Raw genomic sequence first — 43706 nt, 5'->3', positions numbered from 1 at the left:
CCGATCAGAGGCCCGAAGTGTCCACGGACTCGTGAGACACACTGTCCACACTCACCTGAGACAGAAGTGTCCATTCAGTCCCGAGACTTCACAGTGGCCGTTCCGCCGTTTCGGGTACGCGGCCCGACGCCCCTCCGGCTGCACGCCCGCGCGCCGCCCGCTTCAGGAGACCACCCGGGCGCCCACTCCGGCGACGGGCCGGCGTGCGGCGCCCGCGCGGCGTCGTCCGCCTCCCGCGCGGGCGCGCAGCGGTGCGTACCCGAAACCGGGAAAAGGCCGCGAGATGCGTACCCGAAACTGGGAGGGTCAGCGGGAGGCGGCGGGCACGAGGACCCACAGGAGGCGTGCCGGCTCATCCGACGGGTTGACCCACGTGTGCGGCTCGCGGCCGGGGAACGTCAGGGTGTCCCCCGCGGCGAGGGAGTAGCGCTCGTTGGCCATGATGAGGTCGATCCGCCCGCGCACCACATGGAGCACGTCCACATCGCAGTCCACCGCGTACAGCTCCGACTCGCCGGCGCCGCGCGGCTCGATGTCCGCCTGGAGCACCTGCACTCGTCGCTCGGAGCGGGCCGTGAGCAGCCGCTCGACGATGCCCTCTCCCCCGAGCGAGATCCGCGGCGCCTCGGCAGCCCGCGTGAGGTGCGTCTCCGGCTGGGCGAAGAGCTCGCCGATCGAGAGCGAGAGGACCTGGCACAGCGTCACGAGCGAGGCGACCGAGGGCGAGGTGAGGTCGCGCTCCACGCGCGAGAGGAAGCCCTTGGTGAGGCCGGTCGCGTCGGCCACCTGCTCGATGGTCATGCGCTGGGACTGCCGGGCGGCGCGGATGCGGGAGCCGATCGCCACGGGGGCGTTGCTCGGCTCGACGGGCAGTGCTTTCATGGGCTCTCTCTCCTGCGCGGCAGGTCCCGCGGCGGCGGCGCGGGCTGCATCCCCAGCATAGAGCAACGTCTGTTGCCTCCCGGGCACCTCCGCGCTTCGGTGGCGCGCACGACGGCGCCGCCCGCCGCCCGCACGGGCCGCCGCCGGGCGTCGTGCGCACCGCAGGATTGCGGTGCGCCGAAGTCCCGGATGACGGGACACCGGCCGAAATCGGTGCCCGAAAAGGTCTACAGTGTCTGGGGCAACGGGGCCGCGAGCATCCGTCCACCGCAGGAGAACCCCATGCACACCACCACCCCTCAGGAGCCCGGCCACCCTCGGGAGCCCACCCCGGCCGACATCCGCCGCTGGCGCCAGTACCTCGCCGACGAGAAGGCCGAGGCGGCGATCTACCGCTCCCTCGCGAGCCGCCGGACGGGCGAGGAGCGCGACATCCTCCTGGGCCTGGCCGAGGCCGAGCGCCGGCACGAGGCGCACTGGCTGGCCCTGCTCGGTGACAAGGTGGGCCGCCCGCGCCCGGCGTCCCTGCGCAGCCAGCTGATCGGCTTCCTGGCGCGGCACTTCGGCAGCGTGTTCGTGCTCGCGATGGCCCAGCGCGCCGAGGGCCGCTCCCCCTACGCGACCGATCCCTCCGCCACGCCCGCGATGGCCGCGGACGAGCGCATCCACGAGGAGGTGGTCCGAGGCCTCGCGGTCCGCGGCCGCACGCGCCTTTCCGGCATGTTCCGCGCGGCCGTGTTCGGCGCCAACGACGGCCTCGTCAGCAACCTCTCCCTCGTGGCGGGGATGGCCGCGTCCGGGGTGGCGAGCCACGTGGTGCTGCTCTCCGGCGTCGCGGGGCTGCTCGCCGGCGCGCTCTCGATGGGCGCGGGCGAGTTCATCTCGGTCCGGTCCCAGCGCGAGCTCCTCTCGGCCTCCCGGCCCACGCAGGTCACCCTTGCTGCGGCGCCGGACCTCGACCTCACGGCCAACGAGCTCGTGCTCGTCTACAAGGCGCGCGGCATGAGCCAGGAGGCCGCCGAGCACCGCGCCGCCGAGCGCCTCGGCTACTACGCGTGCGACTGCGACCCGAGCCTGTCCCTGCACCCCGAGGCCGAGACGTCCGAGGACGAGCACGAGGCCATCGGCTCCGCCTGGGGCGCCGCGGGCGCGAGCTTCTGCTTCTTCGCCTCCGGCGCGATCGTGCCGATCCTGCCGTTCCTGTTCGGGATGGTCGGGATCCCGGCCCTCGTCGTGGCCGCCGCGCTCGTGGGCCTCGCGCTCCTGGGCACCGGCGCGATCGTGGGCCTGCTCGCCGGCGCCTCCCCCCTCACCCGCGCCCTCCGCCAGCTCGCGATCGGCTTCGGCGCCGCCGCGGTCACGTACGTGCTCGGGTTCCTCTTCGGCGTCGGCATGGGCTAGCGGCGGACGACGGCGGCCCGCGCCTCGCGGGACCTGACCCCGCGTCGCCCCACACCTGACCCCGCGTCCTTCTTCTGGACGCGGGGCCACCTCTCACCCGACGCGGGGTCACCTCTCACCCGACGCGGGGTCACCTCTCGCCCGACGCGGGGTCACCTCTCGCCCGATGCGGGGTCACCTCTCGCCCGACGCGGGGTCACCGTCTTCTCCTCGCCGGCTACCCGGGGACGCGACCTCGCGGGCGGCGCCGAGGACGGCGTCGACGCGGCGGGGGCGGCGCAGCCCCGGCGGGACGGCGGCGACCACCGCGTTGTGCGGCGTGGGGTCCGCGACGGGCACGAGCACCACGCCGCTCGAGCGGAACAGCTCCTCGACGCCCTCCCAGACGTTGGTCACCGAATAGCCCAGCCCGCTCGCGACGATCGCGCGGATCGTCTCGGACACCACGCTGCGCCATCGCACCCGCGGCGCCACGCCCGCTGACTCGAACATCGCCAGGACCCGTTCGGCGCTCGGGGGGACGTCGAAGAGGACCGCGTCGTACTCTGCGAGGTCGGCGAAGCGCAGCGACGCACGCCCCGCGAGCGGGTGGCCCTCGGCCAGCTGGAAGTGCGGCCGCGACTCGGCGAGGGTCACGAAGTCCACCCCGGGCACCGCCTGCAGCGAGTACACCACCGCGGCGTCGAGCTCGCCGTCGGCGACGGCGCGCTGGAGCTCCTCGGCGGCGCCCTCGACGAACTCCACCTCGATCTCCGGCCACCGGCGCGCCGTCTCGGCCAGGAGCCGGGGCATGAGGCGCGGGCTGATCGCGATCATGCAGCCGAGCCGGACCCGCCCCCTCAGCTCCTCCCAGCCTGAGCGCACGCTCGCGGGGATCTCGGCGGCCTCGTCGAGCACCCGCCGCGCCCGCAGGCCGAGCGCCGTGCCGGCCTCTGTGGGCACGAGCCGCTTGGACCGCGCCCGGACGAACAGGTCGACGCCGAGGGCGCGCTCGAGCTGGCCAATCGCCATGGACGCGGCCGCCTGGGAGATGCTGCTGCGGCGGGCCGCCTCGGTGACGGAGCCGGCGTCGAGCACCGCGACGAAGTACTCGAGCTGGCGGAGGGTGAATTCCGAAGACATAAGCAATCCTGATCGTTCTGTACGGATTGATTGATTATACAAAAGCTATGGCGCTGGCCACACTGGAACCCAGACCCCGCCGTCCAGAGCCCAGGAGTACCCATGGCCCCGAGCCTCGCCCCCCGCATCGTCACCCTCGGCACCGCCGGGGGCCCCCGCTGGTGGGCCGCCGCCGACTCCGGCGAACGCACCGGGATCGCCACCGCCGTGGTGGTCGGGGACGCGTTCTACCTCGTCGACGCCGGCCAGGGCGCTGGCCGCCGGCTCGCGCAGTCGGGGCTGGACCTCTCCGGGATGCGGGCGCTGTTCATCACGCACCTGCACTCCGACCACGTCTACGACCTCGCCGGGATCGGGATCTTCGGCCTCTACGCCCTCCAGCACCGGGCGGGCACGGACCCCGTGCGCATCATCGGCCCCGGCAACCGCGGCGAGCTGCCCCCGGTGTCCCCGCGCGCCGTCGTGCCTCCTGCCCCGCTCGCCCCGCACAACCCCACCCCGGGGACGCGGGAGATGTTCGAGGCGCTCATGGCGGCGCACGCCACCGACCTCAACGACCGCATCCTCGACTCGCTCAAGCCGAGCCCCCTGGACGTGTTCCATGCCGAGGACATCGAGATTCCGGCCGGCATCGGCTACCACCCGAACACCAACGCGACCCCCGAGATGGCCCCCTTCGAGGTCTACCGCGACGAGCTCGTCGCCGTCACCGCGATCCTCGTCGAGCACCCGCCCATCGCCCCGGCCTTCGCGTTCCGCTTCGACACCGCCGAGGGCTCGGTGACGATCTCCGGCGACACCTGCTTCACCACCAACCTCGTCACCCTCGCGCAGGGCACGGACCTGCTCCTGCACGAGGCGATCGACTTCGACTGGGTCGAGTCCCTCTACGGGGACCGGACGGACGAGGCCTCCCGCGCGGCCCGCGACCACCACTACAAGTCGCACACGAGCGTGCGCGAGGCGGCCAAGGCCGCCGAGGCCGCGGGCGCCGCCGCGCTCGCCCTGCACCACCTCGTCCCCGGCCACGCCCCCGAGCGCGTGTGGGCCGAGGCGGCCGAGCACTTCTCGGGCCGCTTCGTGCTCCCGAGGGATCTGGACGTCATTCCCTTTGGCCGCCAGCGCTGACGGCCGCAGCCCATCATCGGAAGAGGACTCCCCGTGACCACTGAAAGCACCACGACGGCCTCCCAGGCTGCCGCACCCATCGGGACGCTCAACACGAAGGACATGCGCCGCATCCTGGCCTCGTCCTTCATCGGCAGCGCCATCGAGTACTACGACTTCATGCTCTACGCGACCGCCGCCTCCCTCGTCTTCGACAAGGTGTTCTTCGCGAACCTCGGGCCCGGCTTCGCGCTGTTCGCCTCGTTCGTGACGCTCGCGGTCGGCTACGTGGCGCGGCCGCTCGGCGGCCTGGTCTTCGGCCACTTCGGCGACCTCGTGGGCCGCAAGAAGGTGCTCGTCCTGTCGATGGTGATCATGGGCGCGGGCACGGTCGCCATCGGCCTGCTGCCGCCCACCGCGCAGGTGGGCATGGCCGCGCCCATTACGCTCGTGGTGCTCCGCCTCATCCAGGGCGTCGCGGTGGGCGGCGAGTGGGGCGGCGCGGCGCTGATGGCCATCGAGCACGCGCCGAAGCGCCACCGGGGCTTCGCGGCCTCCTTCGCCAACGCCGGCGGCCCGGCCGGCGCGATCCTCGGCACGCTGGGCCTCTCCCTCTTCGCCGCGCTCTCCGGCAGCCAGTTCCTCGTCTGGGGCTGGCGGGTGCCGTTCCTCCTCTCGGCCGTCCTGATCGGGGTGGGCCTCGTGATCCGGCTCAAGGTCTCGGAGACGCCCGCCTTCCAGCGCCTCGAGACCGCCAGCGAGAAGCGCCGCGTGCCGATCGTCGAGGTGCTCCGCCACTCCAAGCGCGCCGTCCTGCTCGGGCTGGCCGCGACCACCGCCTTCTACGTCTGCCAGGCGATGACGACCGTGTGGGGCGTCTCGGTGGCCGTCGCCTCGGGCGCCGACAAGAACGGGGTGCTCAACATCAAGGCCGCCGCGGCGGTCCTGACCCTCGTGGTGTGCTTCATCTCGGCGCGCCTCTCCGACCGGCTCGGACGACGCCGCGTGCTCGCCTTCGGAGCGCTGCTCGGCATCGTCGCGGCGTACCCGACCGTCCTGCTGATGACCAACGGCACGCTCTGGGGCTTCGGGCTCGCGATCGTGATCGGCAACGGCCTCGTCCAGGGCGTCCTCTACGGCCCCATCGCCGCGTACGTCGCCGAGCAGTTCCCCACCCGGCACCGCTACACGGGCGCCTCGGTGGCGTACCACACGGCCTCCATGCTCGGCGCCGGCTTCACGCCGATGATCATCACGGGCCTGATCCTCGCCGCCGGCGGCGCGCTGTGGCCGGTCGCGGTGTTCTGGGTCGCTGTCCTGCTCGTCGCCCTCGTCGCCGTCCTGTCGACGGCGGAGGGCACCCGGCGCGAGCTCGACTGACCCCGCGTCACCCTAGACCTGACCCCGCGTCACCCCAGACCTGACCCCGCGTCACCCCAAACCTGACCCCGCGTCCGTTGATCTGGACGCGGGGTCAGGTCTCGTTGGACGCGGGGTCAGGTCTCGTTGAACGCGGGGTCACTTCAGGACCGCGACCGCCTCGTCCACCGAGTCGACGAGGTGCACGCGACCGGCCATGCCCCGCCCCTCGGCCAGCCTCGACAGCAGCGGCCACGCCGGCAGTTCCTCGGTCCAGTGCCGCACCCCGAGGAGCACCATCGGGGTGATGGTCCCGTCCGCGCCGTAGTAGTTCTCGCACGCGTCCTGGAACACCTCCTGCACCGTCCCCGCCGCGCCCGGGAGGAAGACCACCCCGCCGGTGCACTTCTCGAGGAGCACGGCCTCCCGGACCGAGTTGGCGAAGTACTTGGCGATGTGGGTCGCGAACATGTTGGGCGGCTCGTGCCCGTAGAACCACGTGGGCACCCCGAGGTTCTCGGCGCCGCCGGGGAACCCGCCGAGGACCCCGAGCGCGGCGCGCGCCCACGCACTGACGGACGGGCGGAAGAGGGGCACGACGGCGATCTGCCGCAGCGCCGCGTCGAGCGCGCGCTCCGGGAAGGCCGAGAGGTAGGCGCCCAGGTTCGCGGCCTCCATCGCCCCCGGCCCTCCCCCGGTGGCGACCACGAGCCCCGCCGCCGCGAGCCCTCGCCCGAGGCGCGCGGCGTCGTCGTAGGTGCGGCTCCCGCGGGGAGCGACGTGGCCGCCCATGACGCCCACGATCCGGCGCCCGGCGAACGCGCCGTCGAGGGCCTCCTGGAGCGCCTCGCCGATGTGGTGGTCGTGGAGGGCTGCCGAGATCGCGGACTCGACCCCGGCGCGCCCCTGCCGCTTGGTCCAGGCATAGATGAGGGCGTCCGGCGTCTGCTCGTAGGGCCGGACGGTGACGCCGGCATACAGCTCTGGCCCGGTGTAGAGGGTGGGCCGGTAGGGATCGAAGGGCACCCCGGGGAGGATCGGGAAGACCAGGGCGCCGCGGGTGCGCAGCGACTGCTCCATGCCGTCGGCGAGCCGGCAGCCGAGGAACATCGCCCCCGAGGGATCGAGCGCCTTGAGCGCGCCGGAGCGTTGTGTGAGGTCCACCGACTGGACGTGCCATCCGGCCATCGCCGTCGCACCGCCGGCCACGAGTGCATCGAAGCGCTCAAGGGACTCGACCTCGAGCGTCCGGGGCATCGGACTCAGCGCGGGCGTGGCGTTCATGGGGCCAGACTATCCACCCACGGTGTTCAGGCCCCGGCCCTCCCCGCGTTGCCTACCGTTAAGTATCGGCCACCACGATGTCGCGGGTGACTTCCCCCTGCAAGGCCCACAGCGGCGACACCCCTGCCCCCCTCTCCCCCTCGCGCCGGGGCTTTCTGGCAGCCGCGCTCACCGGCGCGGCGCTGACCCTGGCGCCCATGAGCTTCGCGGCCGCGGACAGCGGAACGCAGAAGACCAAGACGATCACCGGCCACCTGGATCCGGGCGCGGCCGACTTCGTCTACCTGCCCGTGGAGGTCCCCGCGGGCGTGAACAGGATCAGCGTCTCCTACACGTACAGCAAGCCCACGGTGGCCCCGGGACTGCTCTCCAACTCGTGCGACATCGGCATCTTCGACGAGCAGGGCACCCGCCTCCAGGGCAAGGGCTTCCGCGGCTGGTCCGGCGGCTTCCGGACGGAGTTCTTCATCAGCGCCGCCGAGGCCACGCCTGGCTACCTGCCCGGACCGGTCGGCAAGGGCACCTGGAACATCGCCCTCGGGCCGTACCAGGTCGCCGAGGCCGGGCTCGACTACTCGGTCACCGTCACCCTCGACTACGGCCCGGACGGCGCCCCCTTCCAGCCGAAGTACCCGGCCCAGGCCGTGGCCGGCAGGGGCGCGGGCTGGTACCGCGGTGACGCCCACCTGCACACCGTCTACTCGGACGGCAAGCGGACCCCGGAGGAGGTGGCCGCCGGCGCCCGGGCCGCCCGCCTCGACTTCATGATCTCCACCGACCACAACACGCCCGCCTCCCACGGGGTGTGGGGCCCGCTGGCCGGCAACGACCTCCTCATCCTCACCGGCGAGGAGGTCACCACCCGCAACGGCCACTACCTCGCGCTCGGCCTCCCGCCCGGGGACTGGATCGACTGGCGCTACCGCGCCCGGGACAAGGGCTTCGAGGACGCCGCCCAGCTCATCCACTCCCGCGGCGGCCTCGTGGTCCCGGCCCACCCGTACTGCCCCTACGTCGCGTGCCGGTGGAAGTTCGGCTACGACGACGCCGACGCGGTCGAGGTCTGGACGGGCCCTTGGACCCACGACGACGAGATGTCGATCAGCACGTGGGACTCCATGCTCGTCCACTCCGTGCGGACCAACGGCCGCTGGCTGCCGGCCATGGGCAACAGCGACGCGCACAGCTCCCCGCAGGTCATCGGCTGGCCGCACAACGTGGTCAACGCCGCGGCGCTCTCGCACGACGCGATCCTGGAGGGCATCCGCAGCGGCCGATCCTGGATCGCGCAGTCGGCGGACATCACCCTCGACCTCACCGTGAAGTCCGGCGGGAAGACCGCGGGCATCGGCGAGCGGCTCGACGTGCCCCAGGACGCCCCGGTCACGGTGACGGCGAACGTCGGCGGGGTCCCGAACGGGGTGGTCCGCTTCATCACCGACGAGGGCCAGACGCAGCAGGTCACGCTCCCGGCCTCGGGCCAGGGCACGGTCACGTGGACCACGACGCCGCAGCTGGCCGCCTACCTCCGCGTCGAGGTCCGCCACCCGAAGGCGGACGGCACCTCGGGCAGCGGCACCGAGATGGGCCCGGACCTCCCGCTCGGGCCGATGGCGGCGCTGACGAACCCGGTCTTCCTCGGGTCCAAGTAGCACCACCGGAAGCACGACGCCGGCGGGTCGCCTTACGGGAGGCGGCCCGCCGGCGTCGTGCTCGCCGACAGCGGCGCGCTCAGGCGCGCGCGGCGACCGCCACCCTCACGGGGGCGCCGGTCTCGAGGGACTCCTGCGCGGCGTCGGCCACGCGGGAGGCGGCGACGGCGTCCTCGGGCGTGCAGGGGTTCTCGCGCTCGCCGAGGACGAGCTCGACGAACGCGGCGAGCTCGGCACGGTAGGCGGCGGCGAACCGCTCGGCGAAGGTCCTGTGGGTCTCCCCCGCGGGGAACGCCACGCCGGGCTCGGTGGAGCGCAGCGCCGTCTTCTCGTCCAGGCCCACCATGACCGAGGACTCCGAGCCCTGGATCTCCAGGCGCACATCGTGCCCGGCCGCGTTGTAGCGGGTCGCGGCGACGGTGCCCACGGTGCCGTCGTCGAACGTGACGACGGCGAGCGCCGTGTCCACGTCCCCGACCTCGCCGATCGCCGGGTCGCCGTTGTTGGACCCTTTGGCATAGACCTCGGTGATCTCGCGGCCGGTGAGCCAGCGCAGGATGTCGAAGTCGTGGACCGAGCAGTCGCGGAAGAGGCCGCCGGACGTGGCGAGGAACTCGACCGACGGCGGGGCCATGTCCCCGGTCACGGCGCGCAGCGAGTGGATCCAGCCGATCTCCCCGGCATCCAGGCGGCGCTTGGCCTCGAGGTAGCCGGCGTCGAAGCGGCGCTGGTGGCCGATCTGCACCACGCCGCCCCTCGCCGCGATGTACTCGAGGACGGGCAGGGAGTCCGCGACCGAGCCGGCCACCGGCTTCTCGCAGAACACCGGGATGCCGGCGTCCACCCCGGCGCGGATGAGCTCGGGGTGCGTCCGGGTCCCGGTCGCGATGACGAGGGCGTCCACGCCGTGGGCGATGAGGCCCGGGGCGCCCCCGGGGACGAAGTCGGCCCCGACCTCGCCGGCGACGGCGCGGGCGTGGTCCTCGGCGACGTCCGTGAGTGCCAGGCGGAGCCCGACCCCGCGTCGGGCGAAGGCAGGGGCGAGGGCAGCGACGGTGCGGGCATGCATAGCGCCGATGCGGCCGACGCCGACGAGCCCCAGGGTGATGGCCTTCATGCGGCACTCCTTCGTGTATGGGAACGTTCCAACAGTGAGGTCTAGAGTATCCCTGTCCCCCTGCGGCCGGTCAAGATTTGTCCTGACAAACATGAAGGAGTGCCGTGGCGAAGTCCGTGACGATCCTCGACGTCGCCGCCCGCGCAGGCGTCTCGAAGTCCGCCGCCTCCCTGGCGCTGCGCGGTACCGGCTACGTGAGCGAGGCCAGGCGCCGGGCCGTGCTCGAGGCCGCCGAGGAGCTGGGCTACCGGCCCAACGCCGCCGCCCGGGCGATGGGCTCGGCCCGCAGCGGGATCGTGGGACTCATCCTCGACGACCTCCGCAACCCCTGGTACGTCCCGGCCGTGGAGGGCCTCTCGGAAGGCCTCCACGCGGCGGGGCTGAGCCCGCTGCTCGGGGACTGGCGCCTCGAGGGCGCCGCGCTCGCCGAGCGCTGCCTCGAGCTGCGGGTCGAGGGCCTCGTGCTGGTGGGGACGCTCGACGGCGCCGAGGAGCTCCTGCCGCCGCTCGGGCCGCTGCCCGTGGTCCAGGTCGGCGCCGCGCGCGCCCAGGTGCCCGGCGCCGCCGTCGTCACGAACGACGACGCCGAGGGAGCCCGCCGCGTGGTCCGCCACCTCACGGGGCTGGGGCACACGAGGATCGCCCACCTGGCCGACCCCGGGACGTCGGTGGGCGATGCCCGTCGGGCCGGCTTCGAGGAGGAGGCGCGCCGCGCCGGGCTCGACGCGGTCACGGTCCCGGCCGGCCGCACCGAGGAGGCGGGCCGGCTCGCGGCGCTCGGGGTTCTGCGCTCCGGGCCCCGGCCCACCGCGGTCTTCGCGGTGAACGACATGGCGGCCCTCGGCGCGCTCTCCGCCGCGGAGGAGCTCGGCCTGCGCGTCCCGGAGGACCTCTCGCTGGCCGGGTACGACGACACGCCCGCGGCCCGGCTGCGGGCCGTCGGGCTCACGAGCGTGGACAACGCCAGCAGGGAGGCCGGGCGCGTGGCCGCGGCCCTCCTGGCCGAGATGATCGCCGGCCATGGCCGGCCCCCGGGAGGGGCCGGTCCCGGCGCCGCGGCCACCCTCCTCAACCCGGAGCTGAAGGTGCGCACCAGCACGGCGCCGCCGCCCGCCGTCGTCCGCCGGGCCCGCCCCGCACCGGCCGGGTGAGCCCTCCGGATCGCGCGGTGCGGCGGCGACAGGAGCGCGCGACAGGAGTACCCTGCGGAGCATCCGAGGATCGAGAGCCAACCACCAGGATGCTGCGATGTCAGGGAAGAACCAGTCCATACTCCGGCGCAAGCCAATCGGTGAGATCGAGGACGAGCCCGGCATCGGGCACCTGTCCCGGACCCTCGGACTCTGGCAGCTGACCGCGATCGGCGTCGGCGGGATCATCGGCGCCGGCATCTTCTCGCTCGCCGGCGCCGTCGCGCACCAGACGGCCGGGCCGGCCGTGCTCATCTCCTTCCTCGTCGCCGGCGTCGCCAGCGCGGCCGCCGCGCTCTCCTACGCCGAGTTCGCGGGGATGATCCCCAAGGCCGGCTCCGCCTACACCTACGGCTACGCGGCCCTCGGCGAGGTGGTGGGCTGGTTCATCGGCTGGGACCTGCTGCTCGAGTACACGGCCATCGTCGCCGTCGTCGCGATCGGCATCTCCGGGTACTTCGGCTTCCTCGTGGGCCAGCTCGGCGTCGACCTGCCCGCATGGATGCTCGGCGCGCCCGGCACCGGCCCCGGGCACGTGGTCGACGTCTTCGCCATCATCCTGTGCCTGCTCACGGCCTGGATCCTCACCCGCGGCATCCAGAGCACCGGCCGGTTCGAGCTGCTGATCGTGGCCCTGAAGGTGCTGCTCGTCGTGGTCATCGTGGTCCTCGGCGTGTTCCACATCAACAGCGCCAACTACCACCCCTACTTCCCCTTCGGCTTCGGCGGGGTGATGACCGGCGCGGCCACGGTGTTCTTCGCCGTCTTCGGCTACGACGCCATGAGCACCGCCGCCGAGGAGTCCCGCGACGCCACCCGGCACATGCCCAAGGCCATCATCTACTCGCTCGCGATCGCCATGGTGCTCTACATCCTCGCGACCCTCGTGCTCACCGGCATGCAGAACTACACCCAGATCGACCCGAAGTCCGGCTTCGCGAGCGCGTTCGCCGCCGTGGGGCTCCCCGGGGTCGCGGACGTGATCGCCGTGGGCGCGATCGTCTCGATCCTGACGGTGATGCTCACGTTCATGCTCGGCGTCACGCGCGTGTGGTTCTCCATGAGCCGCGACGGCCTGCTGCCGAAGTGGTTCGCCCGGACCGACCCCAAGCGGCACGTCCCCACCCGCGTCACGTGGATCGTCGGCGTCGGCTCGGCCATCCTGGCCGGCGTCCTGCCCATCAACACCGTGGCCGAGCTGACCAACATCGGCATCCTCTCGGCCTTCGTGGTGGTGTGCCTGGCCGTGATCGTGCTGCGCTACCGCAGCCCCGAGATCCCCCGCTCCTTCCGCACCCCGTGGATGCCCGTGGTGCCGGCGATCGGCGTCCTGTTCTCGCTCTGGCTCATCATCTCCCTGCCGTGGGAGACCTGGGTGCGGTTCGCGGTGTGGCTCGTGGTGGGGCTGGCGATCTACTTCAGCTACTCCCGCAGGCACTCGCTGCTCAACCCGGACAGCCCGCGCCACGCCCAGGCGGGCGCCCCCGGCGGGCGGTGAGGCTCCGCGCACGACGCCGGGTGGCCGGCGTCGTGCGCGGGGCGCCTCCCCTAGCCGCGCACCTTCTCGAGGAAGAGCCCGGCCCGCGTGCCCAGGCCCTCGATCCGCCTGGCCACGACGAGCGCGGGGTCCGGGTTGATGGGGTCCGCCGGCGGCTGGACGCGCACGTTGGCGCTGCACTGGAAGTCGGCGCAGATGAGCGTGCCGACGGTGTTGCCGTTGCGGCCCGATGCCCCGGCGCGGCGGGCCACCCACAGGAGCACGTCGTTGGGCGTGTCCACGGCGCGGCACAGGTCGCACAGCACGGCGCGGTTCTTCCGCGCCCCGCCCTCGGGCGCACGGAGCAGGGCGGAGACGATCCGGCCGTCCGGCTGCGGCACCACGAGGTAGCCGCGCAGGGGCATCTTCGGATCGCGCCAGCCCAGGACGTCGAGGGCGTCCCAGTCGAGCTCGTCGAAGTCCTTCGGCGGGGTGAGCCGGGCGGCCTCGGACCGGCTGGCGTTGATGAAGGAGGAACGGATCTGGTTCAGGGTGGTCTTCTGCATGGCAGCACTCGCTTTGCGGCATCGCTTCGGGCCCGCGCCCATCCGGCGCGGGGCATGACGTGGCGGTGTCTGCCCCTGGCGGGGCCTGCAGGTGCCCTGGGACGGCGATCGGCACGCAGCGGCGCCGGGCACCGCGGAGGGGCTCAGGGTTCGGGAAGCCTGGTCAGGCAGCGGGGGCAGACGGGCGCAGGGGTGCGCAGCAGGCCGTCACGGCCACCCCGCTCACTGCAGCGATCACGTCTGCTCCCCCTCATGGCGCCGCCCGGCGCGTCCTCGATGCCCTGGTCTGCTGCCGAGGGCGTGGTCCTGCCGGGAATCCGGCTGGGCCCGATCCTCCCAGATCGTCCAGGATCCGTCCAGCCGGCGGCGTCGGGATCACGCCGGAGAGGCCGCGCCCTTCGCTCCCGCCTTCGCCGCGGCCTTCTGCGCGCGCTTGAACTCACGGACCTTGGCCAGCGACTCGGCAGAGACGATGTCCGCGACGCTGCGGTGCGAGCCGTCCTCGCCGTAGGGGGCGGAGGCCTCGCGCCAGCCCGCGCCGGCGTAGCCGTACTGCTTGCCGAGCAGCGCGAGGAAGATCTTGGCCTTCTGCTCGCCGAACCCCGGGAGCTTCTTCAGGCGCCGGAGCACCTCGGCGCCGTCCGGGTCGCCCTGGGTCCACAGGGCCGCGGCGTCGCCGCCCCACTCGTCCTCGACCGCGGCGCACAGCGCCTGCACGCGGGCGGCCATGGAGCCGGGGAAGCGGTGCACCGCGGGCGGCTCCTTGAACATCTGGGCGAACTCGTCCGGGTTCGTGTGCGCGAGGGCGGCGGCGTCCAGCGTCCCCGCCCGCCGGGCGATCTTCAGTGGGCCCGCGAACGCGGTCTCCATCGGCACCTGCTGGTCCAGGAGCATGCCGATGAGCAGGGCGAGCGGGTCCTCGGTGAGCAGGCGGTCGGCGTCGGCGTCGCCGGTGATGTTCAGCGTCATGGCGCCAGTCTCCCACCGGGCCAAGCCCGGGTCGACCGGGCCAAGCCCGGGTCGACCGGGCGGCGCCAGCCCGCCGTCGGGCGCCAACGGCGGAACCGGAGTCGAAATGGTGGGCTGAGCACGGTGCCGGCGGCGCGGACCGTGCTCAACCCACCATTTAAGGGGACGGGGGGCGACAGCGCACGGCCTACGCCCGGGCCGGGGCGTCCTCCCCGATCATCCGTGCGGCCTCGAGCAGGACGCCGGCGGCGACCTCGAGGCCCTCGATCCGGCCGAGGGAGACGTCCTCGTGCTCGATGTTGACCATCATGTCCGGGTCCACGTCGCGCAGGGCGGACAGGAACTCGGCCCAGTAGGCGGCGTCGTGCCCGCGGCCGAGGGCCACGAAGTCCCACGCGGAGTCCTTGGGCCACTCGTTGGCCCACTCGTCGCCGCCGAGGTTGGTCCGCGGCTCGTCCGGAGAGAGCCGGCGGAAGCGGTTGTCGAGGACCCCGTAGAGCCTCGCGTTCTCGGGATTGACGCGCACGTCCTTCGCCGCGGCGTGGACCACGAGGGAGCCGAGCTCGCGGACCACCGCGACCGGGTCCATCTGCTGCCAGAACAGGTGCGAGGCGTCCAGTTCCACGCCCACGTGGGTGGCGCCCGTGAGCTCCACCAGCCGGTACACGTCTGCGGTGTTGAAGACGATGTTCTGCGGGTGCAGCTCGAGGGCCACCTTGACGCCGTGGTCCGCGGCGAGCCGGTCGGTCTCGCGCCAGAAGTCGGCGGCAATGCCCCACTGGTAGTCGAGGACGTCCAGGGCGGCGGAGTTCCACGCGTTGACGATCCAGTTCGTCACGGTCGCGCCGGGCTCTCCCCCGGGCAGGCCGGACATGGTCACCACGCGGTGCTGGCCGAGGCGCTCGGCGAGGCGGATGGAGCGGCGGATGTCCTCCGCGTGCTTCCGGCCGATCTCGGGCTTGGGGTGCAGCGGGTTGCCGTTGCAGTTCAGGCCCGCGATCCCCACGCCCGTGCCCTCGAAGAGGCCGAGGTAGTCGTCCCGGGCCGTGTCGCTCTCGAGGATCTGGTCGAAGGTGGGCACGTGCACGGCGGGCAGGAAGCCGCCGGTGTTGATCTCGATGCCCGTCAGGCCGAGGCCGGCAATGACCTCGAGCGCCTCGGGCAGGGAGCGGTCGTGCAGGATCGCGTTGTAGACGCCGAGCTTCATGGTTCTCTCCTAGCGTTTCGGTCGGCTCAGCGCACGACGGCGAGCGCGGGCTTCTCGGCGGACGGGACCTCGACGCGGCGGCCGGCATCCGCGGCGGAGGCAGCGACGGCGCCGAGGATCTCCATGTTGCGCACGCCCTCGTCGAACGTCGCGCAGCGCGGGAGGGACTCGGCCACCGGCAGGCCCGCGACCTCCTCGAGGAATGCCCGGGCCTGGTAGCCGAAGGCGTCGTTCTGGCCGAAGCCGACGCCCGGGGCGTCCATGGCGAGGCCGCCGGCGATGTAGGGGTGGTCGGGGCCGAGGATCACCTGGCGGTAGCCGTTCTGGGCGTAGGGGCCCTCGTTGAGGAAGAGGCCGATCTCGGCGGGGCGGCGCTGGTCGAAGGAGGCCGCGCCGTTCTCGCAGAAGACCTCGAACGTGAGCGAGTTGGGGTGCCCCGCGGCGACGCGCGAGACGGACAGCGAGCCGATGCAGGAGGCGAACTCGGCCGAGAAGGAGGCGACGTCGTCGTTCTCCACCGGCTCGAACGTCTCCGAGACGGCCGCGTGGTCGTGGCCCAAGACGGCCCCGAGCGGGAGCGGGCGCTGGGTGATGGCGGTCGAGAGCTCGCCGCCGGAGACCGACCGGATGTCCCCGCAGAGGAACTCGCCCACGTAGGCGAGGTGGCTGCCGATGTCGGCGAGCGCGCCCGAGCCGGGGCCGCCCTTGTAGCGCCAGCTCATGGGTGCCTGCGGGCTGCAGCCGTAGTCGGTCCAGTAGCGGCCCGAGAAGTGCAGCGGACGCCCGAGCGTGCCGTCCGCGATGAGCTCACGGATGGCGGCGATGCCGGGCGTGCGGCGGAACGTGAAGCCGATGCGGCCAAGGACGCCGCGCTCCTCGGCGGCGGCCGCGGCGTGGGCCATCGCGCGGGCGTCCTCGAGGGAGTCGGAGAGCGGCTTCTCGCACAGGACGTGCTTGCCGGCGGCGAGGAGCCCTTCGACGACCTCCCGGTGGAGGGAGTTGGCGATGACCACCGAGACGACGTCGATGTCGTCCGCCTCGGCAATGGCCTGCCACGAGGAGTCGTGCCGGGCGTAGCCGAAGCGCGTCGCGGCCGCCTGCCCGAACTCGGCGTTGACGTCGCCGATCGAGACGAGCCGGATCTCCGGGAGCGTGGGCCGGTAGAGGGTGCTCGCGGCGCGGTAGGCGGCAGCGTGGGCCTTGCCGGCCATGCCTGCGCCGATGACGGCGACGCCGAGGGGCTTGCTCATGGTTCTCTCCTTCGAGGGGTCCGGCGGGGCCGGGCAGGGTAAGTTTTGGAGCGCTCCAAATCACAGTACGGAAGCACACTTTGTCCTGTCAATAGCCCCCTCGGACCGCTCCGCGGATGCCATGATGGTCCCGTGCCCACTGACGCGACGCCCCGCCCCACGATCTACGACGTGGCCCAGCGCGCCGGCGTCTCCAAGTCGCTCGTCTCGCTCGTCCTGCGCGATGCCCCCCATGTGAGCGAAGCCCGGCGCGACGCGGTCCTCGCGGCCATCGACGAGCTCGGCTACCGCCCCTCCCGCGCCGCGAGCGCGCTCGCGAGCCAGCGCACCCGCACCGTCGGCGTCCTCATCGACGACTTCCACAACCCCTGGTTCGTCGAGCTGCTCGCCGGACTCCGCTCTGTCCTGGATCCGGCCGGCTACACGGCCAGCGTCGCGGACCTGGCCCTCGAGACGGCCTCGGGCCGCAAGCCCGTGGACGGCTTCCTCGCCCAGCACGTCGACGCGATCGTGATCGCCGCGGACCTCGCCCCCGGGACGCTCGAGCGCGTCGGCGTCCCGATCGTCGTCGCGGGCACCCGCGAGCTCGGCGCGCGCGACGCCGGGCAGGCAGTCGATGTGGTCGCCGGCGACGACGAGCTCGGGGGGCGGCTGGCGACCGAGCACCTGCTCCGCCTGGGCCACACGCGGGTGGCCCACCTTGCCGGCCACAGCGGCCCCGGCGACGCCCGGCGGCGCGGGTACGAGGCGGCGATGCTGGCCGCGGGGCTCGAGCCGATCACCACGGGCGGGGGCGCGACCACGGAGGCGGCCGGCTACTCCGCGGCCTGGGCGCTCCTGGACGCGCACCCCGGCGTGACCGGAATCGTGGCCGCGAACGACGTCATGGCCGTCGGCGCCCTGGCCGCGCTGCGCGAGCGGGGGCTTTCGGTGCCCGCGGACGTCTCGGTGGTGGGCCACGACGACTCGCCGCTGGCCGCCTACCGGTACCTCGCGCTGACGAGCGTGGACGGCCACTCCGCGGACGTGGGCGCCGCGACGGCACGGGCGCTGCTGCGCCGCCTCGACTCCCCCGATGCGCCGGCGCACCGCGAGCTCCTCGCCCTCGACCTCGTGGTCCGCGGCTCCACGGCCCCGCCTCCCACCTGACCGCCCATCTGAAAGTCACCTCCTGAAGGTCACCTCCTGCGGGTCACCTCCTGGGAAGTGGGCAGATCGACACAACCCAGGTCGCGATCGGCCGCTTCCGGGCCGGTTTCCGCCGTGAGTTGTGTCGAGATGCCCAGCTGGACCATCTGCACCCGACCTCGTGGTCCGCGGCTCCACGGTGCCCCCTCCCGCCTGGCCGGCCATCTGAAGAAAGTCACCTCCTGAAGGTCACCTCCTGCGGGTCACTTCCTGTGGGTTTCGCCCTGGGACCGAAGCCTAGACTTTGTCCTGTCAACCTTCGGAACAACCCCGTCGGATCACACCCGCACCCTGTCCCGGCCGGAGGCGCGGTGCTACGATCAGAAGAAGGTTTTGTCCTATCAACCAAACATTCGGCCCGGGCCTGCGCCCCGCCGGACCCAAGGAGGGGTCATGGCAGCCACCCTCAACATCCCGATCGACCGGTCCTCCCCCGTGCCGCTGTACCACCAGGTGGTCCAGGGCATCGAGGCCATGATCCGGGGCGGCCAGCTCGAGCCGGGCTCGAAGCTCGAGAACGAGATCGAGCTCGCGGCACAGCTCAACCTGTCCCGGCCCACCATGCGCAAGGCGATGGACGAGCTCGTCCGCGCGGGCCTCCTCGTGCGCAAGCGCGGCGTCGGCACGCAGGTCGTGGCCAGCCAGGTGCGCCGCCACCTCGAGCTCTCGAGCCTCTTCGACGATCTGGCCCGCGGCGGCAAGCGCCCCAGCACCCGCGTGCTGAACTTCAGCCACGGCCCCGCGGACGCCGACGTCGCGGAGACGCTGCAGCTGCCGGCCGGCGTGGGCGTGTACCACTTCACGCGCCTGCGCTCGGTCGAGGGCAAGCCGCTCGCGCTCATGGAGAACTGGGTCCGGGACGACGTCGCGGAGCTGACCGAGGTGGGCCTGCGCGAGCACGGCATGTACCAGATCCTGCGGGACGGGGGCGTGAACTTCCGCCTCGCCAACCAGCGCATCGGCGCCGCCGTCGCGGACGAGTACCAGGCTGGCCTGCTCGAGGTGGCTCCCGGCTCCGCGCTCGTCACCATGGAGCGCACCGCGGTGGACGACACGGGCCGCAGCGTCGAGACCGGCCGGCACGTGTACCGGGCCGACTCCTACAGCTTCGAGATGACCCTGGTCCAGCGCTGACGCGCGGCCGGCACGACGGAAGGAACATGCATGGCAGAGTGGGTCTACCCCCTCGGCAGCGCCGCGGACGGCGCGTGGCAGGTCTCGCTGGGCGAGGCGGACGGCTCCCCGGACGTCCCCGGCTGGGCGCACACCGGCATCAAGGTCGCTGAGCTGGCCGGCGGCGCCTCGGTCTCCCTGCCGGCGGCCGGCGTCGAACGGATCGTCGTCCCGCTCTCGGGCGCCTTCGAGGTGACGGTCGACGGCGAGCCCCACCTCCTCCGCGGCCGCGCCTCGGTCTTCGCGGGCCCGAGCGACGTGCTCTACACGGGGATCGGGAAGGCCGTCACCATCACGACGGCCGACGGCGGCAGGGTCGCCGTCGCGCTCGCCCCCGCCAAGGCGGACTACCCCACCCGGCTGATCCGCGCCGAGGAGACCCCGGTGGAGCTGCGCGGCGCGGGGAACTGCTCGCGCCAGGTGCACAACTTCGGCACCCCGGCGGCCCTCGAGGCGGACCGGTTCATCGTCTGCGAGGTCATCACCCCCGCCGGCAACTGGTCCTCCTACCCTCCGCACAAGCACGATGAGGAGAAGGACGGCGAGACCTCGCTCGAGGAGATCTACTACTTCGAGACGCGCCTCGCACCCGGCTCCCCCACCGCCGGCCACGATGGCGCCGGCGAGGACCCAGTGGGATACGCCCGCGTGTACGCCTCGGACGAGCGCCCCATCGACGTCCAGGCCGAGGTGCGCACAGGCGACGTCGTCCTCGTCCCCTACGGCTGGCACGGACCGGCGATGGCGGCGCCCGGGTACGACCTGTACTACCTCAACGTGATGGCAGGCCCGGGCCGCGTCCGCGACTGGCTCATCAGCGACGACCCGCACCACGGCTGGGTGCGCTCGACCTGGGAGGGCCAGCAGGTGGACCCGCGTCTGCCGTTCACCGCGTAGGCCGCCGGCCGCTGAAGCCCCGGCCGCCCCGCACCGGCGCGAGAGTCTGGCGCCCCGGCCGAACGCGCACGTAGGGTGGCTCACACGCGGCTGGTTCAGCCGGACACCGTCGAAGGAGACCTGCCGTGGGGATTTTCGCGAGCGCTGAAGAGTCCTCCCAGGACCACGTCCTGATGGCGCTCCGGGACGACCCGGCACTGGACCGGTCAGCGCCGTCGTGGGCCGACTTCGAGCGCCGGCTCGACGAGCACCTGCCGACGCTCGCCGTCCTGTTCCGCTCGCTCTACGGAGGGCGCGAGGACTGCGCCGAACAGCTCGCGCTGCTCGTGCGGGAGTCGGCCCAGGCCTGGCAGGACCGCCCGGCAGACCTCAAGGCGCTCGACGCCGCGCGGGAGGCCGAGCCGGCCTGGTTCCAGTCCCGGAGGATGCTCGGCGGGGTCTGCTACGTCGACCGGTACGCCGAGGACCTCGAGGGCGTCCGGGCCCGGATCCCCTACTTCACGGAGCTCGGCCTGACCTACCTGCACCTCATGCCGCTGTTCCAGGCCCCCGAGCCGAACTCGGACGGGGGCTACGCCGTCTCGAGCTACCGCGAGGTCAAGCCGGCGCTGGGCACGATGGAGCAGCTGCGCGGGCTGGCCGCCCAGCTGCGCGCGCACGGCATCAGCCTCGTGGTCGACTTCATCTTCAACCACACCTCGGACGAGCACGAGTGGGCCCGGCAGGCGGCGGCCGGCAGCCCGGAGTTCGAGGACTACTACTGGATCTTCCCCGACCGGACCATGCCGGACGCGTTCGAGCGGAACGTCCGGGAGATCTTCCCGGACGACCACCCCGGCTCGTTCATCCAGCTGCCCGACGGCCGCTGGGTGTGGACCACGTTCCACACCTTCCAGTGGGACCTGAACTACTCCAACCCCGCCGTCTTCCGCGCCATGGCCCGCGAGATGCTCTTCTTGGCCAACCAGGGCATCGAAATCCTGCGCATGGACGCCGTCGCCTTCATCTGGAAGCAGCTCGGCACATCCTGCGAGAACCTCCCCGAGGCGCACACCCTGCTGAGGGCGTTCAACGCCGTGTGCCGGATCGCGGCCCCGTCCCTGCTATTCAAGTCGGAGGCGATCGTCCACCCCGACGACGTCGTCAAGTACATTGACCCCACGGAATGCCAGATCTCCTACAACCCGCTCCAGATGGCCCTCCTCTGGGATGCCCTCGCGACGCGGGACGTCTCGCTCCTGGCCCAGGCGCTGCACCGGCGGCACAATCTGCCCGAGGGGACAGCGTGGGTGAACTACGTGCGCAGCCACGACGACATCGGCTGGACGTTCGCCGACGAGGACGCGGCCGAGCTGGGCATCAGCGGCTTCGACCACCGCCGGTTCCTCAACGCCTTCTACGTCAACCGCTTCCCGGGCAGCTTCGCGCGGGGCGTGCCCTTCCAGGACAACCCCAAGACCGGCGACTGCAGGATCTCGGGCACGACAGCGTCGCTGTGCGGCCTCGAGGACGGCTCGGCGGAGGCGGTCCGCCGGGTCCTCCTTGCCCATTCGGTGCCGTTCAGCACGGGCGGCATCCCGCTCATCTTCCTGGGCGACGAGGTCGGCCAGCTCAACGACTACGGCTACGCCGACGAGCCCGGCCACGGGGCAGACAGCCGCTGGGTCCACCGGCCCCACTACCCCGCCGAGGCGTACGGGCAGCGGCACGATCCGTCCACCCCCGCCGGCGCCATCTTCGCGGGGCTCGAGCACATGCGCCGGATCAGGGCCGACACCCCGGAGTTCGAGGGCACGCGGCTGATCGACTTCGGCACCGACAATCCGTCGGTCCTCGGCTACCAGCGCCCCGGCGAGGGCACCGCCGTCCTCGCCCTGGCGAACTTCAGCGACCGGGCCCAGTGCGTGTCCGCCCGCACGTTGTCCGGCTTCGAGCCCGAGGGCACCGACCTTGCCACCGGCGCCGCCGTCCACCTCGCCGCGGGCCTGACGATCCCGCCTCAGGAGTACTTCTGGCTCCGGGTCCGCCCGCTCGGCTGATCACGACGGGCGACGGCGGGCGCCCGGCTCGCCTGGGCCAGGCACCAGCCGTCGTGCGTCGCCCGAGCAGCCGACCGTCAGCGCGCCGCACGGGCCGCGTACTCCTGCATCGTGCGGGACGGGTCCGTGGGGAGGTAGCCGTACGGGCCGAGCTCGATCCAGCGGTAGCCGGTCTCGGCGACCTCGGCGACCTCGGCGAGGAAGGCTACGAGGCAGACGGGCTCGCGCTCGACGAGGTGCCCGACGACATGCCCGAGGTCTCCGAGCTGCTCGGCGAGCTCGAGGAGCTCGGGCTGCTGGACTCGGTGGTGCCGGACGTCGACGACGACGAACTGGTCATGCCCGAAGTCGGGCTCGCGGTGGAGGACCCGGTGGCCTTGTGCAGCACGTCGTTCACGAGGCCCTCGAGCTCATGCTGGTCGGTGTCGCCGAGGTTGCCGCCGCTCTTGGTGGCGACGACGAGCAGCCTGCCCTGGGCGCCGGAAACCTGCATGAGCATGTCCGAGCTGTTGTCGCCGCGGGTGCTGACCGTGCCGAAGGTCTCGGCGGCATCCGTCGTGGCCTGGAGCTGCTTGCTCGCGACCGTGACCTTCTGGCCCAGCGCGGACACCGTGAACTTGGCGCAGGTGCCCATCTTGCCCTCGATGTCCTTCAGGACCTTCTGCGCGTCGGGGCCCTGCGAACCGGACTGGGCCGAGACCGTCCGCGGCTTCTGGCTGTCGGAGATGGCCACCGCAACGGAGCCGCTGTCCACGCTGTTGACCAGGCCGGCCGTCGCAATCGACTTGCAGTCGCTGGGATCCACGGTCGCGGTGCTGAGCAGCACCTTCCCGAGGTCCTTGCCCGTGGTGACCTGGTCCTTCGAGTAGGGCTTGAGGTCGTTCCCGTCCGAGTCCTTCAGCCCGGAGACCAGGGCCTGAAGGTCCGAGTCGCTGTAGACCTTCGCGCTCGGGCTCGCCGAGGGGCTCGCGCTCCCGCTTGGGCTGGCGGACGTGCCGCCCCCGCCCGAGCAGGCAGCCAGCGCCAGCGCTGCCACTCCCGCGAATCCCGCGCCCAGGGCCTTCTTCGTCATGCCGTTCATGGTCATCCTCCGCTCGTTCCGTTCCCCTGGCAGCGCCGTTACCCGATACCGAGCCTCCCCCAAACCACGGCGGTGACTGCAGAAGGGCCAGGCCCGGGACGGTGCCCGGGCCTGGCCCTTCTGCTCGTTGGGAGTGCCCTACGCGTGCGCGCGGGCCGGCTCCCCGGCACGCGCCGCGCGGGCACGCCCGGAACGCTCGGCCATCTGGGCGAGCTGGTAGCGGGAGACCTCGGCTGCGTTCTCGTTCTCGGCGAAGACGCTCGAGACCATGACGGTGTCCTCGCGGTCCAGGAAGCCGATCTCGGCCAGGCCGCCGAAGAACTCGTCCCAGTTGACGTCGCCGTCGCCGATCCTGAGGTGCTGGTGCACGCGCACGTCGTTGCCCGGCGGGTTCGTGATGTACCGCAGGCCGTGGGAGGCGTGGTGGTCCATGGTGTCGGAGACGTGCACTACCCGGATCCGCTCTCCCGCGGCGCGCATGATCTGCAGCGGCTCGTCCTTCATGTGGAAGGTGTGCGAGGCGACGTAGACCATGCCGACGTTCGGGGAGTTGAGGCCCCGGATCACACGCAGCGCGGCCAGGCCCTCCTCGACGAAGTCGTCCGGGTGCGGATCGATCGCCACGTGGACGCCCTCGCGCTCGAAGACCGGCAGGAGCTCCTCCATGGACTTGTAGAAGCAGGCCTCGGACTCCTCCGGCTTCTCGGGGCGCCCGGAGAACTCGGTGTTCATCTGGGTGCAGCCGAGGTCCGCCGTGATCCGGATGGCGCGCTTCCAGTACCGCACGGCGGCCTCGCGCAGCGTCTCGTCCGGCCCGGACCAGCGCAGGACCGGCAGGACGGAGGCCACCTGCACGCCGGCGTCTGCGCAGGCCTTGCGGAACTCGCGCACGAGTTCGTCGTCGGCCTTCGGATGCGTGAAGAAGGGGATGAAGTCCCGGTGGGGCGTCATCTGGAGGTACTCGTACCCGAGCTCGGCCGCAAGGGCCGGGAACTCGAGCAGCGAGTGCGTCGCGTGGAACGGCGTGGGGTCGAGGGCGAGCTTCACTGCGCGGCCCTCGGCGCGCCGCCCGCGTACAGCGCCGGCTTCTCGTTGAGGACGACGGCGACCCGCTCGCCGCTCTTCTGCGCCTCGACTCCCGCCTCGCAGCAGGCAGCGGTCGCGTAGCCGTCCCACGCCGACGGGCCGCCGATCTCGCCGCGGAGCGCCGCGTCGACCCAGGACTGGACCTCGACGTCATAGGCCGTGCCGAAGCGCTCGATGAAGCTCGGCGTGACCTGCCCGCCCCACCGGCCGGCGCGGCGGACGTACGGTCCGGCGTCGGCGCCGATGTCCACGATGCCGTCCTCGAAGGCGGCCTGCGTGGCCACCTCGTAGCCGAACTGGGCGTTGACGAAGATCTCGACGTCGACCAGGACGCCGGAGGCGGTGTCGATCAGGACGTGCTGCGGGTCGTGCTGGCCCGAGGGCGCCTTCGACGTGGCCTTGCCCAGGCGCACCTGCACCGAGGTGATCTCCTCGCCGGTGAGGTACCGGATCACGTCGAACTCGTGCACCACGGAGTCGTTGATGAGCATCTCGTTGGTGAAGCCCGGAGGGGTGTCGGGGTTGCGGTGCCTGCAGTGGAGCATGAGCAGTTCGCCGAGCTCCCCCGAGCGGACCATGCCGCCGAGTGCCGCGTACTCGGCGTCGAAGCGGCGCATGAAGCCGACCTGGATGCGCTGGCGGCCCAGCTTCTGCTCGGCCTCGACGATCTTCCAGGCGGACGCGGCGTCCGGGGTCAGCGGCTTCTCGCACAGGATGGGGATGTCCCGCTCGAGCGCCTCGAGGAGGGCGGCCTCGTGGAGGAAGCCGGGGGTGGCAATGAGGACGGCGTTGACGTCGCCGGACTCGTAGGCCTCGGCGGCGGTGGCATAGGCCTTCGCCCCCGGGATCTCCGCGATCGCGGCCTGGGCCCGATCAAGGTCGATATCGACCACCGCGGCCACCTCGGCGCCGTGGATGCGCGTGTGGAGGCGGTGGATGTGGTCCGCGCCCATGCGGCCGGCGCCGATGACGGCGACGCGCAGGTTCTCAGCCATGGGATGTGCCTTTCTCATTCAGACTCGCGTGCGGGAACCGCACGAGAGGAGGTAGTTGCGGGTGCGCTTGGCGATCGGGAGCGGGACGTCGAACGCCACCGGGTACATGTCCTGCTCGACGATGCCGAAGATGGGGCGGTCGAGCGCCTCGACCGCCTCGATGACCTCGCGCAGGTCGGGCAGCCCCGACGGCGGCTCGGCCATGACGCCGGCGGTGTTGGCCGCCGCCCAGGTCATGTTCTCGGCGCGGACCCTTGCGAGGACGCCCGGGTCGATCTGCTTCAGGTGGAGGTAGCCGATGCGCTCGGGGTACTTGCGGATGAGGTCCACGCTGCTCGCGCCGCCGTACTCCGCGTGGCCCGTGTCCAGGCACAGGGAGAGCAGCCCGGGATCGGTGTTCTCGAGCAGCCTCTCGATGTCCGCCTGCCCCTGGACGTGGGAGTCCGCGTGGGAGTGGAACTGCTGCCTGAGGCCGAACTGCTCGGACAGGCGGCGCCCCAGCTCGTCGTGGCCCGTGAACAGGGAGTCCCACTGCTCGGGGGTGAGGACCTCGTTCTCGACCGCCTCGCCCGTGACGTCGTCGCGCCACATGGCCGGGATGACGACGATGTGCTCGCCGCCCATCGCCGCGGTGAGCTCGGCGACCTGACGGGCCGGCGCCCAGGCCTCCTCCCACTGGTCGCGTCCCCGGTGGAAGGCCGTGAACACCGTGCCGGCCGACACCTGGAGGTTGCGGGCCTTGAGCTCGTCCGCGAGGCGGGACGGATCGGTGGGGAGGTAGCCGTAGGGGCCCAGTTCGATCCAGCGGTAGCCGGCCTCGGCCACCTCGTCCAGGAAGCGCTCCCAGGGGGTCTGCTTTGGGTCGTCGGCGAACCAGACGCCCCAGGAATCCGGCGCGGTGCCGATGATGAGCGTGTTCTCAGTCATGTCTCTGCTCCGTGCGGGTGGGTCTAGTTGGAGGGGAAGTTGTAGGTGGCGCCGGAGGCGTGGGTGGGTTCGGGCCAGCGCTGGGTGATGACTTTGGCGCGGGTGTAGAAGGCGACGCCTTCTTCGCCGTAGATGTGCTTGTCGCCGAAGAGGGAGTTCTTCCAGCCGCCGAAGGAGTGGTAGGCGACCGGGACGGGGATGGGGACGTTGACCCCGATCATGCCCACGTGCACGCCGCGGTGGAACTTGCGGGCGTTGGAGCCGGAGGAGGTGAAGATCGCGGTGCCGTTGCCGTAGGGGTTGGCGTTGATCAGCTCGATGGCCTCCTCGACCGTCTCGACCCGGACCACGGACAGGACCGGGCCGAAGATCTCCTCGGTGTAGGCGTCCATGTCGGTGCCGACCTGGTCGATCACCGTGGGGCCGAACCAGTTCCCGCCCTCCTTGCCGGGGACGGTGAACTCCCGCCCGTCCACGACCAGGGCGGCGCCGGCGTCGGCCGCGGCGGTGACGATGGAGGCCATCCGGTCCCTGGAGGCGGCGGTGATGATCGGGCCCATCTCCGCGTCCGGCTCGGTGCCCTCGGCGACCTGGACGGCCTGGGCGCGGTCGGCGACCTTGCCCACGAGGGCGTCGGCGGCCTCGCCGACGGCGACGGCGACGGAGATGGCCATGCAGCGTTCCCCGGCGGAGCCGAACGCGGCGGCGGCGAGGTGGTCGGCGGCGTTGTCCATGTCCGCGTCGGGGAGGATGATCGCGTGGTTCTTCGCCCCGCCCAGGGCCTGGACGCGCTTGCCGTGCGCGGTCGCGGTCTCGTGGACGTACTTCGCGATCGGGGTCGAGCCGACGAAGGAGATCGCGTCGACGTCGGGGTGGGTCAGGAGCCCGTCGACGGTCTCCTTCCCGCCGTGCAGGACCTGGAAGACCCCGTCCGGCAGGCCGGCCTCGGTCCACAGCCGCGCCAGCAGCAGGGAGGCGGAGGGGTCCCGCTCGCTCGGCTTGAGGATGAAGGCGTTGCCGGTGGCGATCGCGACCGGGGCCATCCACAGCGGGACCATGACGGGGAAGTTGAACGGGGTGATGCCCGCGACGACGCCGACGGGCTGGCGGTAGGAGAAGACGTCGATGCCGGTGGAGGCCTGGTCGGAGTAGGCGCCCTTGAGCAGCTGCGGGATGCCGCAGGCGAACTCGATGACCTCCAGGCCGCGGCCGATCTCGCCCTTGGCGTCGGAGATCACCTTCCCGTGCTCGGCCGTGACCAGGGCCGCGAGGTCCTCCACGTGGGCGGCGACCAGCTCGCGGAACCTGAACAGGACCGCGGTCCGCCGGGACAGGGAGACCTCCCCCCAGGACTCGGCGGCCTTGCGGGCGTTCGCGACGGCGGCCTCCAGGTCGGCCGCGTCCGCCAGGCGCAGCTCGCCCGTCTGCTCGCCGGTGGCCGGGTTGAACACCGGCTGCGTCCGCTCGCCGACGCCGTTGGTCTCCTCGCCGTTGAGGAAGTGCGGAATGGTCTTGACAGTCATGACGGTGTACTCCTGATGTGACGTGAGCGGATGCCGGGGTCAGCCGATGAGGGGCCGCTGGCGGGACTTGTGGTCGACGTAGGTGGCGAAGGCCGCCTTGGTGGACTCGAGCTCGGAGGCGCCGGAGACGGGCACGTCCCACCAGGACTCGGAGCTGGGGGCGTCCACCAGCGGATCGGACTCGATGTGGATCACGATCGGGCCGCTGCCCTCGGGGGCCGCCTTGGCCTTGCCGATCGCGGCCTCGAGGTCGGCGATCGCGTTGGGCCCCGGCTCGATCCGGTACACGGTGACGCCGAGGCTCTCGGCGTTCGTGGCGAGGTCGATCGGGAGCTTCTCGCCGTCGTCGAACGTGTGGTGCTCGTGGTCCAGCGTGCGGTACTTGGTGCCGAAGCGCTGCGAACCGAGCTGCTCGGACAGCGCGCCGATGGAGGCGTAGCCGTGGTTCTGGATGAGCACGGTGATGAGCTTGATGCCCTCCGCTACGGCGGTGACGAGCTCGGTGTGCATCATGAGGTAGGAGCCGTCGCCGACCATGACGACGACGTCCCGGTTCTCCTCCCCGCCGTCCGCACTGGGGCGTGCCGCGGCGTCGAGGGCAGCGCGCTTGACGCCGAGGCCGCCGGGGATCTCGTAGCCCATGCAGGAGTACGCGTACTCGACGTGGTAGCCGAACGGGTCGCGGATGCGCCACATCTTGTGCAGGTCGCCCGGGAGGGAGCCCGCGGCGCAGATCACGACGTCGCGCGGGTCCATCGCGCGGTTGACCGCGCCGATGATCGCGTTCTGGGACACCAGGGGCTGGTGGTCCTCGGCGAACGCGGCGTCCACCGTGTCGTCCCAGCGGGCCTTCTCGTCGGCGACCACGCGCTCGAGCTCGCCTCCGACGCGGTAGCCGCCGAGCGCCGTCGTGAGCGCGGCGAGCGCCTTGCGGGCGTCGGCGACGATCGGCAGCGAGGTGCCGTGCTTGTAGGCGTCGATCGGGGCGACGTTGATGTTCACGAACGTCACGCCGGGGGCCTGGAACGCGGTGCGGGAGGCGGTGGTGAAGTCCTCGTAGCGGGTGCCGATGCCGATGACGAGGTCGGCGTCCCGCACGAGGGCATTGGCCGCCGTCGTGCCGGTGGAGCCGACCGCGCCGAGGGCCTGCGGGTGGTCCCACGCGAGGGAGCCGACGCCGGCCTGGGTCCACCCGACCGGGATGCCGGTGGCCTCGGCGAACGCGCGCAGCTGCTCGGTGGCGAACGCGTACAGCACGCCGCCGCCGGCGATGATGACCGGGCGCTCGGCGGCGCGGATGCGGCGGGCGGCCTCGGCGACGTCCTCCGCCTCGGGCTCGGGGCGTCGGATGCGCCACTCGCGCTCGGCGAGGAACTCCTCGGGGACGTCGAAGACCTCTGCCTGGACGTCCTGCGGCAGGGCGATGGTCACGGCGCCGGTCTCGGCCGGATCGGTGAGCACACGCAGGCCGTGCAGGAGGGCCGAGAAGAGCTGCTCGGGCCGGTTCACGCGGTCGAAGTACCTCGAGAGCGGCCGGAACGCGTCGTTGACGGTGATGTCGTAGCCGTGCGGCTGCTCGAGCTGCTGCAGGACCGGGTCCGCGGCGCGGGTCGCGAACGTGTCCGAGGGCAGGAGCAGGGCCGGCAGGCGGTTCGCCGTGGCGAGGGCCGCGCCGGTGAGCAGATTCGACGAGCCCGGGCCGATCGAGGTCGAGACCGCGAAGGTCTGGCGGCGGCGGGTGTGGCGGGCGTAGCCGACGGCCTGGTGGGCCTGGGCCTGCTCGTTGCGGCCTTGGTAGTACGGCATCAGGGCCGGGTCGGCGACCTGCCACTGCTTGAGGGCCTGTCCCACGCCGGCCACGTTGCCGTGCCCGAAGATGCCGAACATGCCGGGGATGAGCCGGCCGCGGTAGGCCCCGCCGCCCGGGCCGCCGACGGAGTCGACCGTGTACTGGCGGCCGAGGAACTCGACGACCGCCTGGGCGACGGTCATCCTGCGGGTGGTGCTCACTGGGAAGCCTCCTTCGGCTTGATCTCGTCGGTGTGCAGCAGCGAGGCCGCGGCTGCGACGGCTCCGGCCACGTCGCCATCGGCCGGGTACAGCAGGGTCCGGCCCACGGTCAGGCCCTGGACGCCGGGGAGGGCCAGCGCCGCGCCCCAGGAGGCGAAGACCTCGTCCTGGTGCCCGGTCGGGTCGCCGCCGAGGAGGACAGTGGGCATGGTGGTCGCGGCCATGACGCGCTCCATCTCCGCCACGACGGGCAGCTTCATCCACGTGTAGGCGCTCGTGGAACCGAGGCCCTCCGCGATGGCGACCGACTTGATGACGGACTCCGGGGAGAGGTCGTTGACGACCTTTCCATCCACCCAGCCCGAGAGGAAGGGCTCGACCATCGCGATGAGGCCGTGGGCGGCCAGCGCGTCGATCGCCTTCGCCGTGTTCTCGAGGATGGAGGCCGTGGCCGGGTCGCCGAGCGCGATGCGGGTCAGCATCTTGCCGCCGTCCGCGCCGAGGGCCTCGAGGGCCTCGGCGGTGTGGCCGGTGAAGCGGTCGTCAAGCTCGTTGACGAACCCTGCCAGGCCGCCGCGGTTCATCGACCCGAAGAGGAGCTTGCCCTCGAGCGCGCCCAGGAGCAGGAGGTCGTCCATGATGTCCGGGCTGGCCAGCACGCCGTCCACGGCCGGGTTGGCCAGGGCGATCTGGAGCCGGTCGAGCAGCTCCCGCCGGTCCGCCATCGCCTCGCGGCGGCCCTGCGCGGCGAGGGCCCCGCGGGCCGGGTGGTCCGCCGCGACGATGAAGTTCTGCTTGCCGAGCACGGGCCCGGGGTGGCGGCGGCGCGCCTTGGCGGCGCGGGCGATCGCCTGGGGATCCTCGAGCCGGATCTTGGTCAGGTGCTCGTAGCGGCGGGGATCGTCGTCGTGCGCGTCCCGCAGCGTTGCCGCTCCGGCGGCGTTCGTCTCGGTCGCGGCGCTCACCGGGCCACCGCCTCGGGGACGAGCCGGCCGCGTTCGGCCAGCAGCGAGGTGACCTCGGCCGGCGTCGGCATCGCGTCGGCGCACGAGAGCCGTGAGGCGACGATCGCGCCGGCGGCGTTGGCGTAGTCGAGGACCTGGGCCAGCGGCCAGCCGGCCAGCAGGCCGTGGCAGAACGCCCCGCCGAACGAGTCGCCGGCGCCGAGGCCGTTGAGCGTCTCGACGGGGACGGGGGCGGAGACCACGCGCTCGGAACGCGTCTTGGCCATGACGCCCTCGGGGCCGAGCTTGACCACGGCGATCTCGACGCCCGCGGCGATGAGGCGGTCCGCCTGCTCGTCCGGGGTGCCGTGGCCCACGGCGACCGCGCACTCCTCCTCGTTGCCGATCGCGACCGTCACGTGCGGCAGGACCCTGGCGACCTGCTCGCGGGCGGCGTCCTCGGAATCCCAGAACATGGGGCGGTAGTCGAGGTCGAGGACGGTGAACTGGCCCTCGGCGAGCCCGGTGCGGGGGCGGGCCTCGTGGGCGGCGATGTGCGCGGAGCGGCTGGGCTCCTGGCACAGGCCCGTCACGGTGGACCAGAAGATCCTCGCGTCCCTGATCGCCTCGAGGTCGAGTTCCTCGGCCCGGATCTGCAGGTCCGGGGCCGTGGGGAAGCGGCCGTAGAAGTAGAGCGGGAACTCGTGCGTGGCCGGCATGATCGCGCAGAACGTCGCCGGGGTCTGCAGGCCGGCGACAGGGGTCACGAACCGGTCGTCCACGCCGAACTTCGCCAGCTCGCGGTGGAGGTACTCGCCGAACGGGTCATCGCCGGTGCGGGTCACCACGGCGGTGGCGCGGCCGTGGCGCGCGGCGGCGACGGCGACGTTCGACGGCGAGCCGCCCAAGTACTTTCCGAAGCTCGTCACGTCCGCCAGGCCGACGCCGATGTCATTGGGGTAGATGTCGACGCTGATGCGTCCCATCGTGAGAACGTCGTAGGTCACTTCGCGGTGCCTTTCCTCATGCGCCCGGGTGCCGGGCCGGCTTCGCTGCCTGTGGCGTCGGCCACAGGTCCACTCTGCTACAGATTTAATGTCCTGTCAAAAGTTTGTACTGACAACTTGCCATACACAGGACGGGGTATCACCGGGCCGGGACCGCCAGCTCTCCGGTGACATACTGCGCGCGGCCGAACCCGAAGGACCAGTCGCCGGCGGTGTTCTCGACGTAGCCGATGAACACGTCCTCCCCGGCGACGCCGGCGTCGCCGAGGTTGCGGGCCACGGCCGCGAAGAGCGCCTCCTTGGCCTCCTGGCTCCGGCCGCCCTGCGTGAAGATCTGGACCATGACCACGCCGCTGGAGCGCTCGAAGCCCAGGCCCGCGTCCTGCGCCACGATCTGGCCGGGAGCATGCTCGGTGACGATGTGGAAGTAGTCGCGCTCGGGGATGCGGTACTCGGCGAGGATGGCCTCGTGGATGGCCCGGCTGATGCGTGCGAGCTGTTCGGGGGTGCGGCCTGCGGCGACGTCGATGCGGACGAGAGGCATGAACGGGTCCCTTTCGGTGATACTTTGTCCTGACAAACAGACCGTACTCCTCCCCGGCCACGCAGGCAATACTTTGTCCTGACAAACTTCTCAGGGTCAGTATTTGTCCGGTCATGGCGTCACGCTCCGCTCCCGCCGGCGCGCGGCGTGAGAAGGTGAAGGAGCTCCCTCCCCTGCCGAAAGGACCACCCGTGACCCGCCGGATCAGCCGCACCGCGGCGCTGGCACTGATCGCCGTCGGCCTCATGTCCCTCAATTCCCGGGCCCCCGTGGTCGCCCTCGGCCCCGTGCTGGGCGACATCCAGCGCGACACGGGCCTGAGCTCCGCGGTCGTCGGCCTCCTCGCCTCGATCCCCGTGCTGTGCTTCGGGCTCGTGACCCCGGCCGCGGCGTGGCTCATGGGCAGGATCGGCATCAACCACGCGGTCCTGTACTTCTTCGGCGGCCTGGCCGCGGGCGTCGCCATCCGCTCGTTCGGGGGCGCGCCCGGGGCGCTGCTCGGCACCGTGGTGATCGGCATGGCGATGACGATCGTCAACGTGGCCACGCCGCTGCTCGTGGGGCGCGACTTCCCCCTCCGCGCGGCGCTCATGACCGGGGTCACGACCGCGGCCGTGAACGTCGGCACCACCCTCGCGTCCGCGCTCACCGCTCCCCTCGCCGCGGCGATCGGCTGGCAGGGCTCGCTCGTCTCGTGGCTCGGCCTCACGGCCATCGCGGCGGGCGCCTGGTTCTTCGTCTTCCCGCCGGGCAAGGACGGCCCCCGCTGGTCCGACGCCGACTTCCCCGGCCGGCTCGCCAAGGAGGCCCTGCGGCGCCGGGCGGAGCTCAAGGCGGCGCAGGCACAGCCCGGAACCGAGACCGGCCCGCTTCCCCTCGCCCCGGCCCCCGGTATCAGCCCCGCCAACCGGCGCATGATGTGGCTGTTCACCGTGACCTTCGCCCTGCACAATGTGGGCTACTACGCGATGACCCTGTGGCTGCCCAGCTACCTGGTCCAGACCCAGGGGATGACCCCGTCCGGCGCCGGCCTCGGCGCAAGCCTCCTGCAGGTGTTCGCCATCGCGGGCCCCCTGCTGGTCCCGGCCCTGGCCCACCTGTTCGGGTGGGGACCGATGCGCCTGTTCGCCCTCGTGGCGGCGTGCTGGGTCGTGCTCCCCGCCGGGCTGCTCGTGGCGCCCGGCCTGTGGGTCCTGTGGGCGGTGCTGGGCGGAATCGCCCAGGGCGGCACGTTCACCGTCGTGTTCACCGTGGTCATCAACCGGGCCCGCTCGCTCGACGAGAACCGCCGGATGACGGCGCTCATCCAGTCCGTCGGCTACGCGGTCGCCTCGACCGGCCCCATCATCATGGGCGGCCTCCACGAGGCGGCGGGCAACTGGCAGGCGCCGCTCGCGCTCGTCCTCGGCGCGCTCGTGGTCATGGCCGCCTCGGGCTTCCTCGCGATCCGCACCCGCGGCGGCTCGCCGCGGCGGGCCTGAGCCGCGGGCGACGCCGCCCCTCCCCTCCCGCGGTTCCCCCGCCTAGCATCGTGGCTGGGGAGGGACCCTGCGCGGAAGGAGTCGGCCCATGCTGCCGGAATCAGTCCAGGCGTTCATCGACGCCGAGATCGCGGCGAGCACCGCCGACTTCTCGGACCTGCGCGCCGTGTACGTCAACGGCACGCTCAAGCGCAGCCCGGAACAGAGCCACACGGGCGGCCTCATCGCCGTGAGCCGGCATGTCCTCGAGGGCGTGGGGGCGCGCGTGGACGAGATCCGGGCGGTGGACCACGACATCCCGCCGGGCGTCTATCCGGACATGCGCGAGCACGGGTGGGAGGCGGACGCGTTCCCGGACCTGTACCGCTCGCTCATCGAGCCGGCGGACATCGTGGTCCTCGCGACCCCCACCTGGCTGGGCGACCAGTCCTCCGTGACCCGGAAGGTGGTCGAGCGGCTGTACGGGTACTCGGGCGAGGCCAATGAGCGCGGCCAGTGGGCGTATTACGGGAAGGTCGGCGGCGTGATCGTGACCGGCAATGAGGACGGCGGCAAGCACTGTGCCGCGCAGCTGCTGTACGCCCTCAGCCACATCGGCTTCACCATCCCGCCCCAGGCGGACGCGTACTGGAACGGCGAGGCCGGGCCGGGGCCGTCCTACCTCGACGACAACCGTGGCGCGCACAACCACTGGACCACGCGGAACGCGGTCTTCGCGGCATGGAACATGCTGCACACCGCCCGGCGGCTCAAGGACGCCGGCGGCATCCCCGCGCATGGCAATGTCGTCGCGAACTGGGACCTGGCCAACCCGGACCACCCGAACCCCGAGTACCGCCGATAGCCGGGAACGCCGCCCGGGGCGCACACTGGGGGCGTGAGCGCTGCAGCCGGCCGGGGCGTGGACGTGCGTACTGTCCTCGTGTTCATCGCTGCCGTGGTGGTCACCGGCGGCAACGCCGTCGCCATCCGCTACAGCAACCGGGAGCTGGACCCGCTGTTCGGGGCAGCGGTCCGGTTCGCCGTGGCCGGCCTGGTCTTCGCCGCCATCGCGGCGGCCGGGCGGAAGGCGTGGCCGCGAGGGCGGGCGCTCGTGGGGGCGCTGCTGTACGGCCTGCTCAACTTCGGCCTCGCCTACGGCTTCATCTACGAGGCCCTGCGCGAGGTGCACGCGGGCCTCGCGCAGATTGTGCTCGCCTCGGTGCCGCTCGCCACGCTGCTGATCGCGGCCGGGGCCGGGGTCGAGAGGTTCAGCTGGCGCCGGTTCGCGGGCACCCTCGTGGCCGTCGCGGGCATCGCCGTGGTCAGCGGGGCGGGCACGACGGCGTTCTCCGCCTCCTCGCTCCTGGGCATCGCGGGCATGGTCGCAGCCGCGGTCTCCATCGGCGCGGGGGCCGTGGTGGTCAAGGTATTCCCCCCGGTCCCCGGTGCGCCGCTCAACGCCGTGGGGATGGCGGTGGGCGCTGCCGCCCTGGCCGTGGTCTCGCCCCTGGCCGGCGAGCGCTGGGCCGTGCCCGTGCGCGCGGCGACGTTCGCCGCGTTCGGCTTCCTCGTCGTCTCGACCCTCATCCTCTTCGCCGCGTTCCTGTACGTCCTGCGGCGCTGGAGCGCCTCGGCGACCTCCTACCAGTTCCTGTTCGTGCCCATCCCCGCGGTCATCGTCTCCTCGCTGCTCGACTCCGAGCCGCTCACGCCGGCCCTCCTCGTCGGCGGCCTGCTCGTGCTCGTGGGCAGCTATCTGGGCCTGCGGGCCCGCCGCAGGCCCGGACGCACGGCAGAAGGCCACCTCCCGGGGGACGCCGTCGCCAGGACGGACGCCCCCGGGAGGTGACCTTCCCGGGCGCCGCGGCTACCGCAGCACCACCGTCCGGCTGCCGCTGAGGATCACGCGCCCCTCGCAGTGCCAGCGCACCGCGTTGGACAGCGCCTTGCACTCGGCATCGCGGCCCACCGCCACGAGGTCCTCGGGGGCGTGCGTGTGGTCCACGTCGATGACCTGCTGGGCGATGATCGGCCCCTCGTCGAGCTCGGCGTTGACGTAGTGGGCGGTGGCGCCCACGGTCTTGACCCCGCGCTCCCAGGCCTGGTGGTAGGGCTTCGCGCCCTTGAACGAGGGCAGGAACGAGTGGTGGATGTTGATCACCCGTCCCGCCATCTTCGTGGCGAGCTGGTCGGAGAGCACCTGCATGTAGCGGGCGAGCACCACGAGCTCCACCGCGTACGCGTCCACGAGCGCCAGGAGCTTGGCCTCGGCCTCGGGCTTGGTCTCCTTGGTGACCGGGATGTGGTGGTACGGGATGCCGTGCCACTCCACCAGCCCGCGGTGGTCCTCGTGGTTGGAGACCACGCCCACGATCTCGATCGGCAGCTCGCCCACCCGCGCCCGGAAGAGCAGGTCGTTGAGGCAGTGGCCGAACTTGGAGACCATGAGCAGCACGCGCGTCCGCTCGCCCTCCGGGCGCAGCTTCCACTCCATCCCGAACCGCTCCGCGACCGGGGCGAACTCCACGCGGAGGCGATCGCCGTCGTCGTCCGCGTCCGCGTCCGCGCCGGCGGCGCCGTGTGCGGAGGCGGGGGCCTCGAAGTGGACCCGCATGAAGAAGTGGCCGCCGCGGCGGTCCCCGAACTGCTTGATGTCAACGATGTCGCACCCGCGCTCGGCGAGGAACCCGGAGACCGCGTACACGATCCCGGGTCCCTCGGCGCAGTCGAGCGTCAGGACGTACTCGCGCGCCTGGCCGGCCATCGGCTACCGCACCTCCGGCGCCGCGAACTCGCGCATCGCGTCGATGAGCCAGCGGCCCACATGGTCGGCGAAGGACGCGCGCGGCAGGACGCGGTACGTCTCCTCCCCCGTCTTCCACACGAGGACCGGCACGTGGTCCAGGACCGTCGCGATGGCCGTTCCGGCGGCGAAGTGCCGAGGGTGCAGGTCGAACGAGACGCCCTTCTCCAGCACCGCGCGGGCGCTCGGACCGGTGAGCTCGAACGTGGTCCGGTTGGCGGAGAGGTCGACGACGGCGCCCGGGGTGCGCGTGCCGGCCTCGCCGAGCGCTGCGCCGACCCGGGCGGCCTCGGCGGGTCCGCGGTCCTCGCCCGCGGAGGTCGGGGTCTCGTCCGCCACCGCGAGGAACTCGTCCGGCCCGATCCACAGGATGGTGTAGCCGCCGCCGGCGGTGGTCCTCCCGTGCCCGGTGGGCAGGGTGGCGCCGAGCGCGGCCTCGAGCGCTGCGGCCCCCTCGGACCCGGGCACCGCGCGCAGGCCCAGCTGGGCCAGGAACGGGACCTCGCGGACCGAGACGCCCCGGTCACCGGCGACGGCCGCCGCGGCGAACGCGCCGGCGAGGTGGGCCGCGGGGCTGCGGCGCAGGGTCGGCGCACCGGAGCTGGTCGCGGGCGCAGTCACTTCAATCGTCTCAGCCATCACGGCGCTTCCCTTCGGGGTCAAAGAGGACGGTTTCACCGACCAGGACGTCAACGAGCCGGTCCCCGGCGACGGCGGTGAGCGTCTCGCCGATGCGGTTGCGGCCGTTCTTGATGAGTGCCAGGGCGAAGGAGCGCCCCAGCGCCGCCGAGTGGTAGCTCGACGTGACGTGGCCCTGCATGGGCACGGGCCCGTAGGCGGGGTTGAGGGAGATCCCCTGCTCGACCAGCTGGGTCCCCTCCGGCAGGCGGAAGGCGGGATCGACGGGCAGGAGGGACACGAGGTGCTTGCGGTCCGTGCGCGCCGTGTCGAGGCGCGAGTACGAGCGCCTGCCCACGAAGTCCTTGACCTTAGAGACGATCCACTCCATGCCGGCGTCCTGCGGGGTGACCGTGCCGTCCGTGTCCTGGCCGACGATCGGGTAGCCCTTCTCGGCGCGCAGCACGTGCATGGTCTCGGTGCCGTACGGGGTGATGTCGAACTCGGCGCCGGCCTCGGCCACGTCCTCCCACACCTGCAGCCCGTACCAGGCGGCGACGTTGATCTCGTAGGCGAGCTCGCCGGAGAACGAGATGCGGCACACGCGGGCGGGGATGCCGGAGGCGAGGACGGTGTCGCGCCAGGCCATGAAGCCGAACGCGTCGTTGTCGACGTCGAGCTCCGGGGCGACCTTGGCGATCACTGCGCGGGACTTCGGGCCGACCACGGCGACTGTGGTCCACTGCTCCGTCACGGAGGTGAAGTTCACGTCGAGCTCGGGCCACTCCGTCTGGTGCCACTCCTCGAGCCAGTCGAGGACCTTGGCGGCCCCGCCGGTGGTGGTGGTCATGAAGTAGCGGTCCTGGTCGAGGCGCAGGGTCACGCCGTCGTCGAAGATCATGCCGTCGGGACCGCACATGACGCCGTAGCGGCCCAGGCCGGGGGCGAGCTTCTTGAACGCGTTCGTGTAGATGCGGTTGAGGAACTCGCCCGAGTCGGCGCCCCAGATCTCGATCTTGCCCAGGGTGGTGGCGTCCATGAAGCCCACGGACTCGCGCACCGCGGCGCACTCGCGCAGCACCGCCTCGTCCATGGTCTCCTCGCCCTGCGGGAAGTACCACGGGCGCAGCCACTGGCCGACGAACTCGAACTTCGCGCCGTGCTCCACGTGCCACGGGTGGATCGACGTGATCCGCTCGGGGTCGAACAGGTCCCCGCGCTTGCGGCCGGCCATCGCGGCGAACGCGACGGGGGCATAGGGGGCGCGGAACGTCGTCGTGCCGATCTGGCCGATGCCGGGCGCGTCGCCGTCGCCCTTCAGCGCCGCCGCGATCACGCCGATCGCGTTCACGCCGGACGTCTTGCCCTGGTCGTTGGCGGTGGAGATCGACGTGTAGCGCTTGACGTGCTCGACCGAGCGCATGCCGGCGCCGGTCGCGCGGAGCACGTCGTGGACGGTCTGGTCGCGCTGGAAGTCGACGAAGTGGGTGTTCCAGTCCGCCGGCTCGCCGGTCTCGCCCGGCACGAGCCAGAGCTGGCGGGTCGGGGCCGAGGCCACGGCCGGGTGGGAGGACACCGCGGTGGCGTGCTGGCCGGCCTCGGTGATGAAGCCCGCGTTGAAGGCCGCGACGGCGCCGGCGTGGGCGCCCTCGGACACGACGTCCGCCGTGGCGTAGGAGCCGCGGGCCGAGCCCACGACCTGCTGCGCCTCGACCGTGCCGGCGGGGACGAACCCCGCGAGGTCCTCGTCCCAGCGCAGCTTGCCCTGCCGCTGGCTGAACAGGTGCACCACGGGGCTCCAGCCGCCCGAGACGGCCAGGAGGTCCGCCTCGATCCGCTCGGCCTCGCCGGTCAGCTCGGCTGTTCCGTCGCCAGCGGCGCTGAGCCCGCGGACGACGACGGCGCCCAGCCGCGTGCCGGTGCCCGCCTCGGTGCCGCTCACCGCGGAGCCGGAGATGACGCGGATGCCGGCGGCCTCGGCCGCGAGCGCCGCCTCGGTCTTCTCGGCCCGGGCGTCGACGACGGCCCCGACGGGCACGCCGGCCGCGGCCAGGTCGAGGGCCGTGGCGTAGGCCGAGTCGTTGGTGGTGAAGACGACCGCGGCGGAGCCGGGGCGCACGCCGTAACGGTTGAGGTAGGTCCGCGCGGCCGAGGCGAGCATGATGCCCGGGCGGTCGTTGTCGGCGAACACGATCGGGCGCTCGTGGGCGCCGGTCGCGAGGACCACCTGGGCGGCGCGGATGTGCCAGAGCCGCTGGCGCGAGACGCCCTGGGCGTCCAGCTCGCGCGCACGCTCGGTGCCGAGGTGGTCGGTGCGCGACTCGAGGGCCACGATGTAGTTCGAGTCGTAGGAGCCGAACGCGTTCGTGCGCGTCAGGACCGTGACCTCGTCCCCCGCGGCGAGCTCGGCGGCGGCCGCCGCGACCCACTCGGGCGCGGGCACGCCGTCGACCGTCTCCGCGGGGGCGGAGAGCAGCGACCCGCCCAGCTCCGGCTGGTCGTCGATGAGGATCACGCGGGCGCCGGTCCTGGCCGCCTCGCGCGCCGCGGCGAGACCGGAGGGGCCGCCGCCGACCACGAGGACGTCGGTGTGGACGTGCTTCTTGTCGTACAGCGCCTCGTCCTTGCGCGGATCGAGCTGCCCAAGGCCCGCGAGGTACTGGGCGGCCAGGCCGTCGGTGAGCTCGACGATGGGAGCGGGGAGCATCGACTCGTCGACGCCGCCGGCGCCGCGCTGGAGGACCTTGAGCAGGGCGTTGGGCTCCTCGACGCCGGCGGCGAGGATGCCGCGCGGGCGTCCCAGGTACATGGACGGGGCGGTCTCGATGACGCCGTGGGCGAGCAGGGCCGAGGCGACGGTGTCGCCGGCGAAGCCCGTGTACTCGGTCCCGTCCACGGTGAACCGCAGGGCCTTCTCGCGGTCGATCCGCGCGCCCTGCGCCTTCTCGGCCGGGAGACGGTGGCTCTGGGATGCGGGGCTCACTTCTGGCCTCCATTCGTGGATGCTGCAGCTGCGCCGGTCGCCGCCGGTGCGGCGCCCGTGTAGATGCTCTTGAACTCGTAGGTGACGGTGTCGCGGACGGCGTTGAACCACTTGCGGCAGCCGCCGGTGTGGACCCAGCGCTCGGCGAAGGCGCCCTTGGGGTTCTCCCGGTAGAAGAGGTACCGGGACCACTCGGCGTCGGTGAGCTCAGCGGGATTCTCGGGGTAGGCGATGTGGGCCTGGCCGCCGTAGTGGAACTCGGTCTCGTCCCGCGGCCCGCAGTTCGGGCAGGTGATGAGCAGCATGCTCGTGCTCCTTTCGGGGCTGTGTTTGTCTCGCTCAGTGAGCGACGGCTGCGGCGCCGTGCTCGTCGATGAGGGCGCCGGTCTCGAAGCGCTCGAGGGCGAAGGGCAGGTTGAGGGCGTGCGGCTCGCCGGTGGCGATCGTGTGGGCCATGGTCCAGCCGGCACCGGGGGTTCCCTTGAAGCCGCCGGTGCCCCAGCCGCAGTTGACGTACATGTTCTCGACCGGAGCCTTGCCCACGATCGGGGACGCGTCGAGGGTGACGTCCACGATGCCGCCCCAGGTGCGCAGCAGGTGGGCGCGGGCGAAGATCGGGAACAGCTCGACGGCCGCGGCCATCTGCTCCTCGATGACGTGGAACGCGCCGCGCTGGCCGTAGCCGTTGTACGAGTCGATGCCGGCGCCCATGACGAGCTCGCCCTTGTGCGCCTGGGAGACGTACACGTGGACGTGGTTGGACATGACCACCGTGGGGTGGACCTTCTCGTGGAGCTCGGAGACGAGCGCCTGGAGCGGGTGGGACTGGATCGGCAGGTCGAAGCCGGCGAGCTTGGCGAGGACGCTCGAGTGGCCGGCGGCGCAGAGCGCCACCTTGCCGGTGTTGATGGTGCCGCGGTTCGTCTTCACGCCCACCACGCGGTTGCCGTCCTTGACGAAGCCGGTCACCTCGCAGTTCTGGATGATGTCGACGCCGAGCTCGTCCGCCTTGCGGGCGAACGCCCATGCCACGTGGTCGTGCTTGGCGATGCCCGCGCGCGGCTGGTACGTCGCGCCGAGGACGGGGTAGCGGATGTCCTCGCTGGTGTTGATGATCGGGCAGAGTTCCTTGACCTGGTCGGCGTCGAGCCACTCGGCGTCCACGCCGTTGAGCTTGTTGGCCCCGACGCGGCGGACCGACTCGCGCACGTCCTGGAGCGTGTGCGCGAGGTTCATGACGCCGCGCTGGCTGAACAGGAAGTCGTACTCGAGCTCGTCGGGAAGGGCCTCCCACAGCTTCAGGGAGTGCTCGTAGATCGCCGCGGACTCGTCCCACAGGTAGTTCGAGCGGATGATCGTCGTGTTCCGGGCCATGTTGCCGCCGGCGAGCCAGCCGCGCTCGAGGACGGCGATGTTGGTCATGCCGTGGTGGGCCGCGAGGTAGTACGCCGTGGCGAGGCCGTGGCCGCCGCCGCCGACGATCACGGCGTCGTAGGAGGGCTTCGGGTCCGGGTTGCGCCAGAGGAAGTCCGGGTGTTCGGGCAGGAGGTCCGCCATCACTGGGCTCCGTTCTCGGTGGAGGCCCCGGACTCGGCCGGGGTCAGGTTCGGGTAGAGGGGGTGCTTGTCGGCGAGGACCGCCACGCGGGAGCGCAGCGAGGCCGCGAGCTCGTCGTCGAACTCGGGAGCCAGGGCTGCCGCGATGATGTCGGCGACCTCGGTGAACTCGGCGGCGCCGAACCCGCGGGTCGCCAGCGCCGGGGTGCCGATCCGCAGCCCGGAGGAGACCATCGGGGGGCGCGGGTCGAACGGGACGGCGTTGCGGTTCACGGTGATGCCGATCCGGTGGAGACGGTCCTCACCCTGCTGGCCGTCCAGCTCGGAGTTCCGCAGGTCCACGAGGACCAGGTGGACGTCGGTGCCACCGTTGACGACGCCGATCCCCGCCTTCGCGAGGTCCGGCTGGGTGAGCCGGTCGGCGAGGATGCGGGCGCCCTCGAGGGTGCGGCGCTGCCGGTCGGCGAACTCCTCGGTCGCGGCGAACTTGAAGGCCACGGCCTTGCCGGCGATCACGTGCTCGAGGGGGCCGCCCTGCTGGCCCGGGAACACGGCCGAGTTGACCTTCTTGGCGATCGCGGGATCGTTGGTGAGGATGATCCCGCCACGCGGGCCGCCCAGGGTCTTGTGCGTCGTCGTGGTGGTGACGTGGGAATGCGGGACCGGGTTCGGGTGCAGGCCGGTGGCCACGAGGCCGGCGAAGTGGCTCATGTCCACGAGAAGGAACGCACCTACCTTGTCCGCGATGCGGCGGAACTCGGCGAAGTCCAGCTGGCGGCTGTAGGCGGACCAGCCCGCGATCATGAGCTGGGGCCGGTGCTCCTCGGCGAGGCGCTCGACCTCGGCCATGTCGATCCGGTGGTCCTTCTCGGACACCTGGTACGGGACCACCTTGTAGAGCTTGCCGGAGAAGTTGATCTTCATCCCGTGCGTGAGGTGGCCGCCGTGGGCGAGGTCGAGGCCCATGATCGTGTCGCCCGGGGTGATGAGCGCGTGCATGGCGGCGGCGTTGGCCTGGGCGCCCGAGTGGGGCTGGACGTTGGCGAACTCGGCGCCGAACAGGGCCTTGGCCCGGTCGATCGCGAGCTGCTCGATGACGTCCACGTGCTCGCAGCCGCCGTAGTAGCGCTTGCCCGGGTACCCCTCGGCGTACTTGTTCGTCAGCACGGAGCCCTGGGCCTCCATGACAGCCGTGGGCGCGAAGTTCTCGCTCGCGATCATCTCGAGCGTTCCCTGCTGCCGGCGGAGCTCGGCGGCGATGGCCTCGGCCACCTCGGGGTCGGCCTGGGTCAGTGGGAGATCGAGAAGGTTCTCCATCATGCCTCCTTCGGTCTGACATCGACGTTGATATCTGACTAATAATCAACTGATATATTAGTTCTGCGATCGATAGTATGGTTGAGATCACACGGAGTCAAGCAGTCCCGGAAGGAGGCGGAAGGTGACGGTCACAGCACTGGAGGATGCGGCGTCGGCGGTCTCGCTGGCGGAGCAGGCGTACCTGACACTCCGCGACCGGCTGATCATGCTCGAGATCAAGCCGGGCGCGCCCATCAACGACACGGCGCTCGCCGCGGAGCTCGGCGTGGGGCGCACCCCCGTGCGCGAGGCGCTCAAGCGGCTCGAGGTGGACCGCCTCGTGGTCTCCTACCCGCGCCGCGGCACGTTCGCGACCGCCGTGGACATCACCGAGCTGGCCGACGTCTCGGAGATCCGCGAGCAGCTCGAGCCGCTCGCGGCCCGGCGGGCGGCCCGGGACGCCTCAGCGGCGATGAGGACCCGGCTGCGGGAGACCGCGGACGCCATCGAGGCCCTGCGCGAGCCGATCGACCAGCGCGAGCTCATGCGCTACGACATCACGGTGCACCGGCTCATCTACGCCGCCGCCGGCAACCCGCACCTCACGGATGCCCTCATCCGCTACGACAACCTCGCGACCCGCATCTGGTGCCTGGTCCTGGACAAGGTCCCTTCGGTGGCCGGGCACATCCACGAGCACGCCGAGCTGCTGCGCGCGATCGCCGACGGCGACGTCGAGGCCGCAAGCCGCCTGGCACTCGAGCACGTCACGAGCTTCGAGGCGACGATCCGCACCGTCCTCTGACCCCGCCCCTCCCCCGCCCTCCCCGTTTCGGGTACGCATCTCGTGGCCCTTTTCGGGTTCCGGGTACGCATCTCGCGGCCCATTTCGGGTGTGATGTCTCAGGAGTCCGTGGACACTTCCTGTCTCAGGTGAGTGTGGACGGATCGTGTCTCACGTGAGTGTAGACAGTTCGGCTGTGGCGG

The 43706-nt window shown here is 72.1% G+C and carries 37 protein-coding genes and 1 pseudogene; 14 read left to right on the top strand and 24 right to left on the bottom strand.

Features of this window, described 5'->3' with window-relative positions; all coding sequences use genetic code 11:
- Positions 1-306 precede the first annotated feature (306 nt).
- A complete protein-coding gene (locus ACVWWH_RS19895; protein ID WP_066496452.1) occupies positions 307-882 on the bottom strand; it encodes a cupin domain-containing protein in 576 nt (191 codons plus the stop codon).
- Positions 883-1164: 282 nt separating this feature from the next.
- Here ACVWWH_RS19895 and ACVWWH_RS19890 point away from each other — a divergent pair, with 282 nt between their 5' ends.
- Positions 1165-2283 (top strand): VIT1/CCC1 transporter family protein, encoded by a 1119-nt coding sequence (locus ACVWWH_RS19890; protein WP_457317767.1) that lies wholly within the window; start codon positions 1165-1167, stop codon positions 2281-2283.
- 174 nt (positions 2284-2457) lie between these two features.
- Here the strand turns inward: ACVWWH_RS19890 and ACVWWH_RS19885 are convergent, their stop codons facing one another.
- A complete protein-coding gene (locus ACVWWH_RS19885) occupies positions 2458-3405 on the bottom strand; it encodes a LysR family transcriptional regulator (protein ID WP_457317766.1) in 948 nt (315 codons plus the stop codon).
- Between the two features lie 102 nt (positions 3406-3507).
- Between ACVWWH_RS19885 and ACVWWH_RS19880 the strand changes: the two genes are divergently transcribed.
- Together ACVWWH_RS19880 and ACVWWH_RS19875 are read left to right on the top strand one after the other, a co-directional pair.
- On the top strand, positions 3508-4533 hold the full coding sequence (locus ACVWWH_RS19880; RefSeq protein WP_457317765.1) for an MBL fold metallo-hydrolase: 1026 nt from the start codon (positions 3508-3510) through the stop codon (positions 4531-4533).
- Between the two features lie 33 nt (positions 4534-4566).
- Entirely contained in the window at positions 4567-5892 is a 1326-nt protein-coding gene (locus ACVWWH_RS19875) for an MFS transporter (RefSeq protein WP_457317764.1), read from the top strand.
- Between the two features lie 138 nt (positions 5893-6030).
- Here ACVWWH_RS19875 and ACVWWH_RS19870 read toward each other — a convergent pair whose 3' ends face one another.
- Complete coding sequence (locus ACVWWH_RS19870; RefSeq protein ID WP_457317763.1) at positions 6031-7155, bottom strand: LOG family protein; 1125 nt, start codon at positions 7153-7155, stop codon at positions 6031-6033.
- 86 nt (positions 7156-7241) lie between these two features.
- On the opposite strand from ACVWWH_RS19870, the gene ACVWWH_RS19865 reads away from it, so the two are divergent.
- The gene (locus ACVWWH_RS19865) at positions 7242-8807 is read left to right on the top strand and encodes a CehA/McbA family metallohydrolase (protein ID WP_457317762.1); all 1566 of its coding nucleotides are present in this window, start codon (positions 7242-7244) and stop codon (positions 8805-8807) included.
- A gap of 79 nt (positions 8808-8886) precedes the next feature.
- Here ACVWWH_RS19865 and ACVWWH_RS19860 read toward each other — a convergent pair whose 3' ends face one another.
- Positions 8887-9924, bottom strand: a complete 1038-nt coding sequence (locus ACVWWH_RS19860) for a Gfo/Idh/MocA family oxidoreductase (protein WP_457317761.1) — start codon at positions 9922-9924, stop codon at positions 8887-8889.
- A gap of 104 nt (positions 9925-10028) precedes the next feature.
- On the opposite strand from ACVWWH_RS19860, the gene ACVWWH_RS19855 reads away from it, so the two are divergent.
- Both ACVWWH_RS19855 and ACVWWH_RS19850 read left to right on the top strand, forming a co-directional pair.
- On the top strand, positions 10029-11075 hold the full coding sequence (locus ACVWWH_RS19855; protein WP_457317760.1) for a LacI family DNA-binding transcriptional regulator: 1047 nt from the start codon (positions 10029-10031) through the stop codon (positions 11073-11075).
- Positions 11076-11172: 97 nt separating this feature from the next.
- Positions 11173-12612 (top strand): amino acid permease, encoded by a 1440-nt coding sequence (locus tag ACVWWH_RS19850; RefSeq protein WP_457317759.1) that lies wholly within the window; start codon positions 11173-11175, stop codon positions 12610-12612.
- A 50-nt stretch (positions 12613-12662) separates the two neighbouring features.
- Here the strand turns inward: ACVWWH_RS19850 and ACVWWH_RS19845 are convergent, their stop codons facing one another.
- The 4 genes from ACVWWH_RS19845 to ACVWWH_RS19830 all read right to left on the bottom strand — a co-directional run bounded on the left by ACVWWH_RS19845 (position 12663) and on the right by ACVWWH_RS19830 (position 16583).
- Positions 12663-13157 carry an FBP domain-containing protein gene (locus tag ACVWWH_RS19845; RefSeq protein ID WP_457317758.1) on the bottom strand — a complete coding sequence of 165 codons (495 nt, stop codon included), beginning with the start codon at positions 13155-13157 and terminating at the stop codon, positions 12663-12665.
- A gap of 375 nt (positions 13158-13532) precedes the next feature.
- Positions 13533-14126, bottom strand: a complete 594-nt coding sequence (locus tag ACVWWH_RS19840; protein ID WP_066496417.1) for an HhH-GPD-type base excision DNA repair protein — start codon at positions 14124-14126, stop codon at positions 13533-13535.
- 187 nt (positions 14127-14313) lie between these two features.
- The gene (locus tag ACVWWH_RS19835; RefSeq protein WP_457317757.1) at positions 14314-15333 is read right to left on the bottom strand and encodes a sugar phosphate isomerase/epimerase family protein; all 1020 of its coding nucleotides are present in this window, start codon (positions 15331-15333) and stop codon (positions 14314-14316) included.
- Between the two features lie 26 nt (positions 15334-15359).
- Entirely contained in the window at positions 15360-16583 is a 1224-nt protein-coding gene (locus ACVWWH_RS19830; RefSeq protein ID WP_457317756.1) for a Gfo/Idh/MocA family protein, read from the bottom strand.
- Between the two features lie 132 nt (positions 16584-16715).
- On the opposite strand from ACVWWH_RS19830, the gene ACVWWH_RS19825 reads away from it, so the two are divergent.
- From ACVWWH_RS19825 to ACVWWH_RS19810, 4 genes are all read left to right on the top strand, one after another.
- Entirely contained in the window at positions 16716-17732 is a 1017-nt protein-coding gene (locus ACVWWH_RS19825; protein ID WP_457317755.1) for a LacI family DNA-binding transcriptional regulator, read from the top strand.
- Between the two features lie 432 nt (positions 17733-18164).
- Positions 18165-18905 (top strand): GntR family transcriptional regulator, encoded by a 741-nt coding sequence (locus ACVWWH_RS19820; RefSeq protein WP_066496399.1) that lies wholly within the window; start codon positions 18165-18167, stop codon positions 18903-18905.
- A 30-nt stretch (positions 18906-18935) separates the two neighbouring features.
- On the top strand, positions 18936-19841 hold the full coding sequence (gene iolB / locus ACVWWH_RS19815) for a 5-deoxy-glucuronate isomerase (RefSeq protein ID WP_457317754.1): 906 nt from the start codon (positions 18936-18938) through the stop codon (positions 19839-19841).
- A 173-nt stretch (positions 19842-20014) separates the two neighbouring features.
- Entirely contained in the window at positions 20015-21880 is a 1866-nt protein-coding gene (locus ACVWWH_RS19810; protein WP_457317770.1) for an amylosucrase, read from the top strand.
- A gap of 89 nt (positions 21881-21969) precedes the next feature.
- On the opposite strand, the pseudogene ACVWWH_RS19805 reads toward ACVWWH_RS19810, so the two are convergent.
- The 10 genes and pseudogenes from ACVWWH_RS19805 to ACVWWH_RS19760 form a co-directional block, all read right to left on the bottom strand.
- Positions 21970-22065: pseudogene (locus ACVWWH_RS19805) on the bottom strand (2-keto-myo-inositol dehydratase); the annotation flags it as partial.
- Between the two features lie 20 nt (positions 22066-22085).
- Entirely contained in the window at positions 22086-22961 is an 876-nt protein-coding gene (locus ACVWWH_RS19800) for a hypothetical protein (RefSeq protein WP_457317753.1), read from the bottom strand.
- Between the two features lie 138 nt (positions 22962-23099).
- Entirely contained in the window at positions 23100-24008 is a 909-nt protein-coding gene (locus ACVWWH_RS19795; protein ID WP_457317752.1) for a sugar phosphate isomerase/epimerase family protein, read from the bottom strand.
- On the bottom strand, positions 24005-25042 hold the full coding sequence (locus ACVWWH_RS19790) for a Gfo/Idh/MocA family protein (RefSeq protein WP_066496390.1): 1038 nt from the start codon (positions 25040-25042) through the stop codon (positions 24005-24007). The genes ACVWWH_RS19795 and ACVWWH_RS19790 overlap by 4 nt, the downstream gene beginning before the upstream one ends.
- Before the next feature lie 18 nt (positions 25043-25060).
- Entirely contained in the window at positions 25061-25969 is a 909-nt protein-coding gene (locus ACVWWH_RS19785; RefSeq protein ID WP_457317751.1) for a sugar phosphate isomerase/epimerase family protein, read from the bottom strand.
- 23 nt (positions 25970-25992) lie between these two features.
- Positions 25993-27492, bottom strand: coding sequence for a CoA-acylating methylmalonate-semialdehyde dehydrogenase (locus ACVWWH_RS19780; protein WP_457317750.1), 1500 nt, complete (start codon positions 27490-27492; stop codon positions 25993-25995).
- A gap of 39 nt (positions 27493-27531) precedes the next feature.
- Positions 27532-29484 carry a 3D-(3,5/4)-trihydroxycyclohexane-1,2-dione acylhydrolase (decyclizing) gene (gene iolD / locus ACVWWH_RS19775; protein WP_457317769.1) on the bottom strand — a complete coding sequence of 651 codons (1953 nt, stop codon included), beginning with the start codon at positions 29482-29484 and terminating at the stop codon, positions 27532-27534.
- 14 nt (positions 29485-29498) lie between these two features.
- On the bottom strand, positions 29499-30425 hold the full coding sequence (locus tag ACVWWH_RS19770) for a Cgl0159 family (beta/alpha)8-fold protein (protein ID WP_457317768.1): 927 nt from the start codon (positions 30423-30425) through the stop codon (positions 29499-29501).
- Between the two features lie 38 nt (positions 30426-30463).
- Positions 30464-31453: a 5-dehydro-2-deoxygluconokinase gene (gene iolC, locus ACVWWH_RS19765; RefSeq protein WP_066496382.1), complete on the bottom strand. Its 990-nt coding sequence runs from the start codon at positions 31451-31453 to the stop codon at positions 30464-30466.
- A 139-nt stretch (positions 31454-31592) separates the two neighbouring features.
- A complete protein-coding gene (locus ACVWWH_RS19760; RefSeq protein WP_457317749.1) occupies positions 31593-31997 on the bottom strand; it encodes a tautomerase family protein in 405 nt (134 codons plus the stop codon).
- A gap of 191 nt (positions 31998-32188) precedes the next feature.
- Between ACVWWH_RS19760 and ACVWWH_RS19755 the strand changes: the two genes are divergently transcribed.
- From ACVWWH_RS19755 to ACVWWH_RS19745, 3 genes are all read left to right on the top strand, one after another.
- Positions 32189-33478 (top strand): MFS transporter, encoded by a 1290-nt coding sequence (locus ACVWWH_RS19755; protein ID WP_457317748.1) that lies wholly within the window; start codon positions 32189-32191, stop codon positions 33476-33478.
- 88 nt (positions 33479-33566) lie between these two features.
- Positions 33567-34322, top strand: a complete 756-nt coding sequence (locus ACVWWH_RS19750; protein ID WP_457317747.1) for a flavodoxin family protein — start codon at positions 33567-33569, stop codon at positions 34320-34322.
- Between the two features lie 33 nt (positions 34323-34355).
- Positions 34356-35309: a DMT family transporter gene (locus ACVWWH_RS19745; protein ID WP_457317746.1), complete on the top strand. Its 954-nt coding sequence runs from the start codon at positions 34356-34358 to the stop codon at positions 35307-35309.
- 18 nt (positions 35310-35327) lie between these two features.
- Here ACVWWH_RS19745 and purU read toward each other — a convergent pair whose 3' ends face one another.
- The 6 genes from purU to glyA are packed head-to-tail and all read right to left on the bottom strand — an operon-like array spanning position 35328 to position 42740.
- Positions 35328-36224, bottom strand: coding sequence for a formyltetrahydrofolate deformylase (gene purU, locus ACVWWH_RS19740; protein WP_457317745.1), 897 nt, complete (start codon positions 36222-36224; stop codon positions 35328-35330).
- A gap of 3 nt (positions 36225-36227) precedes the next feature.
- The gene (locus tag ACVWWH_RS19735; RefSeq protein WP_457317744.1) at positions 36228-36902 is read right to left on the bottom strand and encodes a sarcosine oxidase subunit gamma; all 675 of its coding nucleotides are present in this window, start codon (positions 36900-36902) and stop codon (positions 36228-36230) included.
- Positions 36895-39864 carry an FAD-dependent oxidoreductase gene (locus ACVWWH_RS19730; RefSeq protein ID WP_457317743.1) on the bottom strand — a complete coding sequence of 990 codons (2970 nt, stop codon included), beginning with the start codon at positions 39862-39864 and terminating at the stop codon, positions 36895-36897. Before ACVWWH_RS19730 ends, ACVWWH_RS19735 begins: the two co-directional genes overlap by 8 nt.
- Complete coding sequence (locus ACVWWH_RS19725; RefSeq protein ID WP_457317742.1) at positions 39861-40169, bottom strand: sarcosine oxidase subunit delta; 309 nt, start codon at positions 40167-40169, stop codon at positions 39861-39863. The genes ACVWWH_RS19730 and ACVWWH_RS19725 overlap by 4 nt, the downstream gene beginning before the upstream one ends.
- A gap of 34 nt (positions 40170-40203) precedes the next feature.
- Positions 40204-41421 (bottom strand): sarcosine oxidase subunit beta family protein, encoded by a 1218-nt coding sequence (locus ACVWWH_RS19720; protein ID WP_066496360.1) that lies wholly within the window; start codon positions 41419-41421, stop codon positions 40204-40206.
- On the bottom strand, positions 41421-42740 hold the full coding sequence (gene glyA, locus ACVWWH_RS19715) for a serine hydroxymethyltransferase (RefSeq protein WP_457317741.1): 1320 nt from the start codon (positions 42738-42740) through the stop codon (positions 41421-41423). The genes ACVWWH_RS19720 and glyA overlap by 1 nt, the downstream gene beginning before the upstream one ends.
- A 121-nt stretch (positions 42741-42861) precedes the next feature.
- Here glyA and ACVWWH_RS19710 point away from each other — a divergent pair, with 121 nt between their 5' ends.
- The gene (locus tag ACVWWH_RS19710; RefSeq protein ID WP_066496351.1) at positions 42862-43524 is read left to right on the top strand and encodes a GntR family transcriptional regulator; all 663 of its coding nucleotides are present in this window, start codon (positions 42862-42864) and stop codon (positions 43522-43524) included.
- The last annotated feature ends 182 nt before the right edge of the window (positions 43525-43706 follow it).

This window comes from Sinomonas sp. RB5 (genome assembly GCF_054063535.1).
Note: the sequence above shows the minus strand (reverse complement) of the source record. Positions and strands in the feature narration are given on the sequence as shown.

Coding starts and splice junctions, on each gene's coding strand:
- ACVWWH_RS19830 (WP_457317756.1), bottom strand. CDS start 16,583: ATGAGCAAGCCCCTCGGCGTCGCCGTCATCGGCGCAGGCATGGCCGGC.
- ACVWWH_RS19860 (WP_457317761.1), bottom strand. CDS start 9,924: ATGAAGGCCATCACCCTGGGGCTCGTCGGCGTCGGCCGCATCGGCGCT.
- glyA (WP_457317741.1), bottom strand. CDS start 42,740: ATGATGGAGAACCTTCTCGATCTCCCACTGACCCAGGCCGACCCCGAG.
- ACVWWH_RS19870 (WP_457317763.1), bottom strand. CDS start 7,155: ATGAACGCCACGCCCGCGCTGAGTCCGATGCCCCGGACGCTCGAGGTC.
- ACVWWH_RS19895 (WP_066496452.1), bottom strand. CDS start 882: ATGAAAGCACTGCCCGTCGAGCCGAGCAACGCCCCCGTGGCGATCGGC.
- ACVWWH_RS19890 (WP_457317767.1), top strand. CDS start 1,165: ATGCACACCACCACCCCTCAGGAGCCCGGCCACCCTCGGGAGCCCACC.
- ACVWWH_RS19785 (WP_457317751.1), bottom strand. CDS start 25,969: ATGACTGAGAACACGCTCATCATCGGCACCGCGCCGGATTCCTGGGGC.
- ACVWWH_RS19820 (WP_066496399.1), top strand. CDS start 18,165: ATGGCAGCCACCCTCAACATCCCGATCGACCGGTCCTCCCCCGTGCCG.
- ACVWWH_RS19880 (WP_457317765.1), top strand. CDS start 3,508: ATGGCCCCGAGCCTCGCCCCCCGCATCGTCACCCTCGGCACCGCCGGG.
- ACVWWH_RS19790 (WP_066496390.1), bottom strand. CDS start 25,042: ATGGCTGAGAACCTGCGCGTCGCCGTCATCGGCGCCGGCCGCATGGGC.
- iolB (WP_457317754.1), top strand. CDS start 18,936: ATGGCAGAGTGGGTCTACCCCCTCGGCAGCGCCGCGGACGGCGCGTGG.
- ACVWWH_RS19750 (WP_457317747.1), top strand. CDS start 33,567: ATGCTGCCGGAATCAGTCCAGGCGTTCATCGACGCCGAGATCGCGGCG.
- ACVWWH_RS19845 (WP_457317758.1), bottom strand. CDS start 13,157: ATGCAGAAGACCACCCTGAACCAGATCCGTTCCTCCTTCATCAACGCC.
- ACVWWH_RS19835 (WP_457317757.1), bottom strand. CDS start 15,333: ATGAAGCTCGGCGTCTACAACGCGATCCTGCACGACCGCTCCCTGCCC.
- ACVWWH_RS19780 (WP_457317750.1), bottom strand. CDS start 27,492: ATGACTGTCAAGACCATTCCGCACTTCCTCAACGGCGAGGAGACCAAC.
- purU (WP_457317745.1), bottom strand. CDS start 36,224: ATGGCCGGCCAGGCGCGCGAGTACGTCCTGACGCTCGACTGCGCCGAG.
- ACVWWH_RS19800 (WP_457317753.1), bottom strand. CDS start 22,961: ATGAACGGCATGACGAAGAAGGCCCTGGGCGCGGGATTCGCGGGAGTG.
- iolD (WP_457317769.1), bottom strand. CDS start 29,484: ATGACCGTCGCCCAGGCGGTCGTCGAGTTCCTCGGCCGCCAGTACACG.
- ACVWWH_RS19850 (WP_457317759.1), top strand. CDS start 11,173: ATGTCAGGGAAGAACCAGTCCATACTCCGGCGCAAGCCAATCGGTGAG.
- ACVWWH_RS19725 (WP_457317742.1), bottom strand. CDS start 40,169: ATGCTGCTCATCACCTGCCCGAACTGCGGGCCGCGGGACGAGACCGAG.
- ACVWWH_RS19735 (WP_457317744.1), bottom strand. CDS start 36,902: ATGGCTGAGACGATTGAAGTGACTGCGCCCGCGACCAGCTCCGGTGCG.
- ACVWWH_RS19840 (WP_066496417.1), bottom strand. CDS start 14,126: ATGACGCTGAACATCACCGGCGACGCCGACGCCGACCGCCTGCTCACC.
- ACVWWH_RS19720 (WP_066496360.1), bottom strand. CDS start 41,421: ATGGCGGACCTCCTGCCCGAACACCCGGACTTCCTCTGGCGCAACCCG.
- ACVWWH_RS19760 (WP_457317749.1), bottom strand. CDS start 31,997: ATGCCTCTCGTCCGCATCGACGTCGCCGCAGGCCGCACCCCCGAACAG.
- ACVWWH_RS19810 (WP_457317770.1), top strand. CDS start 20,015: ATGGCGCTCCGGGACGACCCGGCACTGGACCGGTCAGCGCCGTCGTGG.
- ACVWWH_RS19885 (WP_457317766.1), bottom strand. CDS start 3,405: ATGTCTTCGGAATTCACCCTCCGCCAGCTCGAGTACTTCGTCGCGGTG.